Below are 55,471 nucleotides of genomic sequence, written 5' to 3' on the forward strand. Positions count from 1 at the left end.
TCTCTCCTGCCGAATTGGCAAGGTTCGGATTGGCGCCGGCGGCGGTCAGGATCGGGATCATGTCGGTCTGGCCGAGCGTCACCGCGAGCAGCAGCGGCGTGTTGCCCTTGCCGTCGCGCAGATTGGCGTCGGCGCCCTTTTGCAGCAGGAACCGCAGATAGGTCTCGTCGGCACGTTTGATGACGATGTGCAGCGCACCCTCGCCTGTCGAGACGTCGCGTGCGTTGACGATGCTGCTGCCCGGACGTCCGAGCATCTCGAGAACCTCGTTGTTCTTCGACTCGCGCACTGCGTTCAGGAATTTATATCCCTCCGACTGGTTCTGCGCATGCGCGGCACGCGGGGCGATCACGGTGGCGGCGGGAAGCGCGATCACGGCTCCCATCAACAGGGCGCCCATGGTCTTGGCGCCCGTCGTCAGGGCGGGGCACTGGCGGATATACGACATCGATAGATCCTCGGGACGCGGGTGATGTGCGACGCTTGCGCCGCACGGGCTAACAGATCAAGGCTGGCTGTATCATGACCAATCGACGCCCCGCCCTTCTCGCCGCCCTCGCGCTCGCGGCGTGCAGCCCCTCTGCGCCCGATACGAGCGCGGCCCCCGCCACGCCGCCGCTTGCCGGGGCGCGGATCGGCGGGCCGTTCACGCTCGTCGATCAGGACGGGCAACAGGTCAGCGACCGCCGGTTCGCGGGCCAATACCGGATCATGTATTTCGGCTACACCTTCTGTCCCGATGTCTGTCCGACCGACATGCAGACGATCGGCGGCGCGATGAAACTGCTCGAGGCCAGCGATCCGGCGCTCGCGGCGCGGCTCGTGCCGATCTTCGTGACCGTCGATCCGACGCGTGACACCCCTGCGGTCGTCAAGCAGTTCGTCACCGCCTTTCATCCGCGCATCGTCGGGCTCACTGGCAGTCCCGCGGCGATCGAGACGGTGAAAAAGGAATTCGCGATCTTCTCGGCCAAGGGGGATGCCGCGCCCGGTGGCGGTTACCTCGTAAATCACTCGCGTCAGGCCTATCTGATGGATCCGGACGGCAAGCCTCTCGCGCTGCTGCCACAGGATAAGGGACCACAGGCCTTGGCCGACGACATCAAGCGCTGGGCCCGATGAGCGCCAGATTCTGGGAAGACACGCCGATCGAGAAGCTCGACCGCGGCCAGTGGGAAGCCCTGTGCGATGGTTGTGGCAAATGCTGCATCCACAAGCTCGAGGACGAGGATACCGGCGAGCTCGTCGCGACCAATGTGTCGTGCCGGCTGCTCGACCGGCGCAGCGGGCAGTGTTCGGACTATCGGCACCGCCACGCCTATGTCGCAGAATGCGTGCGGCTGACGACGTCGAATGTCCGCGATATCGACTGGCTGCCCTCGACCTGCGCCTACCGCCTGCGCGCGGCGGGCGAGCAGCTTCCCGAGTGGCATTATCTCGTCTGCGGCGACCGCGAGGCGGTCCACCGCGCCAAACAGTCGGTCCGCGGCTGGACGATCAGCGAGGACGAGGCCGGTGAGCTCGAATATCACGTGATCGACCGCGAACTCTGACGCGGTGATCGACGGCCTCGAGATCATCCGGCATCCGCGCGCACGCCGGGCCCGGTTGTCGATCGATCCCGCCAGCGGCCGCGCCCGGCTCGTCCTGCCCAAGCGGGCGGCGCTGAAGCAGGCGCTGGCCTGGGCGGAGGAGAAGGCGGACTGGATCGCCGAACAGCGCGCGCGGCTGCCGCGGCCGCAGCCCTTCGTTCCCGATGCGGTTGTGATGGTCGCCGATGAGCCGGTGACGATCGCGTGGACCCCGGGCAGCCGCCGCACGGTGGTCCGCGACGGCGCGATCCTGTCGCTGTCCGGCCCCGTCGAGACGATTCCCCGCCGTGTCGAGGCATGGCTCAAGCGTACCGCGCTGGGCCTGCTTGACCAGGAAACCGCCGAATATGCCGCCAAGGCGGGGGTCAGCGTCACGCAGGTCGCGATCGGCGATGCCAGGGGCCGCTGGGGCAGCTGCGCGTCGAGCGGGGTGATCCGCTACAGCTGGCGGCTGATCCTCGCCCCCGGCTTCGTACGGCGGGCAACGGTGGCGCATGAGGTCGCCCACCGCGTCCACATGAACCACGCGCCCGCCTTCCACGCGCTCGTCGCCGATCTCTATGGTGAGGACCCCACCCCTGCGCGCGTCTGGCTACGCACGCATGGCGCGGCGCTTCACTGGGTCGGTCGATCGTCCTGAAAGCGGTCGCGCGAACTCTCGCGTGACCAGTCCCGCTGGGGCGCGCGCGGCTGCGGCGCGGCGGGATCGCGGCGTGGTGCGTCCCGGCCCGTTACCCTGTCGATCCAGTCCTGGTTCAACTGCTGCTGCGGCACCTGCGGCACCTGCGGTGTCTGGTCGGACGGGTCCGCATCGGGGCGCGGTATCGGCTCGCCCGCCGGGGCATCGCTCGGCATATCCGGAACGCCGCCAGGCTCGATCGGATTGCCGTTCTCGTCGACCATCATCTGGCCGTTGTCGGGCTGGCCGAAATAGCTCTCCTCATCGGGTTCGAGCTGCCATTCGGGCAGGGTCACCTGCGTCTCGAACTGCTCGATCGGGCGATTGGCCGTGGCGGGCTTCATGAACGCCGCCCAGGCGCGAGCCGGTGCCGTACCGCCGTGCAGTCCGGAGATCGGCTTGGCATCGTCGCGACCCATCCAGACGCCGGTGGTGATGCCGCTGGAGAAGCCGAGGAACCAGCCATCCTTCGACGAACTCGTCGTGCCCGTCTTCCCCGCCACCGGGCGGCCGATCTGCGCGGCGCGCCCGGTGCCGGTGTTGACCGCGGTCTGCAACAGGTCGGTCATCTCGGCGGCGACATAGGGGGCGACGAGGACGTGGCTGCGATCGACCTCATGCGTGTAGATCGTCTGGCCGTTCGCGGTCACGCGCGTGATGCCATAGGGGGTCACCGCGACGCCCTTGCTCGCGACGCTGGCAAAGGCACGCGTCATGTCGATCACGCGGACCTCCGACGTGCCCAGCACCATCGAGGGATGCGTGTTGACCGTCGTCGTGATCCCGAACCGCCGCGCCATGTCCGCGACGGTCGTGAAGCCGACCTCCTGCCCCAGTTTCGCTGCGACGGTGTTCAGCGAATAGGCAAAGGCCGTGCGCAGGCTGACGGCGCCGGAATTGCGCCGCGAATCATTGCGCGGGCTCCATCCGTCGATCGTCACGGGTTCGTCGACGATCGAATCCTCGGGCTTGTGCCCGGCCTCGAGCGCGGCGAGATACACGAACAGCTTGAACGCCGAACCCGGCTGGCGGACAGCCTGTGTCGCGCGGTTGTAGATCGACGATACATAGTCCTTGCCGCCGACCATCGCCTTGACCGCGCCATCGCGGTCTAGCGATACCAGTGCACCTTGCGCACCCGGGGGGGCATTCGCCCGGATCGCGGCATCGGCATCGCGCTGCATCGACAGGTCGAGCGTCGTCCACACCTCGAGCGGTGCCTCGGTCTCGTCGATCAGCGTGTCGAGCTGCGGCAAGGCCCAGTCGGTGAAGTAGCGGACGCTGTTCTGCTTCGGCTCGGGCGCCAGTTTGAGCCCCTGCACATCGGCATCGGCGGCCTCGCTCGCGCTGATGACGCCGGTTTCCGCCATCGTCTTCAGCACGACGCCCGCGCGGCCCATCGCCGCCTCGGCATCCGCGGTCGGCGAATAATTGGACGGTGCCTTGACGAGCCCGGCGATTACCGCCGCTTCGGCCAGCGACAGGCGGTCCGCCCCGTGGCCGAAGAACTTGCGCGACGCGGCGTCGATCCCATAGGCGCCGCCGCCATAATAGACTTTGTTGAGGTAGAGTTCGAGGATCTGGTCCTTGCTGAACTTGCGCTCGAGCGCGAACGCCAGGATCCATTCGCGGAACTTGCGCCCGAACTTCTTCTGGTTGTTCAGGAAGACGTTGCGCGCGAGCTGCTGCGTGATCGTCGACCCGCCCTGAGTCCAGCGCCCGCGATCGAACCGTACCTTGACCGAGCGTGCGATCCCGACCGGATCGACGCCGAGATGCGAGCGAAAGCGCCGATCCTCGACCGCGACGGTCGCGTCGCGCATCACCGCGGGGATCTGGCCATAGGAAAGCCATTCGCCGAAACTCGGCCCCATCGACACGATCACGCTGCCATCGGCGGCATGTACCCGGATCATCTGGCCGTTGGGCGAGGATTTGAGGCTTTCGAAGCTCGGCAGCTGCGCGCGGGCGATATAGATCGCGATCACCAGCGCGCCGAGCGCGAGGATGGCAATACCGGCGAGAACCTTCAGGAGGAGGACAAACCGGCGGCGCCATGAGGAGCGAGGCCGAGAGGGGCGGGAAGCGGGACGCGCGCGAGCCATGAAGGGTCGACGAAATACGCCTTAACCGCGGCGCCGACAAGCGGTTCGCGTGTGCGCCCGCGGCACGCGCACTCCGCCCGGCGTTTCGTCGACAGTATTCATCGCCGCGCGACGGCGCGTCACGCGCCGATCCGGGTCGCCTGCGCGAGCATCCGGATCAGTACGGGATGCGCGAAGGGAATCAGCTGGGCTGCACCGCGGCTTTCGGCCACCCGGCGCACCGCGCCCGCCACCCCGATCGGCCGCGCGAGCGTCCGCGCCAACTGCTGCTGCCATGCCGCTGCGCCCCCTGCCCCGTCGGTGCGATAGGCGCGCGCGGCAGCGAGTCCGCTGGCCAGCGCGATGCCCATGCCCTCGCCCGCCAGCGAGGGGATCACCCCCGCCTGATCGCCCAGCCTGTACTGCCCCGCCTGCCCCGTCGTCTGGCGCCAGCCATAGGGGACGTTGGCGATCGCATCGATCGTCGCATCCGGCGCGATCGCGGCGACCCATTCGCCAAGCACAGGCATTGCGCGGCCGAGCTCGGCGAGCAGATCCGCCGGCGTTCCCGCTTCCTGCAACCGCGAGCGATGTACTGCCATGCACAGATTTGCGCTGCCATCCTCCTGCATCGCAAGGCCGGCATAGCCCCGGTCGAAGAGATACAGGTCGATCTGCCCCGCCAGCGCTCGGGCCATCGCCGGCGGGGGCATGATGCGGACGCGTATCCCGAGCGTCGGATCTGTGCCGCGGGCGCTTGCCGGCCGTGCGGTCCCGCGGACATCCGACTTGCCGTTCGCCAGGAACAGCGCGGGCGCGGCGATCACCGCGCCATCGGCGGTCCGCACCTGGCCGTCTTCGATCGCCCGGACGGTCACCCCGCGTTCGATCGCTGCGCCCTGCGCCACCGCGGCGGCGAGCAGAACGGTATCGAGCCGCCGTCGCGATACCGATAGCGCAGGCCTTGGCAGCGCGGCATGCGCGACGTGGCTACCGGCGAAGATCCGGACGGTCGTCGTTCGCGCCGGGTTGAGCTGATCAGGATCGATTCCCAGCCTCGCCAGCGTATCGAGCGTCCGCCAGCTCAGGAACCCGCCGCACAAGGCGTCGCCCGTCTCGCGGCTACGCTCGATCAACAGATGCGGCAGGCCCGCGCGTGCAAGCTCGATCGCGACCGCCGCCCCTGCCGGCCCGCCGCCGACGATCAGCGCGCGCGTCGCGGTCACCGCAGCCGTTCGACGCACAGTCGGAACGGGAACGCCCGGAACACGCGCGCACCGCGGATCCCCGCCTCGTCGAGGATCGCCGGCCATTCGTCGGGCCGGTACGACCGCGCGATCGACAGCGTCCCGTCGTGACGCACCATCGGATGCCAGCGCGCGAGCCGTGCGAGAATCGGAAATCCGCGATGCGCAAACCCGTGGCGATGCAGATCGTTGATCAGCCAGCATCGCGCATGCGTGTCCATGAACCGCAGAAAGGCGATCAGTTGCGCATGGCTCATATGGTGCGCGACCAGGCTGCTGACGATCGCATCCCAGCGGGGTTCCCCACCCGTCTTACCGGCAAGATCGGCGTAATCCCCCGTGACATAGCGGATCGTCGATCCCGTGTCCGTATGCATGCGCGCGGCCTGTTCGCTGCGGGGATTGAGGTCGACCCCGACCAGTTCGGTGTCCACGCCTCGCCTGCCTGCCCAGCGCTCGATCGTCCTCAGCATGTCGCCATCGCCGAACCCGACATCGAGCAGCCTCAGCCGTGTCCGCCCCGCGATGACCCGCTTCAGAAAGGCAAGCGTCGGACGCGCCGCCATCGTCACGACATTCACCTTCGCGAGATCGGCGACCACCGCGGCATAGGTCTCCGGCGACAGGTCGTCGGAGTCCATCAGTTCCTCGGCTTGCGCCCGCGTCGTCAGCATCGCGGTGCGCTTCGGAAGCCGATACCCTCGGCTGCGAGACCCGGGCCGAACGCCAGCGCAACGCCGCGGGCGATGTCCGGCCCGGCGAGCAACCGCTGCAGCACGAACATCAGCGTCGCCGACGACATGTTGCCGTTCGCCGACAGCACCGCGCGCGACGCGTCGAGTGCATCCGCCGGGAGCGTCAGGGCATGCTCGACCGCATCGAGGATCGATCGCCCGCCGGCATGGACCGCCCATCCGTCGACCGTATCGGCGGGGCGCCCGCCGCTCGCGGCGGCGCGGAAGGCGGGATCGGCGAGCGCCTGCGCGATCCGCCCCGGTACTTCTCCGGACAGATGCATCGCAAAGCCCTGGTCGGTGATGTCCCAGCGGATCAGCGCCTCGCTGTCGGGCAATGCGGTGGCGAACGGCGCTTCTAGCTCGAATCCGCTCGGATCGCTGGTCACCAGCGCCGCGGCGGCACCGTCGCCGAACTGGAGCATCGCCAACAGCGGCTCGATCTCGGACACCGCCTGCAGGTGCAGCGTGGACAGTTCGACGGTGACCACCAGGACGCGCGCGCCGGGCTCCGACCGGACGATATGCCGCGCGCTGCGGAGCGCGACGACCGCGGCATAGCATCCCATGAACCCGATCAGCAGCCGCTCGACCGTCGCGGGCAGCGCGAGCCTGCGGGCGATGATCTGGTCGATACCGGGCGCGACGAACCCGGTGCAGCTCGCCACCACCAGATGCGTTATCGTGCCGAGCGCGATCGTTTCCTGAAGCGCGGCGATCGCCTCGATGGCAAGACCGGGTGCGGCGTCGGCATAGATGGCCATCCGCTCCGCGGTGCCGGGATGCGGATCGATCGCGTAAAAGCCGCCCGGGTCGACCGGAGACCCGGCATGCAGCCGCTGCTTGTCGCCGCTGTCGACGCCGTCCGCGACCGCGATGGCCTTTGTTGGCGGCAGCACCGACCAGCGGTGCGCGATACCCGATCGACCCGCCATCCGATCGAACAGCCTGGCCGAACGGGCATCGACCCGGTCGCGTGCCCAGCGGATAAAGGCCTCGTGAATGTCATGGCCGGGGACCGCAGTCCCGATCGCGTTCAGATAGGCAGGCAGGGGAGCGGGCACGACATCCTTTCGCACGGTTGATACGGCCAACGCGTGACGTCCGGACATCGGCCCGGCATGCCGCTATAACAAGCCCTTGCCGTGCGGAACCGCGCCGGCCTCAGTCCTGATCGATCGGGTCGAGATGGTCGTGCCCTACCAGGTACTTCTCCTCGACCATCGCCATGCTGACACCGACATAAGCCGCAATCGCATGATCGCCCGCCTGTTCGAGCGCGCGACAGGCTTCCTGCAGAAGCTCATAGGTGCGTGCAGCATTCATCGCGTATCTCCGAGGAGGGCGTCCAAGCCGGAGGATCATGCCGGACGCGGGCAAAATCGATCAAACCTTATATTGGTTTCACATTGGTACAAAATTCTACCTGTTGCAGCCCAAAAACCCACACGGGGCAAGCCATCAATCACAACCAAACTGAACAGATTTCGACCCGTTTTGCACATCTTAAGAAAGTTCCGAGACTATAGCGTGTGCCGAAAAGAATAGACCGGTAAAACAGATAGCTGAATGATGTTGACCATTATGCCGGCGTGCCGCCATATTTGGGTCATTATGGGCTTAAGACCCTGTGGGCGACCGGGAGCATGTGGTGAAAGACGAATCCGTTGCCGACTTGATCAAGGATCTGGGATCGAGGCTGGCCGCCGTCAGCGAGGAGTTCACGGCGCGGGCATCGCGGGTCGTCGACCAGCGGGCCGAGGATGCGACGAGCCCGATCAGCGAGGAGATGCTCGTCGCCCGGGCCAAGGAGATTCTGGCGCATCGTAAACTGCGCCGTCGCTTCCTGCCGGGCGAATTGTTTCACGAGCCGGCCTGGGACATGCTCGTCGCACTGTTCGTTTCGCACCGCGATCACCGGCCGACCAACGTCAAGGCGCTGGTCGCGATGGCGGATGCACCGGTCACCACGTCGCAACGCTGGATCGAGCACCTCCACAAGCTGAAGCTGATCGACCGCGTCAACGACCCGACCGATCGGCGTCGCATCGAAATCTCGCTGAGCGCAGCCGGCTATGACGCGGTCGCCGGCTACCTCACCGCGATCGCCCGACGCTGACCGGCATTCAGCACGGTATTACAGTAATTTCGGTTTTGTAGTAATTAGTTAAGCCGCGCCTAGCACGGTTCGCCGACACCGTTCGGGGATATCAAATGTGCGGCAAGGCAGGCCAGGCTCAGGGACTAGACGGCGCGATCGCGCACCGACAGGGCGGTGCGTGCTGATCGCGCGTCGCGCCTCCCGATCGCATGGCGGCGGGGAGACGGCGCGTGCTCTCGGGGCCTGACGAGGAAGACGCAACCGGCGGCGACAGCGGGAGCGGCGCAGATCTGCGCCAGCCCGCGGACCGCGACCGGCGTGCCGGTCGGCGCCATGCGACCGTCCTGCTGATCGGCCGGGTCATGCATGCCGACCGCGGCTCGATCTGTCTCGTCCATGACATTTCGACCGTCGGTCTGAAGGCGCGCTTCACCACGCTGCCAGCGCTTGGTGAGACGCTTGAGATCAAGGTGCGTGGCATGCCGTTGCTTCGCGCCACCGTCCGCTGGGTCGACGGGTTTCACGCAGGGGTCGATTTTGACGAGCCGCATGCGATCGACCCCGTCTTCGCGACGCGCGACGCCGCCGGGATGATCGCCCGATCGCCGCGATTCGTGGTTTCGGCACCAGTCAGGCTGAATGTCGAGGGGTGCTGGTATGCCGCAAGGCTGGTCGATATCTCGACCGGTGGCGCGAAGCTCAAGGTCGCGGCGTCGCTCTGCGGGCATTTTTCACAAGGGCAGGCGGCCCAGCTCGTCGTCGATCCCGGAGGACTCGCGATTTTTGCGGCAATCTGCTGGCGACGTGGCAACCGATTCGGGCTTCGCTTCGTTGCGCCGCTATCGCTCGTGACTTTGTCCCGGGTGCTGGAGTCAAACCCCGATTGTCAGGTCCCCATCCCCCCTCCCAGGGGCCTGGCAACGACGACCGGCGACTAAACCTCGTCGGTCGTCAACTTCACCTTGTTTGGAAGCTTCTTGCCCTTGGTGCGGCGCGACGGGAGCTGCACGGGGTGCTTCTTCTTCCACTGCGCGAACGTCATCGGGCCATCGGGCGTTTCGATGATCTGGTCGTCGATCGAATCGGCCATCGCCGTGCTCCGCTTTGACAGGATCCCGCAGGACGGACCGTCATGTCCCCCATGGGGGTGGTTCTGATCCGGGTCGGTAGAAACGAGGAAAGTGGTGCGGCCGAGAAGACTCGAACTTCCACGGGCTTTCGCCCACAACGACCTCAACGTTGCGCGTCTACCAGTTCCGCCACGGCCGCACGTGAAACACTGACCGGACAAGCCGGCTAGCTGGTAGGCCGGTGCCACTAGCAAGGCTTTTGCGATCCCGCAACGCCCTTTCGCCATCGAATGCGCGCCGCTGCGAGAAAATCATGTCGCAGGGCCCTATGCCGCCACCGCGTCGGGGCGGCGGAACCGGATCAGGAGGCGTTTTCGCCGGCAAAGCTCAGCTCGAGCCGTTTCGAATTCGACGGCACGTCGAGTTTGGCGGAGTTGAAATCGATCGCCGCGCCAGGTGTCAGCGTCCGCTTTTGCGGGGTGATCGTCCAGCTATACACGATCCGGCCCTGCGCATCGCGCAGCTCGGCGCGGATGTCGGGCACGCGCTGCGTCGAATCGGAGGGATTGGTGACCTGGCCGCTGACCGCGAACAGCTCGGATCCGTTGTCCAGTTCGCGGCGCTCGATCGGATTGTCGCGCAGTCGCAGCGGTGTCTCGTCCGCGCCCGTCACGAGTCCAAGCTGCGTCGCAAGGCCAGGCGCGCCGACATAGAGGATCGCAGCGACGCCCAGCAGCATCAGAAGCCCGGCCGCCACCGCACCGATCGTCCACAGCCGGGTGGTGTTGCGCCGTGCGCGGAACGGCGGGGCATGTGCGAATGCATCATAGGAATCGGCGTCGCTCCGGCTGCCCGCATAGGAGGACGGAGCGGCGCTGTCGGTGTTCGCGGCCGGCACGGTCGTCGCAACCGCCGGCAGCTCGGCCTGCTCATCCGCGACATTCGATGCGGCGGCCGGCGCGGCGGCAGGCTGGGCAGCCAATGGCGCAAAGGGTCGGATGATCGGCGGCGGCAGATCGTCGGCGGTCTGCGCAGCCGAAGGCGGCGAAGACATCGGAACCCCGGACGGGGTGGGCGAGGACGGACTTGGCCACGCCGGATTGGGCCAGACCGGGGGCGCGGCGGGCTCGGCGTCGAACGCCGCGCCGAACGGCGGCGCGGGCGCGAAGCCGAGCGGGGCCGCGGGCATTGCCTCCGCAGGGGCCGGCGCGTCGGGCGCCGTGATGTCAGTCGCGGCCTGGAACCAGCTGTGGCGGCAATTGGCACAGCGCACGGTCCGACCTTCGGTGCCGATCGCGCTGTCGGGGACCAGATAGCGTGTGCTGCACTCGGGGCATTGGAGGATCATCGGGCACGATTCACTGCGGGCCGCGGGACGGGGCCGTTCGCGGTCAAACTAAGCACGTGGCCCCCGCTCGTGGCAAGCATCATGCGCCCGGATGCTGTCTGCCGCGCTGCAGATGGCCGCCAGCTTGAAGCCGCGCGCGCTTTCATGCGAAAGCGAGGCTCACGGCACAGGCGAACTCGGGCGGGCGCGACCAATTTCATGGCGAATATCGTGCAGTTCGAAAATGTTGGCTTGCGCTACGACACCGGCGCGGAAACGCTGTCCGACATCTCGTTCACGCTGCGCAGCGGCGCCTTCTACTTTTTGACCGGCGCGAGCGGTGCGGGCAAGACGTCGCTGCTCCGGCTGCTCTATCTCGCCCAGCGCCCGAGCCGCGGCGTGATCCGGCTGTTCGGCGAGGATGCCGTGCTGCTCCCGCGTGACCGGATGCCGGGGTTCCGCCGCCGCATCGGCGTGGTGTTCCAGGATTTTCGGCTCGTCCCGCACCTGTCGACCTGGGACAATATCGCTCTGCCGCTACGCGTCGCGGGGATGCCCGAGGCGGATCTGCGCCAACCGGTCGAGGAGATGCTCGCCTGGGTCGGCCTGACCGAACGCGCCGAGGCACGACCGGCGACCTTGTCGGGCGGTGAGCAGCAACGCGTCGCGATCGCCCGCGCGGTGATCGCCCGGCCCGAGATGCTGGTCGCGGACGAGCCGACCGGCAATGTCGATCCCGACATGGCCGAGCGGCTGCTGCATCTGTTCGAATCGCTCAACAAGCTCGGCACGACGGTGGTGGTCGCGACGCATGATCTGCACCTTCTGAACCGGATTCCAACCGCGCAGATGATGCGGCTCGATCACGGCCGATTGCTCGATCCGACCGGGTCGTTGCAGTACCCCCCATCGCCCCGGGCCGAGCCATGAGCCGCGCATCCGAACGTCGCGTGCTCGACGAGGCTGGCGGCGTCCGTGCCATGACCTGGGTCATGGCGATCATGCTGTTCCTCACCATGCTTGCCGCCGCGCTGGGGCTGGGGACCGCGGGTGCCGCCCGCGCGCTCGATCGTCAGCTGGCGGGGCGGCTGACGGTCCAGATCATCGACGGCGACCCGGTCCGGCGTGATGCCAGTGCCGCCCGCGTCCTCGCGACGCTGCGGACGCTGCCGGAGGTGACCCGCGTCGCCGCGGTCGATCGCGCCGAGCTGACGCGGCTGTTGCGACCCTGGCTCGGCAGCGACGGCGCCGATCCGGGGCTGCCCGTGCCGGCGATGATCGACGTCGATCTGGGCGGCCAGGACGATGCCGCGGTCGCCGCGGTCGCGCGCGCGGTTCGCGGCGTTGCGCCGACCGCGCGCGTCGACCGGCACGAAACCTGGATGTCACCTGTCAGCGGGGTAATGCGCTCGCTGACGCTGCTCGCGCTCGGCATCGTCCTGCTGATGGCCGGCGCGACCGCCGCAGTCGTCGTGCTGGCGGCGCGCGCGGGACTTGAAACGCACCGCGCGACGATCGAGGTCATGCACATGCTGGGGTCGACCGATCTGCAGGTCGCGCGTCTCTTCCAGCGTCGGGTGGCGATCGACGCCGCGATCGGCGGCGTGGCCGGTGCCGGCGTCGCGATCGCCGTCATTTTGCTGATCATGACCCGGTTGCAGGGGCTGGGCTCCGAACTGCTCGACGGGGGGCGGTTATCCTCGACCGACTGGGCCACGCTGGGCACGATGCCGATCGGGTTCATCGTGCTGGCGATGGTCGCCGCGCGCGCGACGATCGTGCGCGCGATGAGGACGACCCTGTGATTGTCCGCCTTCTGGGTGTCGGTGTGCTCGTCTGGGCGCTCGGGTTCGCCGCGTTCATGCTGCTCCTGCCGCCGCCGCTCAATGGCTCGACCACCGATGCGATCGTCGTGCCGACCGGCGGGGCAGGGCGGATCGATCGCGGTCTGGCGCTGCTGCGCGACCGCCAGGCCAAGCGGATGCTCGTGACCGGAGTCGCGCCCGGCGTCCGCCCGATCGACCTCGCGCTCGAATATCGCACCTCGCCCAGCGTCTTCGCCTGTTGCGTCGATCTCGGCGCGGATGCGGTGGATACGCGGTCGAATGCCGAGGAAACCGCGCGCTGGGTCAAGACGCACGACTATCGTACCGTGCGCCTCGTCACCTCGGACTGGCATGTCCCGCGCGCCAAGATGGAGCTTGCCGCGGTGCTCGGGCCGCGGGTGCTGGTGCTCGGCGACGGCGTCCCCGGCACGCCGCGGCTCGGGACGCTGGTCAACGAATACAACAAGTTGATCCTGCGACGGATCGCATTGTGGATAGGATTTGGCGCATGATCGCCTGGTTACGAACGATCGTCTTCATGATCGTCTTTTACAGTATCTCGGCGCCGATCGTGCTGACCGTGCCGATCAGCGCACTGTTCGGGTCGCGCGCGGTGATCGTCCATTCGACGGTGTGGACGCGGTTCCACCGCTGGGCGACGCGCTGGATCCTCGGCATCCGGATCCGGATCGAGGGGACGCGGCCCGACGTCGCGGCCTTCTACGCGTGCAAGCACCAGGCGATGTTCGAGACGCTCGAGCTTCAGGCGCTGCTCGACGGGCCGGCGATCGTGTTGAAGCGCGAACTGGCGGACATCCCCGCCTGGGGATGGGCGGCGCGACGCTATGGTGCGATCGTCGTCGACCGCGACGCATCCGCCAAGGCGCTGCGCAACATGATGCGCGAGGCGATCGCGGCCAAGGCGACCGGGCGCTCGGTCCTGATCTTCCCCGAAGGCACCCGGGTCGTGCCCGGCGAGCATCCGCCGCTCAAGCCGGGTTTTGCGGGCCTCTACCGCGCGCTCGGCATGCCGACGGTCCCAATCGCCTGCGACAGCGGCACCGTCTGGCCGCGCAAGGGGCCCAAGCGGGCGGGCGTCATCACCTTCCGCTTCGGCGAGGTCGTCCCCGCCGGTCTCAAACGCGAGGAGGCCGAGGCGCGCGTCCATGCGGCGATGAACGCGCTCGACGGCTGACGCCGCTGGCGGCGCTCCGAGCGGGGTCAGTCGTGCGCGCGGCCGAAATCGGCGGCGTCGTCGTCCTGACCCTGTTCGACGATCGACCGGCGCACCGCGCGCGTGCGCGTGAACAGGTCGAACAGCTCGTCGCCCTTGCCCCAGCGGATCGCGCGTTGCAGCGCGCTCAGATCCTCCGAAAAGCGTTGCAGCATGTCGAGCACCGCCTCGCGGTTGGTCAGGAACACGTCGCGCCACATCGTTGGATCCGACGCGGCGATGCGCGTGAAGTCGCGAAAGCCGCCCGCCGAATATTTGATCACCTCGGACTGGGTGACCTCTTCCAGATCGCTCGCGGTGCCGACGATCGTGTAGGCGATCAGATGGGGCAGATGGCTGGTGATCGCCAGCACCCGGTCGTGATGATCGGGGGCCATGAACTCGATCTGCGCGCCCAGCCGCCGCCAGAATTCGGCGACCCGCTCGACCGCAGCCGGATCGGCGCCCTCGGGGGGCGTGACGATGCACCAGCGATGGTTGAACAGTGTCGCGAACCCCGCCTCGGGCCCGCTGCGTTCGGTGCCAGCGACCGGATGCGCGGGGATCACGGTCGCGCCCGGCAGCGCCTCCGCCAGCACGCGTGCGACCTCGGTCTTGCTGCTGCCGACATCGCTGACGATCGCCTCGGCGGGCAGGTCCGCGGCAAACTCCGCCGCGACCGCCGCCATCGCGCCGACGGGGACGCACAGGATCACCAGATCGGCGTCGATCACCGCACTGCCCGCGGTGTCGGCGATGTCGTGGCACAACTCCAGCCGGTCCGCGGTCGCACGCACCGCGGGATCGACGTCATAGCCGGTGAGCCGCACCGTCGGCATCGCCTGCAGCACGCCGCGCGCGATCGACGACCCGATCAGCCCCAGTCCTAGGATCGTGACGCGTGCGAACGGCAGCATCAGCCCCGCTCGACCAGCGCGCGCAACGCCGCGATCACGCCGCGCGTCTCATCCTCGGTGCCGATCGTGATGCGCAGCGCATTGGGAAGGCCCTGTCCGGGCAGCCAGCGGACGATATACCCCGCCTCCATCAGCCCGTGATAGGCCGCGTCGGCGGTCAGCTGACCTTCGAACAGGACGAGCACGAAATTCGCCTTGGAGGGTACGCAGCGCAGGCCGGCATTACCCATCTGCGCGACCTGCTCGACGAACCAGCCGCGCCAGCGGTCGTTGTGCGCGCGAGTCGCATCGACAAAGCCGGTATCCGCCAGCGCCGCGACGGCCGCCGCCTGGCCCGCCGTCGTGACGTTGAAGGGCGCGCGGATGCGGTGCATCGCATCGATGATCGGCGCGCAGGCATAGCCCCAGCCGATCCGCTCCGCGGCAAGGCCGTGGATCTTCGAGAAGGTCCGCGTGACGAGCACGTTCGCCTCGGTCATCGCCAGCGCGAGGCCGGCATCATCCTCCTCGGGGCTGAGATATTCGGCATAGGCCTGGTCGAGGACGAGCAGCACCGAGCGCGGCAGGCCGGCGTGCAACCGGGCGATCTCGGCGCGCGGCGTGAACGTGCCGGTCGGGTTGTTCGGGTTGGCGACGAACACGACGCGGGTGCGTTCGGTGACCGCGGCGAGGATCGCATCGACATCGGTCGCATAGTCGCGGTCGTCGACGACGACCGGCTCGGCACCGACGCGCCGCGTCGCGATTTCGTAGACCGCAAAGCCGTAGCGGACATGGATGATCTCGTCGCCGGGGCCCGCATAGGCGCCCGCGACCAGATGCAGGATCTCGTCCGATCCGGTGCCATAGATCACGCGTGCCGGATCCAGGTCGTAATGCGCCGCCAGTGCCTCGCGCAGCGCGGTCGCGCTGGCGTCGGGATAGCGTTCGAGCGTGTGATCCGCGCCGTCGAACGCGGCCTTGGCCGCTGGGCTCGTCCCAAGCGGGTTCTCGTTCGACGACAGCTTGATCACCGTGCGGCCATCATCGGTCGTCGAGCGACCGGGCGTGTACGGCGCGATCCCCAGGATCCAGGGCTTCGGCGTGGGTGCGGGCATGATGTTTGTCATGGCCGCGGGGCATAGCGGTCGGTGTGGCGCAGTGGCAAATGGTTGTGGTAGCGGACGCGTCATGCTCGACACGATTGATCCCGACCGGACGACCGACGCGCGCTTCGGCCTGGCGCGTCGCGTGACCTTGCCGGGACCGTTGCGGCTCGATGGCGGCGTCCTGCTGTCGCCGGTCGACATTGCCTATGAAACCTATGGCACGCTGAATGCCGACGCCTCGAACGCGGTCCTGATCTGTCATGCGCTGACCGGTGATCAGCATGTCGCCTCGACGCATCCGCGGACCGGCAAGCCCGGCTGGTGGACGCGGATGGTCGGTGAGGGGCGACCGATCGATCCCGCGCGGCATTTCATCGTCTGCGCCAATGTGCTCGGCAGTTGCATGGGCTCGTCGGGGCCTGCGACGATCAACCCCGCGACTGGGCGCGCCTGGGCGATGGGGTTTCCGGTCATCACGATCCGCGACATGGTCCGCGCACAGGCAATGCTGCTCGACCATCTCGGCATCGACGTGCTGCAGGCGGTGGTCGGCGGATCGATGGGCGGGATGCAGGCGCTGAGCTGGCCCGCGACCTTCCCCGACCGGGTCCGCGCCTGTGTCGTGATCGCATCGACCGCGCGCCACACCGCGCAGAACATCGCCTTTCACGAGGTTGGCCGCCAGGCGGTGATGGCCGATCCGAACTGGCGCGGCGGCGATTATCACGACGAGTCCGCGCCGACCGCGGGGCTCGCGGTCGCGCGGATGGCGGCGCACATCACCTATCTGTCGGAAGCCGGGCTGACCGAGAAGTTCGGGCGGCGGCTGCAGGCCCGCGACGCCAAGTCGTTCGGCTTCGACGCCGATTTCCAGGTCGAGAGCTATCTGCGGCATCAGGGGCTCGCCTTCACCGACCGGTTCGACGCGAACTCCTATCTCTATATCACCCGCGCGATGGACTATTTCGATCTCGCGGAGGAGCATGGCGGGCTGCTCGCCAACGCCTTCCGCGCGACGAGCGCGCGCTTCTGCCTCGTCAGCTTCGACACCGACTGGCTCTATCCGACCGCGGAATCGCGCAGCATCGTCCAGGCGCTCAATGCCGCAGGCGCGCCGGTCAGCTTCGTCGAGCTCAGCAGCCCGTACGGCCATGACGCGTTTCTGCTTGAGGCGCCCGAGCTCAACCGCGTCGTCGACGGATTTCTGAGGGCAGGGGCATGAGCACCCCGACGCAGCAGGAGACGCTGCGCGCCGACCTGGGGATCATCGCGCATCACGTGGACCGTGGGTCGCGCGTGCTCGACGTCGGATGCGGCGACGGCGCGCTGATGGCGGCGCTCCGGGACGAGCGCGCGGTCGATGCGCGCGGGCTGGAGATCGATCCGGGCAACGTTGCGGCCGCGGTAGGCCGCGGCCTGTCGGTGATCCAGGGCGACGCCGATGTCGACCTGCAGGGCTATCCCGATGCCAGCTTCGACTATGCGATCCTCAGCCAGACATTGCAGACCGCGCGCGCGCCCGACCTGGTGCTCGACCATCTGCTGCGGATCGGTCGGCGCGCCTTTGTCAGCTTTCCCAACTTCGCGCATTGGCGCGTGCGGCTGTCGCTGCTGTGGGGCGGGCGGATGCCGGTCACGCGGCAATTGCCCGAAAGCTGGTACGACACCCCCAACATCCATCACGTCACGATCGACGACTTCCGGGCGTTCCTCCGGCAGCGCGGTGTGATCGTCGAGGGTGCCTGGTTCCTGTCGGGCGACAAGCAGACGACGTCGGCGGCTGCCAACCTGCTCGCCGAGCACGCCGTATTCCTGTTGCGGGGCGAACCGGGGGCATGACCCGGGCGCTCCCCCGGTAACACAGGTTATTTGTTTCAATTCGCTACACGTTCTTGATTCAAATCAATAAACCGAAGGAACGGATAGCCCGGCCAACGGTTGCCACGACAATGACCAAGACCGCCATGATCGTTGAAGATGAAATCTTCGTCGCGCTGGATCTCGAAAGGATCCTGATCGACGCGGGATATCACGTCGTGGCGATCGTGGCGGACCGCGAAACCGCGCTCATCGCCGCGGCCGGATGCGATTTCGCCTTTGTCGACGTCAATCTGCGCGACGGTCCGACCGGTCCGTCGATTGCGGAGACGATTGCGCGCGATCACGGCGTGAAGGTCGTCTTCGTCACCGCCAATCCCAGCCAGATCGGCGACGCCGATTGCCTCGGCTATATCCGCAAGCCGTTCAACGATGCCGCGATCCTCGCCGCCGCCGAACTGGCGACCACGGGTCAGGCGCTACGCGGCGGTAGCGAACTGATCCAGATCCGACGGCGCGGGAACTGACGGGGAGACCGCGCGGTCAGCGGCAGAAGGAGGGGAGGGGGACCCCGATCTCGACGCACAGCCCCTCGGGACGCCAATCGCGCCGCACCGTCCCGCCCAACTGGCGAACCGCACTCATTTCGATCAGCTGACTGCCAAAACCCTTATGGCTCGTCGGGTGCGCGATCGGCGGGCCACCCTGCTCGCGCCAGGTCAGACGCACCGTGCCCGTGGCGCCGTCCCCGTCATGCCCGATCGTCAGCGCGACATGCCCATCGACGGTCGACAGCGCGCCGTATTTCGTCGCGTTCGTCGCGAGCTCGTGAAACAGCAGGGCGAGCGGGGTCGCGGAACGATCGTCGATCCGCACATCGTCGCCGATCACGACCAGACGATCCGTCCCGTCTTGCCGATAGGGTTCGAACAAATCGCCCAGCAGGCCCTTCAGACTGTCCTGCGGGGCTTCCGGACGCGACTGGGTGCTGTGCGGGCGGACGAAGTCGTGTGCACGGCCCAGCGCGGTGATGCGGTGGCGCAGGTCGGTCGCGATCCCGGCGAATTCGGGTTTGCCGCGCGCGGAAAAGGCGATGAGTCCGGCGATGACGGCGAAGATGTTCTTGATCCGGTGGCTCAGCTCCTGGCTGATCACCTCGCGCTCTTCATAGGCGAGCTTCTGCTCGTGGATGTCGGTGCAGGTCCCGAACCAGCGCGTGATCGCGCCCTGGTCGTCGCGTACCGGCAAAGCGCGGCCGAGCACCCAGCGATAGGTGCCGTCCCGGTGCCGCAACCGATATTCGATCGTATAGGGCTCGCCGCTCGCGAGCGAATGGCGCCAGATCGTCCAGGCGCGGTCCTGGTCCTCGGGATGGAACACGTCGTTCCAGCCCTCGCCATCGGTCGTGCCGGGCGTCGTGCCGGTAAACTCGTACCAGCGCGCATTGTAATAATCATGGAAGCCGTCGGGCAGCGTCGACCAGACCATCTGCGGCATCGTATCGGCCAGCGTCCGGAACCGCAGATCGCTCGCCTCGAGCGTGCGCCGCGCCCGCGCCTCGGCAAAGGCCTGTTCGCGCGCGGTCCGGCGATCGTCGAGCCGCCCCATCGCCGCCTTGGCCAGCAGTGTCAGCCCGTCACGCTGGAACGGCGTAAGCCCCGCCCGCGAGGTCGTCGCCAGCACGCACAGCGCGCCGAGCGGCACGCCTTCGCTCGAGACCAGAGGCGCCCCCGCGTAGAAGCGGACATGCGGAGCACCGGTGACGAGCGCGTTGTCCACGAACCGCGGATCGGCCTGCGCGTCGGGCACTTCCATCACGTCGTGATGGTGCATCGCATGCGCACAGAAGGACTGGCTCCGCGGCGTCTGGTCGAGATCGGTGCCGCTGCGTGAAAGGAACCGCTGATATTCCTCCTCGACCAGGCTCAGCAGTGCGATCGGCGCATCGCACAACCGGGCTGCGAACGACACGATGTCGTCCAGCTCACCCTGCATGCGCGCGCCCGCGACATCGTAGGACGAGATGACGCGTGATCGCGCCGCCTCGTCGTACACGCTCGGCGCTACTGGAGTCGAAACGGGCGGCGTCACGATGCTTAGAACGGCACGTCGTCGTCGAGATCGTCCGAGAACCCGCCGGTCTGGCCAAAGCTGCCGCCGCGCGCGCCGCCACCGCTGCCGCCGCCCGACGGCGCCGAACGACCACCGCCGCCGCCGCCGTAACCGCCGCCGCCTGACGAGCCGCCGCCAAAGTCGTTGCCGCCGCCGGCCCAATCGTCGCCGCCGCCGCGGCTACCACCGCCACCGCCTGCGCCGCCGCCCTGGCCGCCATTCGGGCCGTCGAGCATCGTCAGCACGCTGTTGAAGCCCTGCAGCACGATCTCGGTCGAATACTTGTCCTGGCCCTGCGCGTCCTGCCATTTGCGCGTCTGGAGTGCGCCCTCGATATAGACCTTCGAGCCCTTGCGCAGATACTTCTCCGCGACGTTGGCGAGGCCTTCGTTGAAGATGGCAACCGAATGCCATTCAGTCTTTTCCTTGCGCTCGCCCGACATCTTGTCCTTCCAGGACTCGGACGTCGCGATGCGCAGATTGACGACCTTGCCGCCGTTCTGGAACTGCTTGCTTTCGGGATCGCGGCCGAGATTGCCGACGATGATGACCTTGTTGACGCTGCCTGCCATGATGCCCCTCAGAGGCCGGCGAACACCGCCAGCCAATATGTGATTCCGGCCATGATGTAGGCGGCGGCGAACAAATAGCCAACCATGAACGCCGGCCATTTCCACCCGTTCGTCTCGCGACGCGTGACGGCGATCGTCGAGATGCACTGCGGCGCGAATACGAACCACATCAGGAAGGCGAGCGCGGTCGGCAGGGTCCAGCGGCCGCGCAGATTCTCGACCATCGCCTTGCCGCCCTGGTTGCTGTCGGGATCGTCGATCGCATAGACCGTGCCGATCGCCGCGACCGCAACCTCGCGCGCGGCCATCGCCGGGATCAGTGCAAGCACGATGTCGCGGTTGAAGCCGATCGGCGCGAACACCGGGGCAATGCCGTTGGCGATCCGTCCCGCCGCCGAATAATCGACCGGCGACACCTTGCTGCCTTCAGGCGGCTTGGGAAAGCTCAGCATCACCCACAGGATCACGGTCGACACCAGGATGATGCCGCCCGCACGCTTCAGGAAGATCTGCGCGCGGCTCCACAGGCCGATGCCGACGTCGCGCCACTGCGGCCACTGATATTTCGGCATCTCCATCATGAAGCCCGACGACACGCCCTTGGTGACCGTCCGGCGCAGCACCAGCGCGGCGACGAACGCACCGACGATGCCCATCACGTACAGCCCGAGCATCACCAGCCCCTGAAGGCCGACGAACGGCAGGACCTGCGTGTTGGGAATGAATGCGCCGATGATCAGCGTGTAGACCGGCAGCCGCGCGGAGCAGGTCATCAGCGGCGCGATCAGGATCGTCGTCAGCCTGTCCTTCTCGTCGTCGATCGTCCGCGTCGCCATGATCCCGGGGATCGCGCAGGCGAAACTCGACAGCAGCGGGATGAACGCGCGCCCCGACAGCCCGACGCTCGCCATCACGCGGTCCATCAGGAACGCCGCGCGGACCATATAACCGCTCGCCTCGAGCACGAGGATGAACAGGAACAGGATCAGGATCTGCGGCAGGAACACGATCACAGCGCCGACGCCCTTGATCACCCCGTCGACCAGCAGCGACCGGAGCAGCGAATCGGGAAGCTCCGACGTGATGAACGCCTGCAGCGCCGTGAAGCCGCCGTCGATCAGGTCCATGAACGGCTGCGCCCAGCTGAAGACCGCCTGGAACATCAGGAACATGATCGCCAGCAGTAGCACGGGCCCGGCGATGGGATGCAGCGCGACCCCGTCGAGCATGTGCGTCCAGCGCCGTACCGGCGTCTCGGACAGCGTGGCGGCCGTCGCGATGTCGCGCGCGCGCCGCTGCAGCGTGACGATGTCGTCCTGCACACTGCCGTCCGACTTGCGCAGCCGGATCGGACCGTTGACGACGGTCTGCGTCAGGATCGCACGCAGCGCGTCGAGCCCGCGTTTGCGGACCGCGACGGTCGGGATCACCGGCACGCCAAGTTCTCGCGAAAGCACCGCCGCATCGAGTTTCAACCCGTCGCGTTCGGCGAGATCGACCATGTTGAGCGCCACCACGACGGGCAGGCCGAGCGCGATCAGCTGGAGCGTGAAGCGCAGGTGATTGTCGAGATTGGCGGCATCGACGACCACGACCAGCGCGTCGGGCAGGCGTTCGCCGTCCTGCGTTCCGGTGACGACGTCGCGCGTGACGCGCTCATCGGGGGAGGAGGGCTCGAGGCTGTAGGCGCCGGGAAGGTCGACCAGCTCGACCGGGCGGCCGTCATCGAGCGTCAGCCGTCCGGCCTTGCGCTCGACCGTCACGCCTGGATAATTGCCGACCTTCTGCCGCGCACCCGTCAGCGCATTAAACAGCGCGCTCTTGCCGGCATTGGGATTGCCGACCAGCGCGACCAGCGGTGCTGCGTTCATAATGTCAGGCTGATTATTCTGCGGCGGCTGGCGTGGGTGATACGCGAATCGCACCTGCGACCGCACGCCGCAATGCGACGGTCATCCGGCCGATCCGGCAGGCGATCGGACCCTGGCCCAGCGTCGCGCGGTGAAGAACCTCGACATCGACACCCTCGTCAAAGCCCAGTTCGCGCAACCGGCGTGCCTCGGGGCCCGCCAGTCGAGCCCAGTCGATCGCAGCGACGATGCCATGCTGCTTGCGGGGCAGCGTTTCGAGACTGACGGAACGATCGGGGCGAGTGTCCATGATGCGACTGATTATCAGTAACGGATCGCCAAGGGAAGCCCCGGCACACGTGCTTGACGCAGATTGCGCGCATTCCGTCGCCCCGTGACGACGTGCCGCAACGCGCTCATGCCACGGGATAGCGCAACCGCCCGACGAACCGCGACAGGCTGAAGCCATGCTCTGTCCGCTTGAGAAAGCCCGACTTTGCGGTCTCGAACCGCATGATGCCGTCGATCCGCCGGCTGAGGAACGCGCGCGTCTCGGCAAACCCCTCGCTGTCGTCGTCGAGGAAGACCGTGACCGTCGCGGCATAGACGCCGAGCAGGATCGTCCGCTTGGTATAATGATTGTAATCGGTCGCGACGTCGCCCGCGGCCCGCCAGATCGTGTCGACCGTCCGCCAGCCGAGCCGCCCCGCCTTGGTCAGATTCTGCGGCAGGGCGAGGATCGCCAGCGCGCGGCGCAGCGATTCGCGGTCGGCCGCGGTCGCCTGCAGCCGGGCCTCGATTAGCGCGGCGATCCGGGCGCGGATCTTCATCGCCGACAGCCGTTCGGGCGGCACGCTTTCGAGCATCGCGACGTCGATATCGGCGAACCAGGCGTCGATCATGTCGACCGGTCCCTCTTCGAAGGCGAGCGCGGCGACGTCGCGGTCGATGCCCGCCGCGTCCGCCGCCATGTCGCGCGCCGCGTCGCTCCACCCGTCGAACGCCGCATTGGCGGCGATGCCGGGGGCGAGCAGCGAACGGATTTCATCGAGCGTGAGGTCTTGGGTCATACCGTCTCCTGCCGTCCAAGATCAGGCGTGTCGAGCGCCTCTTCAATAGGGGGGCGATCGGCCGGGGTCCGGCGGACCAGCACCAGCGCGATCGCGACCATGACGACGCCGACCAGATCGGGCAGGCCAAGCCGCTCGCCATAGACCAGCCAGCCGACCGTGCCTGCGACGACCGGCTGGATCAGCAGCGCGATGCCGATCACCAGCGGCGAAAACCGCCCGAGCGCATAGATCATCAACCCCTGGCCCAGCACCTGGCTGCACAGCGCGAGCCCGATCAGCGGCCCCCACTGCGCCGGCACGATCCGCTCGCCCATCGCAAGGGCGAACACCAGCAACGGCACGATGCCCGCCAATGTCGACAGCACCAGCGCGGACAAGGGGGCGAGCGTCGTCCGCGCGCGCGCCATCAGGATGAAATACACCGTGTAGAGCAGCCCCGCGAGGATGCAGAGCAGATCACCCGCCAGGTTCTTCGCATCGAGCTGATAGGAGCGCCCGAGCAGCAGCGCCGCGCCCGCCGCGGCGAGCATCAGCGCCCAGCCCTGCGTCCGCGTCGGCCAGGTCCGCGCAACGAGGAACCCGTAGATCGGGAACATTAGCGTCGCCGCATTGCCGAACAGCGTCGCATTGGCGAGCGTGGTGCGCAGGATGCCGAGATGCCAGCTGCCGAGATCCGCGGCAAAGCACACGCCGCCCGCGATCAGCCCGATCCAGACGCCGCGGCCGAGCCGCGTCGGTCGCGCGCCCTGCTGCGCTGCGAGCAGGACGAGAAACGGCACCGCCAGCGTCAGCCGCCAGAATCCTGCCGCGACCGGTCCGACCTCGGTCGCGCGGACGAACCACGGCCCGAATGCGAGCGCGACATTGGCGATCAGCAGCGCGCCGAACGCGAGCGTGCCGGGGGCACCGGTCGTCGTCGCCGTCGGCGTTTCGGGCACGCTAGATATTCTTTGCGGGGCGGGGCGATGCATGCCGCGCTGTAGCGTCCTATCTTGCCCCCGTCAGGCATTAAGGAGCCCCCATGCCAAGCCTTTTCGATCCCATCACGCTCGGCGCCGTCGAAGCGCCCAACCGCATCCTCATGGCGCCGCTCACCCGCGGGCGTTCGGACAAGGACGCCGTCCCGTCCGACCTCATGATCGACTATTACACGCAGCGCGCCAGCGCCGGCCTGATCATCTCGGAAGCCACCGGCATCAGCCGCGAAGGCCTGGGCTGGCCATTCGCGCCGGGCCTGTGGACGCAGGCGCAGGTCGAGGCGTGGAAGCCCGTTACCGCAGCCGTGCACGCCGCCGGCGGCCGCATCATCGCGCAGCTCTGGCATATGGGCCGCCAGGTTCATTCGTCGGTGATCGGCGGCCAGCCCGTCTCGTCGTCCGCGACCAAGACCGAAGGCCAGGCGCATACGTTCGAGGGCAAGAAGGATTTCGAGGTCGCGCGTCCGCTCGAGCTGAACGAGATTCCGCGGCTGCTGAACGACTATGAGCTCGCGACGAAGAACGCGCTGGAAGCCGGGTTCGACGGCGTCCAGATCCATGCCGCGAACGGCTATCTGATCGACCAGTTCCTGCGCGACAACGCGAACAGCCGCACCGATGACTATGGTGGCAGCATCGAGAACCGCATCCGCCTGCTTCGCGAAGTCACCGAGCGTGTGATCTCGGTCGCCGGCGCCGATCGCACCAGTGTCCGCCTCTCGCCCAATGGCGATTCGCAGGGCGTCGACGACAGCAACCCCGAGCCGCTGTTCACCGCCGCCGCCAAGGCGCTGTCCGATCTCGGCATCGCCTTCCTCGAGCTGCGCGAGCCGGGTCCCGACGGCACCTTCGGCAAGACCGACGTGCCAAAGCTCAGCCCGGCAATCCGCAAGGTCTTCAAGGGCGTGCTGGTCGTGAACTCGGATTACGACACGCTCGAAAAGGCGCAGGCCGAGCTCGACAAGGGCGATGCCGATGCGATCAGTTTCGGGCGGACGTTCATTGCGAACCCCGACCTGCCCGAGCGCCTGCGTACCGGCGCACCGCTGGCGCAGGATAACCCGAAGACCTGGTACAGCCAGGGCCCCGAGGGCTATATCGACTATCCGGCGCTGGAAACCGTGTCCGCCTAAGCCGACCGCCTGATTGTCACCGGTGACGCCATCGCATAGCAGCGCGGCTTTCGCGTCGTGCGCGGCGCACCGGTGACGACAGGACATGACATGACCGACGGCTGGGGCCCGCCGAAATCGCCCCCGAAATCGCCCCCCAAATCCAGCCCCGCATCGGCCTGGCCGCTGAACGACCGCGGCCCCGGCCCGTTGCTGCCCGGCACCGCGGATCGCGCGGCCCGCCGCGCCGAAGAGCGTGCCCGCGAGCGGGAACAGCGCGCGCAGGACCGCCTCGCCGCGACCGATCAGCGCGCCGAAGCGCGCGCCGCGCAACGCGATGCGCTCTCGCAGGACCGTGAACGTGCGCGTGAAGCCCGCCGGGTCGAGGAAGCGCAGCGGATCCGCGCGCGCCTCGACGCACCGCCTGCCAATGACGAGGAAGCGCTCAAGATCGCCAAGCGCCGCCGCTCGGGCGCGCGTGCGCGCAGCGGCGAGGAAACGAAGACCGAACGCGACACCCGCGGCTATACGACGATCGTCGACCCCGCCCGCATCCGCACGCTCGCCGCACGCGGCGCGTCGATCGCCGCGCTGGCCGCCGCGTTCGGAATTACTGCCGAAGAGGTCGAGGCCGCCCTGCGCGACACTCCCGAGGAATGACCAGGGCGATCGTGGGTGGATGAGGGCGGACGTTCGAACGCCCAGGCATCCTACGCGACGAAGCGGTCCTTCAGCGCCAGCATCGCCAGCGCTGCTTTCGCCGCGCCGCCGCCCTTGTCGCCCTCGGTCGGGCGGGCGCGGGTGAGCGCCTGCGCCTCGTTCTCGGTGGTCAGGATGCCGTTGCCGATCGGCAGGCCGTCCATCGTCAGCGCCATGATCCCGCGCGCGCTCTCGCCAGCGACGATCTCAAAATGATAGGTTTCGCCGCGGATCACGACGCCCAGCGCGACATAGCCGTCATAGGTCTCGCTCTCGGCCGCCAGCGCGATCGCGCCGGGGACCTCGAGCGCGCCGGGGACGGTGATCGTCTCGTGGCTGTGCCCCGCGGCCTCGATCGCCGCGCGCGCGCCCTCGATCAGCAGGTCATTCAGATGGTCGTAGAACCGCGCTTCGACGATCAGGATATGCGCCATCAGTTGGGAGCCTTTTCGGTGTCGAGGGGAGCGATCGGGCGTTCGCCGACAATCGACAGGCCATAGCCGTCGAGCCCGACCAGCGTGTGGTGGGTGTTGGTGATCAGCACCATGTCATGGACGCCGAGCTCGGTCAGGATCATCGCGCCGACGCCGTAGTCGCGCAGCTCCTCCATGTCCGGGGTGATCTCCGCGCCCGCCTTCTTCAGCACGGCGGAGGTGAACGCGTTGCCGCGCGGCCGGTTGATGACGACGATCACGCCCGCGCCCTCGTCCGCGATCATCTGCATCGACCGCGCCAGGATCCGGCCGCGATCGCCCGATTCGCCGAAGATGTCGGCGAACGGCGACAGCGCATGCATCCGGACGAGCGTCGGCTTGGCGGGGTCGATCCGGCCCTTGACCAGCGCGACCTGCTCGGTGCCCGTCGCCTTGTTCCAGAAGGTCAGCGCGGTCCAGTCGCCGCCCCATTCGGACGTGAACCTGGCCTCGGCACGCTTCTCGACCAGATGGTCGTAGCGGCGGCGATACGCGATCAGGTCGCGGATCGTGCCGATCTTGATATTGTGGAACTGCGCGAAGGTGACGAGGTCGTCCATCCGGGCCATCGTCCCGTCCTCGTTCATGATCTCGCAGATCACGCCCGAGGGGTTCAATCCAGCAAGCCGCGCGACGTCGACCGCCGCCTCGGTATGGCCGGCGCGGATCAGCACGCCGCCATCGCGCGCGACCAGCGGGAATACATGGCCGGGGGTAACGATGTCCGCCTTCTGCTTGGTCGCATCGATCGCCACCGCGATCGTACGCGCGCGATCCGCCGCCGAGATCCCCGTGGTGACGCCTTCGAGCGCCTCGATCGACACGGTGAACGCGGTCTCGTGCCGCGTGCCGTTGTTGCGGCTCATCAGCTCGAGTCCGAGCTCTTCGGTCCGCGTCTTGGTCAGCGCGAGACAGATCAGCCCGCGACCGAACTTCGCCATGAAGTTGATCTTCTCGGGCGTCGCCATCTGCGCGGGGATGACCAGGTCGCCCTCGTTCTCGCGGTCCTCGTCATCGACCAGGATGAACATCCGGCCGTTGCGCGCCTCGTCGATGATCTCTTCGGGGCTCGACAGATATCCATGCTTCAGGCGCCCGAGTTCGGCGCTGCGTTCAGCCGGCATTGACACGGTAATGCTCCATCCGTTGGAGATAGCGGGCAAGGACGTCGATCTCGATATTGACCGTCCGGTCCGCCTCGATCGTCCCGAGCGTAGTCACGCCCCAGGTATGCGGGATGATATTCAGCCCGAACTCGACCGCGCGTTGCCCGTCGGGGCCGTCGACGTCGCGGACGGTGTTGACGGTCAGCGACACGCCGTCGATCGTGACCGATCCCTTGGCGGCGATGAACGGCGCGATGTCTGCGCCGGCGCGGACGGTGACGCGATGCGAGCCGCCCTCCTCGACCACCGACACGACCGTGCCGAGCCCGTCGACATGGCCGGTGACGATATGCCCGCCCAGCTCCTCGCCGAGCTTCATCGCGCGTTCGAGGTTGAGCGGGCGACCTTGCGTCCACTGGTCGCGCGCGGTGCGGCTGATCGTCTCACCCGAGACGTCGACCGCGAACCAGTGCGGTCCGTCGCCGCCCGCGGACTTGTCGACCACGGTCAGGCACACGCCCGAACACGCGATCGACGCTCCCAGGTCGATCGTGGCGGGATCATAGGCGGTCGCGATGACCACGCGCGTGTCGCCCTGCTGCGCCACGCTGGTGATTTTGCCGATGTCGGTGACGATTCCGGTAAACATTATCCCTCGTTTCGCTTGCGCTCGTAGACCTCGACTCGGTCGCTGCCAAGTTGCCGTGAATCGATGATCGACCAGCGGCCATGCGCGCTGGAAAGATCGCCGAGACCAATATCGCCAATGGAATGCCGGCCGTTCCCGATCAGGATCGGCGCGCGGTACAGCAGCAGCCGGTCAACCAGATCCGCGGCAAGGAACGCCGACGCTACGGCCGCGCCGCCCTCGACCAGCAGATGGTCGCCGGGCAGGGCCGCAATATCCTGCGGATCGGCGATGACGTGCCACCCCGCGTCCGCATCGGGCGCCGTCCGCGACAGCAGCACGCGGCGCGGTGCTTGCGACTCCAGTCCCGCAAGCCGCACGTCGAGTCGCGGCGCATCCGCCTCGAACGTCCCGCGCCCGACCAGGATCGCCTCGTGCCGGCTGCGTTCGAGATGCGCATGCGCGCGCGCCTGTGGCCCGGTGATCCAGCGGCTCGACCCGTCCGCCATCGCGATACAGCCGTCGAGCGAGGTCGCGAGCTTCAGCGTGACATGCGGCCGGCCGCGGGCGAGTCGTGTAAGGAACCCCGCCATCGACCGTCGCGCCTCGGCGGCGCGCACGCCCGTTTCGACGTGGATCCCGGCGTCGCGCAACCGCGCGAACCCGCGCCCCGCCGTCCGGGGATCCGGATCCTCCAGCGCCGCGACGACCCGCGCCACGCCGGCCGCGATCAGCAGATCGCTGCACGCCGGCCCGCGCGGTGATTCATGCGCACAGGGCTCGAGCGTCACATAGGCCGTGGCTCCCCGCGCCTTCACGCCCGCCTGCGTCAGTGCCATCGCCTCGGCATGCGGCCGACCGCCTGCTTGCGTCCAGCCGCGCCCGACGACGCGCCCGTCCGCGACGATCACGCAGCCGACACAAGGGTTGGGTGCCGTACGCCCGCGTCCCCGTGCCGCCAGCGCCAGTGCCGCGCCAATACCGCGGCCGGGCTGGTCGATGTTCAGATCCCCAGCGCCTTCAGCTTGTCGTCCATCCGCTTGAACGACGCGCGGGTTTCCTCCTCGCGCTTCTTCTGCTCAGCCAGACGCGCGGCCTTGATCGGCGCGTCGATCTTCTGCTGGGCGACGATCTGCGCATCGGTGCGATCCGCGGGCCATTGCTCGACATAGACGATGTTCGGCCGATATTCGCGCTCGGCATAGCTGTCCTTCGAAAAGGCGTAGATCAGGAAGCCCGTGACGAGCATCGCCAGCGCGAGAAAGCCGAGCTCGTACGGCTGCCGGCCCCGGAGGAACAGGCGGAGGTCGCGATAGGCGCGGACCGGCGAGAAACGACTGAAAGAGCCCATCGCGCAAAGATAGGCATGCAGGCCCCCCAAGGCCAGTACCTTGGGCGACGACCCGGGGGGCCGACCTGCAGGCCCATCCTTGCGGCGGGTCGTCGCCCGCGGTTCAATTTTCCAGCACGAACGACAGGTTCATCGTCTTCCACGCCTCGACCGCGACCCCGTCGCGCGTCGCCGGCCTGAACCGCCACTTCGTCAGCGCCCGGTCCAGCGTCGCGCGATAGAAGGCGTCGCTCGTGGCGGTGACCCGCTCGACCTGTTTCACGCGCCCGTCCGCGCCGATCAGCACGCGCAGGACGACTCGCCCCTCACGCCCGGCCCGGCGTTCCTCGGACGGATAACCCGGCTGGAAATCCGCGGCATAGCGCGGGTCGATACCCGGCTGGACGAATAGAGGCGACGGCTTGGGCGGATCGACCGCCACACTTCCCGTGCCCGTGCCGACGACGTCGATCGGCGGGGTGAGGGGCAGGGGGTCGGGCACGACCTCGAACCCCGCGGTGGTTGGTGTCGGGACCTGCGGGAGTGGCGCGTCGGGCCGCGGCGCCGGGCGCGGCTGCTGGCGGACCAGCGGATCGGCGGGCGGCACCGGCGTGGGCGGCGGCGGGGTGTGCGGAATATAGATTGTGAGTGGCGGGTCGGGCGGCGTGAACGGCACCAGTTCCGGTGCCGCAAAAAACAACGCCCCGATCACCACGCCGTTGATCGCCAGAGCGACGCCTAGGCTTCCGGGATTCAATCCGCCCGTCCGGCTCATTCTGTCCGCGTACATCCGTCCGTCTCCTTCGCATCTCCTCGAGGATGGCGGCGCGATCGATACCGCCACATGAAATGGTACATCATTACATACGCCGCGCAAGCACGATCGGAACCGTTTTGCACGCCGTCGGATGAGGGGCGGTCAGCGGGGTTTCAGCCCGCTCGTTCAAGCCTCAGCCGGCGCGTGCCGCCGCGAGGCGCGCCAGTGCCCGCTCGCGCCCGATCAGCGGCAGCAGCGCGGCCATGTCGGGCCCGTGATCGCGCCCGGTCAGCGCACGGCGCAGCGGCAGGAACAGCGCCTTCCCCTTGCGTCCGGTCTCCGCCTTCAACCGGCTCGTCAGCGCGTGCCAGGGGTCGCCCGCCCAGTCGATTGCCGCAGCGGCCGCCAGCGCCTGGTCGAGATACGCCGCATCCTCGTCCCCGCCGACGGGCTCGACCGCGACCGGCCCCTCGATCACCTGCCACCAGCCGGCGGCATCGGCGAGCGTCACCAGGTTCGGGCGCACCGCCTCCCATGCGGCCTCGCCCATCCCCGCGGGCAGGCGGTCGGCGACGTCGGCAAAGGGCAGCGCATGCAGGATCCGCGCATTCACCTGCGCCAGCTCCCCCTCGTCGAACCGCGCCGGCGCGCGGCCGAACCGCGCGAAGTCGAACGTCGCGATCAGCGGCGCGGCGTCGGCGATCGGCTCGACCGGATCGCTCGTCCCGATCCGCGCGAGCAGCGCGCGCACCGCCTGCGGCTCGATCCCTACCTCGCGGAAATGATCCGCGCCGAGCGAGCCCAGCCGCTTGGACAATTTCCCTTCCGCCCCGGTCAGCAACGCTTCGTGCGCGAACTGCGGCGCGGGCACACCGAGCGCTGCGAACATCTGCAGCTGCAGTGCGGTGTTCGACACATGATCCTCGCCGCGCACGACATGAGTCACGCCCATATCGGCATCGTCGATCGCGGACGGCAGCATGTACAGCCACGACCCGTCCGCGCGCCGGATCACCGGGTCGCTCATCGTCCGCGCCTCGAAATGCTGCTCGCCGCGGATCAGGTCGGTCCACGCGATCGGCGTGTCGTGATCGAGCTTGAATCGCCAGTGCGGCGCCACCCCGTCGCGCTCGAACACCGCGCGCTGCGCGTCGGTGAGAGCCAGCGCCGCGCGATCATAGATCGGCGGCAACCCGCGCCCCGCCTGAATCTTGCGCTTGAGGTCGAGCTCCTGCGCGCTCTCATACGCCGGATAGATATCGCCGCTTTCGACCAGCGCCGCGAACCGCCCCTCGTACAGCGCGAACCGCGCCGACTGGCGTTCCTCGCCATCGGGCGTCATCCCCAGCCAGTCGAGATCGCTACGGATCGCGTCGACGAACCGCTCCTCGCTCCGTGCCGCATCGGTGTCGTCGATCCGCAGCAGGAAGCGTCCGCCCTGCGCGCGCGCAAACATCCAGTTGTGGAGCGCCGTGCGGATGTTGCCGACGTGCAGCCGGCCGGTGGGCGAGGGGGCGAAACGGGTTATGACGGTCATGCCCTGCGCTGTACGAAGCGGGGCGCCCCCCGGCAAACCCCTTCGCCCCTTTCCCCATTGAAACACCGGGACTAAGGGGCGTGCGACAGGGCGTGGAGCGATTTTGATGAAATTGATGACCGGCAATTCGAACCTGCCTCTGGCGCAGGAGATCGCCGCCTATCTCGAGACTCCGTTGACCGATGTCAGCGTCCGCCGCTTCGCTGACGAGGAAGTGTTCGTCGAGATCAACGAGAATGTCCGCGGCGAGGACGTGTTCGTGATCCAGTCGACCGGCTTTCCGGCGAACGACAACCTCATGGAATTGCTCATCATGATCGACGCGCTGAAGCGCGCGTCGGCACGCCGCATCACCGCGGTCATCCCCTATATGGGTTATGCCCGCCAGGACCGGAAACCCGGCCCGCGCACGCCGATCTCGGCCAAGCTCGTCGCCAACCTCATCACCGTCGCGGGCGCCAACCGCGTCCTCTCGGTCGATCTCCATGCCGGGCAGATCCAGGGCTTCTTCGATATCCCGACCGACAATCTCTATGCGGCGCCGGTCATGTCCGCGGATATCCTTGCGCGGTTCAAGGGCAAGAACCTGATGGTCGTCTCCCCCGACGTCGGCGGCGTGGTGCGTGCGCGCGTGCTCGCCAAGCGGCTCAACAACGCGCCGCTCGCGATCGTCGACAAGCGTCGCGAGCGCGCCGGCGAATCGGAGGTGATGAACATCATCGGCGAGGTCGAGGGCCGCTTCTGCATCCTGGTCGACGACATCGTCGATTCGGCGGGCACGCTGTGCAATGCGGCGGCCGCGCTGATGGAGGCAGGCGCCGAGGGCGTCGTCGCCTATGTCACGCACGGCGTGCTGTCGGGCGGCGCGGTCGCGCGGGTCGAGGGCTCAGAGCTGCGCGAGCTCGTCATCACCGATTCAATCGGCAATCATGACGTGATCAAGGGCGCGCATGGCAAGATCCGCCACCTGCAGATCGCTCCGCTGCTCGGCGAGGCGATCAAGCGGATCGCGGATGAAACGAGCGTCTCGAGCCTGTTCGACTGACGCGCCGCTGTCGGATCGTGGTGCGGTCGCCGGGTTACCGCTGCGACAGCGCCACGATGTGATCGAACACCGCGGGGTGCAGCGGCTTGGCGAAGGCGCAGCCATATTTGAACTTGTCGCGCCACGCGACCACCGCCTCGAGCGCGGCGAGGCCGGGCAATGTCAGCCACACGACCGTCCCCGGCCAGAGCGTGAAGCTGGTCTCGGCCCGGAACCCCGACAGTGAGAGGTCGGTCACTTCGATCTCGAACCGCGTCTGGCCGCGGTCGCGCAGGTGCGCACGCATCCTGACGGATTTGCGCAACGCCCGGCGCAACTCTCCACCGGGCTCTTCACCGGTCCGAGTCTCAGGCGAGTCGTAGGCGGGGTCTGTCATGGTTCAACTCTGGCACGAAAAGGGTTACTTTTCCGCAAATGTTTGTGATCCGGCAGGCGTTTCGATCCGCTGCGGCGCGCATCCCTAAAATGGCCAAAAATCAGCGATCCCCTCGCTCTATTGCGAACGAGACGCAAGTGCAAATGCCTTAAGGGTGGATTTGCGGCGCGCCCTGTGCTTTACGCGCTGGCAATTCCCGAGTTTCCTAAAAATTGCGTGGAGCCTTCCCGATGAACATCCATGAATACCAGGCCAAGGAACTGCTGGCCAAGTTCGGCGTCCCCGTCCCCGCCGGTTTCGCGGCGCTGACCGTCGAGGAAGCCGTCGAGGCCTCGAAGAAGCTCCCCGGACCGCTCTATGTCGTGAAGGCGCAGATCCACGCCGGCGGCCGCGGCAAGGGCAAGTTCGTCGAGCTCGGCCCCGACGCCAAGGGCGGCGTCCGCCTCGCCAAGACCGAGGACGAGGTTCGCGCGGCCGCGACCGACATGCTCGGCAACACGCTCGTCACCATCCAGACGGGTGACGCGGGCAAGCAGGTCAACCGCCTGTACGTCACCGACGGCGTCGACATCGACAAGGAATTCTACCTCGCGCTGACGCTCAACCGCACCACCGGCCGGGTGATGATGGTGGCCTCAACCGAAGGCGGCATGGACATCGAGGCGGTCGCGCATGACACGCCCGAGAAGATCCAGTCGATCGACATCGACCAGGCGACCGGCTTCATGCCGCATCACGGCCGCGCCGTTGCCGCAGCACTCGAACTGACCGGCGATCTCGCCAAGCAGGCCGCGAACACCGCGTCGAAGCTGTATGACGCGTTCATGGGCACCGATGCCGAGCAGATCGAGATCAACCCGCTCGCGGTGACCAACGACGGCAAGCTGATGGTGCTCGACGCGAAGGTCGCGTTCGACGGCAACGCGCTGTTCCGCCACAAGGACCTGCTGCAGCTGCGCGACGAGACCGAGGAAGATCCCGCCGAGCTCGAGGCGTCGAAGTACGACCTCGCCTATATCAAGCTCGACGGCGACATCGGCTGCATGGTCAACGGCGCCGGCCTCGCCATGGCGACGATGGACATCATCAAGCTCAACGGCATGTTCCCGGCCAACTTCCTCGACGTCGGCGGCGGCGCCAACAAGGAGAAGGTGACCGCGGCGTTCAAGATCATCCTCGCGGATCCGAACGTGAAGGGCATCCTCGTCAACATCTTCGGCGGCATCATGAAGTGCGACATCATCGCCGACGGCATCGTCGCGGCGGCGAAGGAAGTGAACCTGTCGGTCCCGCTGGTCGTCCGCCTCGAGGGCACGAATGTCGAGAAGGGCAAGGAGATCCTCGCGAACTCCGGCCTGGCAATCGTCCCCGCGAACGACCTTGGCGACGCCGCCAAGAAGATCGTCGCAGAGGTGCAGAAGGTCGCGGCGTAAACGCTGTCGGCCTCGCATACTGACTTCGCGAAAAACGGGGCTCGGACGGAAACGTCCGGGCCCTTTTTCGTTGGTATCGCAGCCGGTCCGACGGGGCGGTCGTCGTGACGCTACGGTATCCGATGTTTCCGTACCGCACTTGCGAAAACGACGCGAAACCGCCATCTGTCGCACCAACGCAGCCGGTAACCGGCGGGCGAAACGAACATATTCACCTTGGAAGGAATCCCGATGAAGGTGCTGGTGCCGGTCAAGCGTGTGCTTGACTACAACGTGAAGCCTCGCGTGAAGGCGGACGGAACGGGCGTCGATCTGGCGAACGTCAAGATGAGCATGAACCCGTTCGACGAGATCGCGGTCGAGGAAGCGATCCGCCTGAAGGACAAGGGCGTGACCGAGATCGTCGTCGTGTCGATCGGCGAGCAGAAGAGCCAGGAAACGCTGCGCACCGCGCTCGCCATGGGCGCCGACCGCGCGATCCTCGTCCTCAGCGAGACCAAGGTCGAGCCATTGGGCGTCGCCAAGATCCTCGCCAAGATCGTCGAGGAAGAACAGCCCGACCTCGTCATCCTCGGCAAGCAGGCGATCGACGACGACAACAACCAGACCGGGCAGATGCTCGCCGGCCTCCTCAACTGGGGCCAGGGCACGTTCGCGTCGAAGGTCGAGATCGCCGACGACTCGGTCCATGTGACGCGCGAAGTTGATGGCGGTGCGGAGACGGACACGCTCAAGCTGCCCGCGATCATCACCACCGATCTTCGCCTCAACGAGCCGCGCTATGCGTCGCTGCCGAACATCATGAAGGCCAAGTCGAAGCCGATGGCGACCAAGGCGCCGGCCGACTTCGGTGTCGACGTGACGCCGCGGCTGACCACGCTGAAGGTCGTCGAGCCCGCCAAGCGCTCGGCGGGGATCAAGGTCGCTGACGTCGATGAGCTCGTCGGCAAACTCAAGACGATGGGAGTCGCAAAGTGAAGACGCTCGTTTGGGTCGAACATGACGGTCAGGTCGTCAAGGACGCCACGCTTTCCGCGGTCACTGCCGCGAGCAAGCTCGGAGAAGTCCATCTGCTGGTCGCAGGGCAGGGGGTCGACGCCGTCGCCGCCGCCGCTGCGAAGATCGCCGGCGTCGGCAAGGTGCACGTCGCCGATGACGCGGCGTTCGCGCACGCGCTCGCCGAAAACGTCGCGCCACTGATCGTCGAGCTAATGGGGCATCACGACGCGTTCGTCGCGCCGTCGACCACGCACGGCAAGAATATCGCGCCGCGCGTCGCAGCCCTGCTCGACGTCATGCAGATCAGCGACATCCTCTCGGTCGAGAGCGACGACACGTTCACGCGCCCGATCTATGCGGGCAACGCGATCGCCACCGTCCAGTCGTCGGACGCGAAGAAGGTCATCACCGTCCGTGGCACCGCGTTCGAAAAGGCCGCCACCGAAGGCGGCTCGGGCGAGATCGAGGCGGTCGCCTCGACCGGCGACAAGGGTCTGTCGACCTTTGCCGGCGCGGAGATCGCCAAGAACGAGCGTCCCGAACTGACCAGCGCGAAGGTCATCGTTTCGGGCGGCCGTGCGCTGGCCTCGAGCGACCAGTTCCACGCGCTGATCGATCCGCTCGCGGACAAGCTGGGCGCGGGCGTCGGTGCAAGCCGCGCCGCGGTCGATGCGGGCTATGCCCCGAACGACTATCAGGTCGGCCAGACGGGCAAGATCGTCGCCCCCGAAGTCTATGTCGCAGTCGGCATCTCGGGCGCGATCCAGCACCTCGCGGGCATGAAGGATTCGAAGACGATCATCGCGATCAACAAGGACGAGGACGCGCCGATCTTCCAGGTCGCGGACATCGGCCTGGTCGGCGATCTGTTCAAGATCGTCCCCGAACTGACCGAAAAGCTCTAACCCGCAAAGCCTCCCCCGGCAGGGGGAGGTGGCAGGCATAGCCTGACGGAGGGGGAGGATAGACGGACCCATATTGCCCGTCCTCCTCCCCACCCACCAACCCCCCGGACAGCGCCGCGGCCCGAACGCTTGCCGCCCCGCGCCATCCTCCCCAGATATCAGTCATGTACGGCGTCCAACCCCATCCGCGCGACCGGCTCCTGTCCGCCGCCGGCGCCGCTGCCCTGTGTGCAGCACTGGGCTATGCGCTGATCCTCGGCCTCGGCGTCAGCCTCCCGTCGGCGATCCCCGACGCGCTCAAGACCTTCGCGGTCGGGCCGCCGCCCCCGCCGCCGCCGCTGGAAAAAGTCGTGCCCCGCCCGGCGAAGAGCCACCGGCCCGAAGGTGCCGCATCACCCGCCAATCTCCGGTCGAAGGCGACCGAGCTCGTCGCCCCGATCCCGATCGTCCCGCCCGTCATCCCGCCGCCGATCGTCGCCGCGCTCAAGCCCGGCGTCGGCAGTGCGGCAACGACCGGCGCCGCGCCGGTCCCGGGGCCCGGCACTGGCGCGGGCGGTGAGGGCGACGGTACCGGCAGCGGCCGCTATGGCGACGGCGACGGCGATGGCGGTGACGAGAGCCCGCCGCGGCTGTTGAAGGGGCGGTTCAGGAACAGGGACTTCCCCAATGCGGAGGCGATCATCGGCGCGGGCGGCGTGGTCGGTGTCCGCTACACCGTCGAGACAACCGGCCGCGTCACCGGGTGCAGCATCACGCGTTCGAGCGGCAATGCGGTGCTCGACGCGACCACCTGCCGGCTGATCGAACTGCGCTATCGCTACCGGCCCTGGCTCGACGCCGCGGGGCGCCCGGTCCGCTCGACCGTCGTCCACAATCAGGAATGGGTCAACGAACTCGGCCCCCCCGAGGACGACGACTGATCCCCTTGCCGCCGTGCGATGCGGCGGGCACGATGGCGCGGCATGATCACCGCCCTGCTCCTGATCGCCGCGCAGGCAAGCGTGGCGCCGGTCGCCCCCGACCCCCGCGTCGCGGCACGTGTCGACCGGGTGCTCAGGAAGACCCCGGTCATCGACGGCCATAACGACCTCGCCTGGGAAATCCGCGACGTACACGGCGCGAAGGTCGAATCGCTCGGTCTCGCTGCGGACACACGCCCGCTCCAGACGGACATTCCCCGCTTGCGCAAGGGCCGTGTCGGCGCACAATTCTGGTCGGTGTGGATCCCCGCAGATATGACCGGCCCGCGCGCGGTCGAGATGACGCTCGAACAGATCGACATCGTCCGCCGATTCGTCGCCGCCAACCCCGCCGCGCTCGAACGCGCGACCAGCGCCGCCGATATCCGTCGGATCGAGAAGGCGGGGCGGATCGCGTCGCTGATCGGGGTCGAGGGCGGGCACCAGATCGACGGGCGCCTCTCCGTGCTGCGCCAGTACCGCGCGCTCGGCGTCGGTTACATGACGCTGACGCACGGCAAGAGCCTGAACTGGGCGGACAGTTCGACCGATGCGCCGCGGGCGAACGGGCTCACCGATTTCGGCCGCGCGGTCGTCGCCGAGATGAACCGGATCGGCATGATCGTCGATGTCAGCCACGTCTCCGACGCGACGATGCGCGCGGTCCTTGCCGCGGCCAAGGCGCCGGTGATGGCCTCGCATTCCAGCGCCCGCGCGCTGACCGATGCACCGCGCGACATTCCCGACGACCTGCTTGCCGCAATCGGCGCAAACGGCGGGATCGTCATGGTCAATTTCTATCCCGCCTTCGTCTCGACCGCGTGGCGGGCCTGGGATGCCGACCGGACCGCCTTAGCCAAGACTGCAGGCGTGCCCGCCAACGTCTATGGCGCGCGTTCGCCTGCGCCGCTGGTCGCCTGGGACCGGGACCATCCCGAACCGCGTGTCACCGCCGCGACCGTTGCGGATCATGTCGAGCATATCGCGCGGGTGGCTGGCCGCGATCATGTTGGCCTCGGTGGCGATTATGACGGGATCAACGGCACCGGGCCCGAGGGGATGACCGGCGTCGACGGCTATCCGCTGCTGTTCGCCGAACTCGCGCGCCGCGGCTGGAGCGATGCCGACATGGCCAGGCTCGCCGGCGGCAACATGCTGCGCGTCATGGATGCCACAGACGCGGTCGCGCGGTCGCTGTCGGAACTGCCACCGGGCGACGCGATCGATATCGCCTCGCGCTGAGGTTCAGGGCACCGGCATCCGCGGCGTTGCCACCGGCTCGACCCGCAATGGTGGCACCGCGCGCAGCCTCAGCCCGATCGCCAGTGCCGCACCGCCGACGACCAGGCAAAAGTCCGTCACGCCGGGCCAGCCGGCATGCGTCCACGCGAACCCGCCCGCGGAGCCCAGCACGCTCGACCCCATATAATAGAAGAACAGGTAGAACGCCGCCGCCTGCCCGCGCGCGCCACCGCCCGCGACATTCTGCGCGCGTCGCCCGACCCAGGCGCTCGCGATCGAATGCGCGCCGAAGAAGCCGATCGTCACCACCGCGATCCCGGCGATCACCAGCACCAGCGGCTGCATCGCGGTCAGCGCGACGCCCGCGATCAGCACCACCACCGGCACCCAGAAGATCGTCCGCCGCCCCAGCCGCCCGGCGAGCGTCCCGAACCGCGCCGAGCTGATCGACCCCAGCACATAAAGCAGGAACACCGCGCCCACCGCCGACTGGCTGAGCCCGTAGGGCGGCCCCATCAGCCGGAATCCCGCATAATTATAGATGGTGACGAACACCCCCATCAGCAGGAACGCCTCGAGATACAGGAGCGGCATCGCCCGGTCGGCGAACAGCGCGCGCGCATCGCGGACGAGGGCGGCGGGTCGTCCACCGCTCGGTGTGAAGTTGCGCGACGGCGGGGCGAGCCGGCGAAACGCTTCGGCCATCGCCAGCCCCGCGACCCCGACCGCGGCGATCGCGAACCGCCAGCCGCCGAAATCGGCGACCAGGCTCGCGACCAGCCGCCCACCCATCCCGCCGATCGCGCTGCCCGCGATATACAGCCCCATCGCACCCCCGACCGAGGCCGAATCGACCTCCTCGGCGACATAGGCCATCGCCACCGCCGGCACCCCCGCGAGCGCGAGCCCCGTCAGGAACCGCAGCACGAGCAATCCGCTCCACCCCGACACCAAGGCGGTCGCCAGCGTCAGCGCACCCGCCGCGAACATCGCCGCGATCATCAGCGGCCGCCGCCCGAGCCGGTCGGACACGGCCCCTGCGAACAGGATCCCGATCGCGAGCGGCCCGGTTGCCAGCGAGACCGCGAGCGACGCCGCCTCCGCGCTGAGCCCGAACTGCGCGGCGAACGACGGCAGCAGGGGTTGCACCGAATAGAGTAGTGAGAAGGTCGAGAACCCCGCGAACAACATCGCCAGCGTCAGCCCGCGATAGGCCGGCGTCCCCGCCGCGATACCCGTCCCTGAAATGTCAGAATCCCCGCAGGAAGCTGTCGACATTGTGGCCGAGCGCATCGACCGCATAGCCGCCCTCCATGACGATCGCAGTCGGCCAGCCGCGCGCCGCGATATCGCGCGCCAGCACCGCATAATCGGGCGTGGTCAGCGCGAAATGCGAGATCGGATCCCCCTCCCACGTATCCGCGCCGAAGCTGACGACGAGCAGACCCGGATCGAACGTCGCGATCGCGTCGAGCGCGGTCGTCTGCGCCGTGCGAAACGCGTCGATCGTTGTGCCGTGGGGCAAAGGCAGGTTGAGCGTCGCGCCCAGACCGTCGCCGTCCCCCGTCTCGTCCGCATGCCCCCAGAAGAAGGGATAGTCGGTCCGCGGATCGGCATGGACCGAAGCGTAGAACACATCGCTGCGGTCGTAGAAGATGTCCTGCGTGCCGTTGCCGTGATGATAGTCGATGTCGAGGATCGCGACGCGCGCGACACCCGCGTCGCGTGCCGCCTGCGCCGCGATCGCCGCGGTGTTGAGATGGCAATAGCCGCCGCAATAGTCCGCGCCCGCATGATGGCCGGGCGGCCGGCACAGCGCGAACGCCGCGCGGTCGCCCTCCAGCACCGCGTGCGTCGCGGCCAGCGCCGACTGCGCGCTGCCATAGGAGGCGGTCCAGCTGTCGGGGGTGATCGGCGTCGTTGCGTCAAAGCTGTGCGCGCCGATCAGCGCATCGATCCGCGTCAGGTCGAGCGGCCGCCGCGCGCGGATCGGAAACGCATAGGGTATCGCATCCCCCGTCCGCCCCGCCTCGCGCCACAACCGCGCCGCGTCTTTCAGGAACGCGACATAGGCCGCCGAATGCACCGCGAGGATCGGCGCCTCGCCGCGATCCGCCGGCGTTTCGACCGGCCCCAGCGCCGCCAGGATCGCATCGACCCGCGCGGGCATCTCCGCATAGGTCGTGAAGCCGCCATTGTGCAGCTCCTGCGTCGGCGCATGCGCCCGCTGCCGGTCGTCGAAGAACATGCGCATCGGGTATACCCTCGTAAGGAGTGTCAGGCAGCGGGGCGGGCGAGCGCCTCCGCGATCAGCTTGCGCGAATTGTCGATCCCGTACAGCGCGATGAAACTGCCCATGCGCGGCCCCTGTTCGGAGCCGAGCAGCGTCTCGTACAGCGCCTTGAACCAGTCGCGCAGGGTCTCGAACCCGCCGGTCTTGCCGATCTCGTAGACGATGTTCTGCACATCCTCGGCGCTCGCATCGGCGGGCAGCGCGGCGAGTTCGGCATCGAGCCGCTCGAGCGCCGCGATCTCGACGCCTTCGGGTGCACGCCGCTTGAGCGTCGGCGCGACAAAATCGCGGCCGTACGCCAGCGCATGGTCGATCAGCTTGTCGAGCTCGGGATAGCTCTCCGCCGACGCATCGGGGACGTAATTCGCCAGATAGCCCCAGACCTGCGCCTTGCTCGCATCGCCCATCACGCCGACGAGGTTGAGCAGCAGCCCGAACGTCACCGGCAACTCGCCCTCGGGCAGCTTGCTGTCATGGATATGGTGGACCGGATTGCCGAGCTTCTGCTTCAGATCCTGGCCGGCATAATTGCCGCGGAACTGCCAATATTCGTCCACCGCGCGCGGGATCACGCCCATGTGCAGCGACTTGGCCTTTTTCGGCTCGCGATAGGCGTAGAACGCCAGCGATTCCTGCGGGCCATAGGTCAGCCACTGGTCGAGGCTGAGGCCATTGCCCTTGGACTTCGAGATCTTCTCGCCATTCTCGTCGAGGAACATCTCGTAGTTGAAGCCCTCGGGTGGGCGGCCGCCGAGCACGCGCGCGATCTTCGACGACTGCGTCACCGAATCGATCAGGTCCTTGCCCGCCATCTCGTAATCGACGCCGAGTGCGACCCAGCGCATCGCCCAGTCGACCTTCCACTGCAGCTTGGCCTTGCCGCCGAGCACGCTCTGCTCGATCCGCTGCCCATCATCCTCGAACGCGATCAGCCCGGCCTCGGCATCGATCACCTCGATCGGTACCTGCAACACGATGCCGCTGGTCGGCGAGATCGGCAGCACCGGCGAATAGGTCGCGCGGCGCTCGGCGCGGAGCGTCGGCAGCATCACGTCCTGGATGCCTTGGAAATGCCGCAGCACCCCCTTCAGCGCCTCGTCGAAGCGCCCGCTGGTGTAATATTCGGTCGACGACGCGAACTCGTAATCGAAGCCGTAGCGGTCGAGAAATTCGCGCAAAATCGCGTTGTTGTGCGCGGCAAAGCTCGAATGGGTGCCGAACGGATCGGGGATCTGCGTCAGTGGCTTGCCGAGATGCGTGGCGAGCATGTCGCCATTGGGGACGTTGTCGGGTACCTTGCGCAACCCGTCCATGTCGTCCGAAAACGCGATCAGCCGGGTCGGCGTGTCGCTCAGCGCGTGGAAGGCGTTACGCACCATCGTCGTGCGCAGCACTTCGTTGAATGTGCCGATATGCGGCAGGCCCGACGGGCCATAGCCGGTCTCGAACAGGATCGGCGCGCCCTGCTTGCCCTGCGGATAGCGCTTGAGGAGTTTGCGCGCCTCCTCATACGGCCAGGCTTTGGATTCCAGGGCGGCGGTGCGGAGCTCGTCGGTCATGCCCCGCGCCCTAGCGCGAAGGTACGAGTCTGCAAAGTCCGCGACCGCCCGGTAGCGTTAGGGCCGCGTGCGGCCCGTACCCGTATTGGCGCCACCGCCGCCGCCCGTGCCGGGGGCACCGACCGAGCCGATATTGCCGAACAGATCCTGGAAGAAGCCGCGCTGGCGACCCAGCGTCGGCGTCGTCTTGCCATCGGGGCTGATCGAGGCGACCTGATCGAGCCCGCCGCGACGGATCGCGGTGACGGTGCCCTGCTGGTCGAAGCTGATCTGCAGCGTGATCTGCGCGTTCGGGCGCGGGTTGCGGAATGCCAGGTTGCGGCTATCGCGTGCCAGATAATACCAGTCACCCTGGTCGAACTGCCCCGCGAGCGTCGGCTTGCCGAGCGTCTGGAGCACCGACTGACGGTTGTCGACGCCAGGCTGGACCGAGTTGACGAGGTCGACATCGACCACATAGCCCTGATGCGAGCGAAGCTGCGTGCAGCCTGCGCTCGTCAGGCCGACGAGCGCGAGCGCCGCGACGCTGGCCGTACGGCGTGTCAGGCGGAATGAAAGGACGCTCATATACTCTCCCGGGGCGGGGTCACGCGATACTGGCGGCAGCACGATTGCATCGGCCGCGGATCGCCTCGATATGCGAGGTTGCGCAGGCAAACAAGCCGCCGCGCATTGGCGACGGGAAGGCGACAGGATTTGGGCTGGTTCGGCAGGCTATTGGGCGAGAAGCACGACGAGGCGCTGCCACTTTATACCGCGGTCGTGCAGCGCGCGCGCGCGGAGCACTGGTATCGCGACGGGCAGGTGCCCGACACGGTCGACGGCCGCTTCGACATGATCGCCGCGGTCCTCGCGCTCGTCATGCTGCGGATGGAATCGGAGCCGTCGGGGGGTGAGCCCGCCGCGCGACTCGCGGAACGCTTCGTCGACGACATGGACGGGCAGCTGCGCGAGCTCGGAATCGGCGACATCATTGTCGGCAAGCATATCGGCCGGATGATGAGCATGCTCGGCGGGCGGCTCGGCGCCTATCGCGACGGACTTGCCGCGGGCGATCTCGACGCGCCGCTGGTCCGCAACCTCTATCGCGGCGATCCGCCCGCGCCCGCAGCGCTCGCGCATGTCCGCACGGCGCTCACCGACTTCCACGCCGCGCTCGCCGGCGTCCCGCTATCAACCCTACTCGCCGGAGAGCTGCCATGACCCCCGAATTCAGCCGCCCCGAGCGACTCGACACGATCGGCGAGCGCGATCGCAGTGTGACCTTCGCCGCGACGCCCGAGGAACGCCGCAAGCTTGCCGCGCGGTTTGCGATCCTGTCGGTCGACCTGCTCGAGGCGCGCTTCACGATCCGTCGCGACACGAGCGGGATCGTCGCCAAGGGGCATGTGACGGCTAAGGTCGTGCAGGCCTGTTCGGTGACCGACGAACCGCTCACCGCGACGATCGACGAACCTGTCGCGCTGCGCTTCGTCGATGATTTCGGCGCGGTCGACGGCGAGATCGAATTGTCGGACGATGCGCTCGACACCGTGCCGATCGATGGCGGTGCGGTCGATCTGGGGGAAGCGGCGGCCGAGACGCTCGCGCTGGCGCTCGATCCCTTTCCCCGCGGCCCCAACGCCGCGGCCGCACTGCGCGCCGCCGGGGTGATCAGCGAGGATGAATATCAGCCGGTCAACGCGTTTTCGGGGCTGAAGGCCAAGCTCGAGGGCAAGGGCTGACGAGTCCGGCCCGACGCGTCAGTCCGCGTCGGGGCCCAGCGTCGGATCGAGATCGCGCGGCCGCACGAAGCGGGTGAACCGCGCCGATCCGCTCGTCAGATCGTCCCAGTCGTCGATGTCGAACTGCAGCTCGGCAAGACTTGCGGTCGGATATTTGTCCTCAACCGCGTCGCGGAACGGGTGGGTCACGTCTGGGGTCAGCAGCAGGACGAGATCCTCAAGCCCCGGATTATGCCCGATCACCAGCGCGCGATCGACGGCGCGCGGCAGATCGCGGACGAGGTCGAGGATCGTCCCCGCCGACGCCAGATACAGCCGCCGGTCCCAGTCGGGTGCCAGCGTGCGTCCATAGCCCGCGACGATCTCGTCGAGCGTCTCGACGACGCGGACCGCGGGCGAGGCGGCGACATGGTCGAACGCGAGCGACAATGTGCGCATCTGCCGCCCGATGATCGTCGCGGCGCGGCGGCCCTTGGCGTTCAGCGGCCGGTCGAAATCGCGCGAGACCGTGTCGTCCCAGCCCGACTTGGCATGGCGCAGCAGCGTCAGCGTCTTCATGGCTCGGGCGTCATGATAAGGGTCCTCGGGCCGGTTCGCCCGCCTCATGCCTCAAGGCGGCGCGCGAGGAAAGCCGTGCCGCGACTCGGGTCACCGCTTCGTCGAGTGTGACGCGCGTCACCGGAACCCCCGGCGGGAAGGCGCTCAGCAGGCGCGACGGCATCGCCGCGGACAGCATGACGAACGCGCCCGAATCGTCCGCACGCCGGATCAGGCGGCCGAACGCCTGTGCCAGCCGCGCGCGGATCAGCCGGTCGTCATACACGGCGCCACCACCCGCAAGCCGTCGTGCGGCATGCAGCACGGTCGGCTTGGGCCAGGGCACGCCCTCCATCACCACCAGCCGCAGCGATTCGCCCGGCACGTCGACCCCGTCGCGCAGTGCATCGGTGCCGAGCAGCGACGCGCCCGGGTCATCGCGGAAGATATCGACCAATGTGCCCGTATCGATCGGATCGACATGCTGCGCGAGCAGCGGCAGCCCTTCGCGCGCCAGCCGGTCGGCGATCCGGCCATGCACGCCGCGCAACCGGCGGATCGCGGTGAACAGCCCGAGCGTCCCGCCGCGCGAGGCGACGATCAGCCGGGCATAGGCGTTGGCCAGCGCGCCCACATCGCCGCGTTTGACGTCGGTGACGATCAGCACCTCGGCCTGTGTCGCATAGTCGAACGGGCTGAGCGCGGCGAACCGCGCGGCCGGGCGGGTGAGATGCGGTGCGCCGCTGCGCGCCTCGGCGATCTGCCAGCCTTCCTCCGCGCTGCCGCCCCCGGTCAGCGTCGCCGACGTCACCAGCGCGCCATGCGCCGGTTTCAGCACGACCTCCGCAAACGGGCGGGTCGGGTCGAGCCAGCGGCGATGCAGCCCGATATCGAATTCGCGTCCTTCGACCCGGTCGACCGCGAGCCAGTCGACGAAATCGGCATCCGCCGGCCCGCCGACGCGCGCCAGCAGCGAAAGCCAGGCCGCGACCGTCTCGGCGCGCCAACCGATCGACGCGATCGCGCCCTCGACGCGTGCCCGCGCCGGCCCGTCGAGCCAGTCTGGCGCCTCGCTCAGCACCGTCTCGAGCCGCCGGCCGAGCGTGACCAACGGGCGCACCAGCGCGTCGAGTGCGGCGGCGGCGGGTGCGGCGGCTTCGATCAGCGTCGGATCGGGTTCGGCCAGTTCGGTTTCCAGCCCATAGCCGGCATCGCCCGGCTGTTCGGCGCGCGCATAGGTCAGCCCGCGCACCGCGGCGAGCAGCTCCTCGATCGGTCCAAACGGCGCACCCTCGCCGATCCGCTGCAGCCAGCCCTCGCTCGCCAGCGCACCGGCCGCGGCCACCGCCTCGCCGATCGCGCGATTGCCTGCCTCGTCATAGCTGGCGAGATCGGACAGGCGTGCGGCCAGTCCGCGCCGCCGCCCCCGGCTGCTGCCCTCGGGACCGATGATCCAGCGGCGCAGTTCGATCGTCTCGCCGCCGGTCAGCGCGGTCGCGAACATCGAATCGGCGGCGTCAAAGATATGATGCCCCTCGTCGAACACATAGCGTGTCGGTCGGGTGGCGAGTTCGCGTCCGCGCGCCGCGTTGACCATCACCAGCGCATGGTTGGCGATGACGATGTCGGCATCGGTCGAGGCGCGCGCCGCGCGTTCGATGAAGCATTTGCGGTAATGCGGGCAGCCGGCATAGACGCACTCGCCACGCCGGTCGGTCAATGCGGTCGATCCGTTGCGCCGGAACAGCGTCGGCAGCCAGCCGGGCAGGTCGCCGCCGACCATGTCGCCGTCCGCGCTATACGCGGCCCAGCGCGCGACGAGCTGCGCGAGCACCGCCGCCCGTCCCGCAAACCCGCCCTGCAACGCATCTTCGAGGTTCAGCAGGCAGAGATAATTCTCACGCCCCTTGCGCGTGACGACCTTGGTTCGGCGGACCGCGGGATCGGGAAAGAGCCGTTCGGTCTCGCGGCCCAGCTGGCGCTGCAGCGCCTTGGTATAGGTCGAGATCCAGACCGCGCCGCCCGCCTTTTCCGCCCAGATCGAGGCGGGGGCGAGATAGCCGAGCGTCTTGCCGATCCCGGTCCCCGCCTCCGCCAGCACCAGATTGGGCGAATCGCGCACCGCCCGCGGCGCGAACGCGGCCGTCGCCGCGGCGGCATAGGCGCGCTGCCCCGGTCGTTCCTCCGCGCCATGCCCGGTCAGGTCGTCGAGTCGCGCCTCGGCATCGCCCGGCTCGATCGCGATCGTCCGCGGCGCGGGGCGCGGGGCCTGCTCCTCCCATTCGGGCAGTTTCGAAAACAGCCAGCGTTCGTTGACCGCGGGCTTGGCCAGCCGTTCGGCGACCACCGGCGCCCAGGGCCAGCGCAACCGGTAGAGCGACTGCGCCGCGGTCCAGGCTCCCTCCCGCTCGGGCCAGTCCGCGGCGTCGGTCAGCGCCAGCATCGCCTCGGCGGCGCGCAACAGGAACGGCGCGACCTCGGCATCGTCGGTCGGCAGGTCGAGACCGGTGACGCGGGCGATGCCCTTTGGCGTCGGCACCGCAAACTGCGCCGGGCGCAGGAACGCATAGAGTTCGAGCAGGTCGAGTCCCGACAGATCGGCATAGCCCAGACGCTGGCCGATCAGCGCGGCGTTGAGCAGGATGACGGGGGTATCGGCAGCGATCCGGATCGCTTCGCCACGCCCGATCCCGCGCGTCTCGCCGCCCTGCGCGACCCAGATGCCGCCATGGCTGGCGTGAAGGGCGGGGTAGGCAAGCACGTTGCCGACCGTGCGCGATGCGGAACGAATTGGCAACCTCGCCGTGCCGAAAAGCCGCAATACCGGCTTGTACGTGGGTCTCGTCGGTGATGAGGAGCCGTCCCCGCCCTGCCGAACAGACGCTGGGTCGCGCACCGGGGAGCGTGGCGGGCGATGTTCATTCGATCCAAATTTCAGCATCGGTCGGCGGACGAGCCAAGTCATTCCAATATTCTGACGATCGGTCGGCCGACACCTGTCCGAAACGGATCATGTTTGGTCCGTTACGGCGGGGACAGCGGATAGTCTTGCCCGGGGAGAGGGCCGATGAGCGAGTCGCTGGGGATCATCGATATCATCGTGCGCGAGGCGGTGGCATTTGCTGCGGTCGGCTTGTTGATCGGCGGCATCGATGACCTCCTGGTCGACATCGCATTCTTTTTCTGGAAAATCTGGCGCGGACCGTCGACCTTGCCGGGCATGGACGCGCTGCCCACGCCGTCGGAGCCCGGCCGGCTCGCGGTGTTCGTGCCGGCCTGGGACGAGGTGGCGGTGATCGGCGCGATGCTGTCGGCGGCGGTGGCGCGGTTCGACCATGACGACTACCGCATCTTCGTCGGACTCTATCCGAACGACCGCGCGACGATCGACGCCGCGGCGCGCGTGGCGGCGCGCGATCCGCGGATCCGCCTGGTCATCGGCCAGCGCGATGGGCCGACGACAAAGGCGGACTGCCTCAACACGCTCTGGCATGCGCTGCGCCGCGCCGATGATCGCGACGGGCGGCGGACCAAGGCGGTCGTGCTGCACGATGCGGAAGACGTCGTGCACCCGCTCGAACTGCGCGTGTTCGATTCGCTGATCGACCATTATGCCGTCGTGCAATTGCCCGTCCTGCCGCTCGTCAAGCGCAGCTCACGACTCGTGTCGGGGCATTATGCCGATGAGTTCGCCGAAGCGCATATGAAGCAGCTGGTCATCCGTACCGCGCTCGGTGCGGGGATGCCGCTGGCGGGGACGGGGTGTGCGATGTCCACCGCGATCCTCGATACCGTGGCGGCGACCCGCGACGGCGATCCGTTCGACGCGTCCAGCCTGACCGAGGATTATGAACTCGGGCTACGGATCGCCCAGCTCGGTGGGGCCGGACGGTTTGCGCGGATCGTCGACGATGCGGGCGCGCTGATCGCGGTGCGGGCGTTCTTCCCGGCGACCTTCGACGCCGCCGTCCGGCAAAAGGCGCGCTGGATGACCGGGATCGCGCTGGCGGGCTGGGACCGGACCGGCTGGGCTCGTCCGCAGGCACTGGCCGATCACTGGATGCGGATGCGCGATCGGCGGGCGCCGCTCAGCATGGTCGTGCTGGCCGCCGCCTATGTCGGGCTGACCGCCTGGGTCCTGACGTTCCTGGTTCATGCGATGGTCCCGGCCGCGCAGGGCTGGCCGGCGATGCCGGTCGTCTGGCTGGCGGGGGCGAATATCGGGCTTCTCGTGTGGCGGCTCGGGATGCGGATGGCCTTCACCGCGCGCATCTACGGCTTGGCCGAGGCATTCTGGTCGCTGCCCCGCTTCGTCGTCGGCAATGTCATCAGCCTCATCGCCGCGCCGCGCGCCGTGGTCCGCTATATTGCGATGCTGCGCGGCGCGGCGCTGGTCTGGGACAAGACCCGGCATGAATTTCCCGATCTTCGATCATCGGGAGGGTGAGCGGGACGCGCACGCTGCGCCACGGGTGAAGGGCGGGCGGCCGCTCCGTTTTCTCGCCGCCGCGCTCGGCGCATGGGTCGTGATGCGGATCCTGGTGCTGTCACCCTATGCCGCGGGGGTGCTGACGCCCGGCGGATCTGGCAGCCAGCAGCGTCCCACTGTCGCGGCGGGGACGCGGCACGATCGACAATCTTCGCTCACCGCCCGCGCCGTCGGTATCGCTGCCATCGACCATCATCGCGCCGCCGCCAATGCCAATGCCGCTCTTGCCGCGGCCCACCGCCCCGACCGGCGTGCCACGCCGCCGCAACCGCCCGACGATACCATCGGGCACGGTCCCCGCGCGTCGCCCGGTCATGCCCGCGCCGCGCCGGTGCTCGCCGCGGTCATCCTGAACGCGGGCGCGCGCGCCGTTGACGTTCGCACGACGCTCGCTGCAGATCGTGACGCCCAAGTCGCTATGGACGTCCAGCCCGACCGTGCGCCCGACCGGCAGGGTCGGATCGCGATGCTCCCGCCGCTCGGTCCGGCCGCGATCGGCGCGACCCGTGCAACTTCGCACGCGCCGCTGAGCGTCAGCGGCTGGCTGCTCGCGCGCGGTGGCGCGTCGGGTACGGTATCGGGGGGGCAATTGGGCGCATCGCAGGCGGGGGTGCGGGCAGTCTATGCGATCGACCCATCGCGGCGGCTCGGGCTGGCCGCGCGGCTCGCAGCGCCGCTCGAGGGACGCGGACGCGAGGCGGCCCTCGGCATCGAATGGCGGCCGACCCGCTGGCCCGTCCGCCTGATCGCCGAACAGCGCTTCGTCCTCGACGGGGGCCGCGGCGGCCCGACGGTCGGCGTGATCGCGGGCTACGGCCCCGCCGAGATCGCACCGGGCGCGCGGATCGAGACCTATGGTCAGGCAGGGGCGATCGTGCGCGACGGGGTCGAAGGGTTCGTCGATGCCGCTGCGCGCCTGACGCACGGTGTCGCGGAACGCGGCAGGCTCCGCCTCGACGCGGGGGTCGGCGCATGGGTGAGCGCTCAGCGGGGCGCGGCACGGGGCGATCTTGGCCCGTCGCTCGGCCTAGCAGCGCCGCTCGGCCGACGATCGGTCCGTCTCGCGCTCGACTGGCGCCAGCGTATCGCCGGCACCGCCCGCCCCGGCTCGGGTCCCGCACTCTCGGTCGGCAGCGACTTCTAGCCGGCCGCTAGCCCCCGCGGCCGGTTTGCGTATAACGACGCGCGTGGACCTGTATCTTCCCATCGCAAACCTGTCGGTCAATGCGCTCGTCATCATCCTGCTCGGCGGCGGTGTCGGGCTCTTGTCGGGGATGTTCGGGGTCGGCGGCGGCTTTCTGACGACGCCGCTGCTGATCGTCTATGGCATCCCGCCGACCGTCGCCGCCGCCTCGTCTGCCAGCCAGGTCACGGGGGCGAGCGTGTCGGGCGTGTTCGCGCATTTCCGCCGCAACGGCGTCGATGTGAAGATGGGCGGCGTCCTCGTCGCAGGCGGCATATTGGGCGCGTTCTTCGGCGCCTGGCTGTTCCGGCTGCTCCAGCAGAGCGGCCAGATCGATACCGTGATCGCGATCGTCTATGTCGTGATGCTCGGCTCGATCGGCGGCATGATGGCGAGCGAATCGATCGGGACGATCCGCCGCGCGCGGACCGGCCGCCCCGCCAAGCCGCGCAAGCGACGCCATCACCCGCTGGTCGCCGCGCTGCCGCTGCGGACCCGCTTCTACGCCTCGGGCCTGTATATCTCGCCGCTGGCGCCGTTGCTGCTCGGCTTTTCGACCGGGATCCTGACCATGTTGCTGGGGATCGGCGGCGGGTTCATCCTGGTGCCGGCGATGATCTATCTGCTCGGCATGGCGACGTCGGTCGTGGTCGGGACCTCGCTGTTCCAGACGCTGTTCGTCACCGCGGTGGCGACGATGGTGCATGCGACGACGACCAAGGCGGTCGACATCGTGCTGGCCGGGCTGCTGCTGATCGGATCGGTCGTCGGCGCGCAGATCGGTGCGCGGTTCGCGACCAAGTTCCGTCCCGAATATCTCCGTCTCGGGCTCGCCGTGATGGTCCTGCTCGTCGGCGCACGAATCGTGCTCGGGCTGGTGTGGCGGCCCGAGGAGATTTTCTCGGTCACGCTGTCGTGAAGCCGGGCGCGCCGCTTCTCCTGCTCGCGCCGCTGCTGATGGCGCAGGCCAAGCCGGTGCTCGTCCCCGACGTGTCGCAGCGCAATATCGAGATCGCCTACAGCTTCACCGGCGCCGAACTGCTGCTGTTCGGCGCGATCCTCTATCCCGGCGGGCGCCTGCCGAGCGGCGAGAGTCCCACCGACATCGTCGTCGTCGTCAAGGGGCCGACCCAGTCGATCGTGATGCGCGAGAAGGAGAAGGTCGCCGGCATCTGGGTCAACACGTCGCGGCTGCGCTATCGGTCCGCGCCCAGTTTCTATGCGATCGCCTCGTCCAAGCCGATCGGGCGGCTGGTCGACGACCGCACCCGGGCGATCTACGAACTTGGCCTCGACAGCCTGCAATTGTCGCCCGCGTCGAGCGCGCCGATTCCGACGCAGGACCGGTTCCAGCGCGGCCTGGTCGACCTGAAACGCCGTGCCGGGCTGTATTACGAGGCGCCGGGCGCGGTCGAGATCACCGATGACGTGCTGTACCGCGCGCGGGTTTCGGTGCCCGCGCGCGTACCGGTCGGGCGCTTCACCGCGGAAACCTTCCTGATCCGCGACGGCCGTGTGCTGGCCGCGGCGGTGCGCGACATCGACATCCGCAAATCGGGGTTCGAACGCTTCGTCGCGCGCGCGGCCGACCGGTCGGCGATTGCCTATGGCCTGGTCGCGGTCTTTCTCTCGATCTTTCTCGGCTGGGCGGCCGGCTGGATCGCGCGCCGGGTCTGAGGCGCGCGGACGCTCACGCATTCTTTACCCGTGCGCGGCATGGATGCGGACATCTGGCAAAAGCCGGAGGATCGAGGACCGACCGCCTATGACCGACATGCCCGCCGCCCATCTGTTCCAGCGGGCGATTGCCGCCGCGGCGATCGCGGACGGCGCGGGGCCGGACGCATCACCGGGGGGACAGGCCGACGCCCCGATCGGCGTCATATCCGCGATTGCCGGCGCCAGCAGCCGGGTCCTGCTCGACCGGACCGCGATCGCGCCGCTGCTCGCGCACCCCGACGCGGTGCTCGCCGCCGCCGGCCAGGTCGGCAGCCAGGTCAAGATCCGGGTCGGCACGTCATGGATCATCGCCAATGTCCGCTCGCTCGCGCTCGAGGCGGCGATGGGCGGCGTCATCGCGGGCGAGATCGATTTCCTTGGCGAGGGGGACGAGGACCGGGCGACCGGCGCGCTGTACGGATTCCGCCGCGGCGTGACGCGCTATCCCATGCCGGGCTGCGAGGTGTTCGCGGTCACGACGCGCGACCTGCGCGAGGTCTATGCCGCCGAGGACCGCGCGAATATCGCGATCGGTACCGTCTATCCGACCGCCGACGTTCCCGCCGCGCTGTATGTCGATGCGATGCTCGGCAAGCATTTCGCGCTCGTCGGCTCGACCGGCACGGGCAAGTCGACCGCCGCCGCGCTGATCCTGCATCGGATCTGCGACCTCGCGCCGCAGGGGCATATCGTGATGATCGACCCGCACGGCGAATATGCCGCGGCCTTCGGCACGAACGGCGCGATCCACGACGTGTCGAACCTGCAAATGCCCTATTGGCTGATGAATTTCGAAGAGCATTGCGAGGTTTTCCTGACCAGCACCGGGGAGCAGCGTCAGTTCGATGCGGACATCCTCGCCAAATGCCTGCTCGCCGCTCGCGCCAAGAGCCGGCTCGGCCAGACGATCGCCAAGCTCACGGTCGACGCGCCGATCCCCTATCTGCTCAGCGACCTGACCGGCATCATCAGCCTCGAAATGGGCAAGATGGACCGCGCCGGCGACACCAGCCCCTATCTGCGGCTCAAGGGCAAGATCGACGAGATCAAGGCGGATCCGCGCTATGGCTTCATGTTCTCGGGGATGCTCGTCGCGGACACGATGGCGGCGTTTCTCCAGCGTATCTTCCGCCTGCCCGGCGACGGCCGGCCGATCTCGATCATCGACGTGTCGGGCGTGCCGTCGGACATTACCGCGGTCGTCGTCGCGATGCTCGCGCGGATGACGTTCGACTTCGCGATCTGGTCGCGCAACGAGCCGCAGCGACCGATCCTGCTCGTCTGCGAGGAGGCGCATCGCTACATCCCGAACGATCGTCAGGCGGAAAGCTCGGTCGGGCGGATCCTCGGACGGATCGCCAAGGAGGGTCGCAAATACGGCGTTTCGCTCGGGTTGATCACGCAGCGCCCGTCCGATCTGGCGGAAGGCGTCCTGTCGCAGTGCGGGACGATCGTCGCGATGCGGCTCAACAACGAACGCGATCAGGCCTTTGTCCGCGCGGCGATGCCCGAGGGCGCACGCGGCTTTCTCGAATCCATCCCCGCGCTGCGCAATCGCGAGGCCATTATCTGCGGGGAGGGCGTGACGATTCCGATCCGCGTCGCGTTCGACGATCTCGAGGATACGCGCCGCCCCGCCTCGAGCGATCCGCTCTTCTCGGCGCTGTGGCGCGATGTCGGCGGCGAGGAGCAGATCATCGACCGGACGATCCTGAAATGGCGCGCGCAGGGCAAGTGAGCCGGCTGTCGGTCGTCGTGGCGGGAGCTACTCGCGGCGGCGCCTAGGCGGCGTAGTCAGTTTCGGTGATCTCGTTGTCCGCCATCAGCCGCAGCCGGTTGATCAGGCGGCATGCGATCTCCGACTTGCCGGGCCCGTTCGGGGTGGCGAGCATCGGGATGAGCTGCTGGTCGACGAACGTGTCGGGACCCGAATAGGCCAGTGAAAAGCGCCGGAACCCCCGGTCGAGGCCGATCATGTCCGTGATGATCGTCACGTCGCTATGGCGCCGGTCGGCGCTCAGCCGCGCGAGCAGATTGGAGATCGCCGGATCCGGTCCCTCGACCAGCTGGACGAAGTGCAGATCGGTGATGATCAGCGCGCCGGTGATGCCGGCCTGTGCGTTCCGCGCGCTGGACTCCTTGACGATCTCCATCAGCGCGCGCTGATCCATCGCGATATCGGGCTTGATCTTGCTCAGATACAGCACCGTCCGCAAGGCCGGCACGGGCGTCGCGCGGGCGGGCCGGATCGCGGTGACGGGTGTCGGGCGCGGTTGCGGCTGGCTGGCACCGCGCAGGGCCCAGTCCTGCTCGCGGCGCATCGCGCGTCCCGGAACATAGCCCTGGATCGAAATGAGCCGTCCGGTCGCGGTCGAGGAGAGCCCTGTCTGCATGATCGTCACATATCCGGTAAAGCGATGGTGCATCCCGCCTAGCATGGTGCATGACAGCACTGTAATATCGTAGAATTACGAACCGGACTTTAGTATGGGCGCCGCATCCGTGATCAGGATCGACAGCGGCCTAGTCTGCGCGAATTCGAAAAGATGATCGATCAATAGTGCGCGCAGTTGGTACGGCCATCTGCGGGGACTCGACGCCGGTTGCAGACACGTACGGCGCGGCGCGCGTCGCTAGGTGCCGGTGCGGACCGCGAGCAGGCGGGCGACCCGCGCCTTGAACGCGCGCAATGCCGGGCCGGACAGCTGTGCCGCGCTCGCCAGCGATACCGATCGCGGATTGATCGCGCCGCCGTTCCTCCACACTTCCCAGTGGAGATGCGGCCCCGTCGACATACCGGTCGAGCCGACATAGCCGATGACCTGGCCCTGGCGTACGCGCGTGCCCGATGCGACCGCGATCCGGCTCATATGGCCATAGCCGCTCGCCAGACCGCCGCCGTGGACGAGCTTGACGAAATTGCCATAGCCGCCGGTCCGGCCCGCGAAGCTCACCACCCCGTCGGTCATCGCGTGGATCGGCGCGCCCCGCGGCGCCCCGATGTCGAGTCCCTTGTGCATCCGCGTGAAGCCGAGCAGCGGATGCACGCGCAGGCCGAAACCGGACGTGATGCGGCCGATCACCGG

59 protein-coding genes and 1 tRNA gene (2 of these 60 only partly in view) are annotated in these 55,471 nt (G+C 68.1%); 27 read left to right on the forward strand and 33 right to left on the reverse strand.

Annotated features, from left to right (window positions below):
* Positions 1-448, reverse strand: partial view of an ankyrin repeat domain-containing protein gene (locus SOM18_RS12685; protein ID WP_235188389.1) — the 5' portion only. Its footprint begins 209 nt before the window's first position; 448 of the gene's 657 nt are visible here — the first part of the coding sequence; it begins with the start codon at positions 446-448; its stop codon lies off the left edge, out of view.
* Between the two features lie 74 nt (positions 449-522).
* Here SOM18_RS12685 and SOM18_RS12690 point away from each other — a divergent pair, with 74 nt between their 5' ends.
* From SOM18_RS12690 to SOM18_RS12700, 3 genes are read left to right on the forward strand one after another with little or no spacing between them, the layout of a single operon-like run.
* On the forward strand, positions 523-1,122 hold the full coding sequence (locus SOM18_RS12690) for an SCO family protein (RefSeq protein WP_320481793.1): 600 nt from the start codon (positions 523-525) through the stop codon (positions 1,120-1,122).
* Positions 1,119-1,553: a YcgN family cysteine cluster protein gene (locus tag SOM18_RS12695; RefSeq protein ID WP_031395091.1), complete on the forward strand. Its 435-nt coding sequence runs from the start codon at positions 1,119-1,121 to the stop codon at positions 1,551-1,553. Before SOM18_RS12690 ends, SOM18_RS12695 begins: the two co-directional genes overlap by 4 nt.
* A gap of 4 nt (positions 1,554-1,557) precedes the next feature.
* Positions 1,558-2,232, forward strand: a complete 675-nt coding sequence (locus tag SOM18_RS12700; protein ID WP_031440916.1) for a M48 family metallopeptidase — start codon at positions 1,558-1,560, stop codon at positions 2,230-2,232.
* Here the strand turns inward: SOM18_RS12700 and SOM18_RS12705 are convergent.
* The 5 genes from SOM18_RS12705 to SOM18_RS12725 form a co-directional block, all read right to left on the reverse strand.
* Positions 2,208-4,376, reverse strand: a complete 2,169-nt coding sequence (locus SOM18_RS12705) for a PBP1A family penicillin-binding protein (protein ID WP_320481794.1) — start codon at positions 4,374-4,376, stop codon at positions 2,208-2,210. The two genes, SOM18_RS12700 and SOM18_RS12705, sit on opposite strands and share 25 nt — an antisense overlap.
* Before the next feature lie 119 nt (positions 4,377-4,495).
* A complete protein-coding gene (locus SOM18_RS12710) occupies positions 4,496-5,581 on the reverse strand; it encodes an NAD(P)/FAD-dependent oxidoreductase (protein ID WP_235188390.1) in 1,086 nt (361 codons plus the stop codon).
* Complete coding sequence (locus SOM18_RS12715; RefSeq protein ID WP_031440918.1) at positions 5,578-6,276, reverse strand: methyltransferase domain-containing protein; 699 nt, start codon at positions 6,274-6,276, stop codon at positions 5,578-5,580. The genes SOM18_RS12710 and SOM18_RS12715 overlap by 4 nt, the downstream gene beginning before the upstream one ends.
* Positions 6,270-7,400 (reverse strand): type III polyketide synthase, encoded by a 1,131-nt coding sequence (locus SOM18_RS12720; protein WP_320481795.1) that lies wholly within the window; start codon positions 7,398-7,400, stop codon positions 6,270-6,272. The genes SOM18_RS12715 and SOM18_RS12720 overlap by 7 nt, the downstream gene beginning before the upstream one ends.
* 100 nt (positions 7,401-7,500) lie before the next feature.
* The gene (locus SOM18_RS12725) at positions 7,501-7,662 is read right to left on the reverse strand and encodes a hypothetical protein (protein ID WP_156360361.1); all 162 of its coding nucleotides are present in this window, start codon (positions 7,660-7,662) and stop codon (positions 7,501-7,503) included.
* A 325-nt stretch (positions 7,663-7,987) separates the two neighbouring features.
* On the opposite strand from SOM18_RS12725, the gene SOM18_RS12730 reads away from it, so the two are divergent.
* Positions 7,988-8,455 carry a hypothetical protein gene (locus SOM18_RS12730; protein ID WP_031395526.1) on the forward strand — a complete coding sequence of 156 codons (468 nt, stop codon included), beginning with the start codon at positions 7,988-7,990 and terminating at the stop codon, positions 8,453-8,455.
* Positions 8,456-8,667: 212 nt separating this feature from the next.
* Positions 8,668-9,375, forward strand: a complete 708-nt coding sequence (locus SOM18_RS12735) for a PilZ domain-containing protein (RefSeq protein ID WP_160172605.1) — start codon at positions 8,668-8,670, stop codon at positions 9,373-9,375.
* Here the strand turns inward: SOM18_RS12735 and SOM18_RS12740 are convergent.
* The 3 genes from SOM18_RS12740 to SOM18_RS12750 all read right to left on the reverse strand — a co-directional run bounded on the left by SOM18_RS12740 (position 9,372) and on the right by SOM18_RS12750 (position 10,855).
* Positions 9,372-9,527, reverse strand: coding sequence for a hypothetical protein (locus tag SOM18_RS12740; protein ID WP_166746558.1), 156 nt, complete (start codon positions 9,525-9,527; stop codon positions 9,372-9,374). The two genes, SOM18_RS12735 and SOM18_RS12740, sit on opposite strands and share 4 nt — an antisense overlap.
* A 92-nt stretch (positions 9,528-9,619) precedes the next feature.
* A tRNA-Leu gene (locus SOM18_RS12745) sits at positions 9,620-9,706 on the reverse strand.
* A 162-nt stretch (positions 9,707-9,868) separates the two neighbouring features.
* On the reverse strand, positions 9,869-10,855 hold the full coding sequence (locus tag SOM18_RS12750) for an MJ0042-type zinc finger domain-containing protein (protein ID WP_320481796.1): 987 nt from the start codon (positions 10,853-10,855) through the stop codon (positions 9,869-9,871).
* A gap of 198 nt (positions 10,856-11,053) precedes the next feature.
* Here SOM18_RS12750 and ftsE point away from each other — a divergent pair, with 198 nt between their 5' ends.
* The 4 genes from ftsE to SOM18_RS12770 are packed head-to-tail and all read left to right on the forward strand — an operon-like array spanning position 11,054 to position 13,855.
* Positions 11,054-11,764, forward strand: a complete 711-nt coding sequence (ftsE, locus tag SOM18_RS12755; protein ID WP_056406665.1) for a cell division ATP-binding protein FtsE — start codon at positions 11,054-11,056, stop codon at positions 11,762-11,764.
* Positions 11,761-12,639 (forward strand): cell division protein FtsX, encoded by an 879-nt coding sequence (locus SOM18_RS12760; RefSeq protein WP_320481797.1) that lies wholly within the window; start codon positions 11,761-11,763, stop codon positions 12,637-12,639. Before ftsE ends, SOM18_RS12760 begins: the two co-directional genes overlap by 4 nt.
* Positions 12,636-13,172 (forward strand): YdcF family protein, encoded by a 537-nt coding sequence (locus SOM18_RS12765; protein ID WP_031393671.1) that lies wholly within the window; start codon positions 12,636-12,638, stop codon positions 13,170-13,172. The genes SOM18_RS12760 and SOM18_RS12765 overlap by 4 nt, the downstream gene beginning before the upstream one ends.
* Positions 13,169-13,855, forward strand: a complete 687-nt coding sequence (locus tag SOM18_RS12770; RefSeq protein ID WP_031439520.1) for a lysophospholipid acyltransferase family protein — start codon at positions 13,169-13,171, stop codon at positions 13,853-13,855. The genes SOM18_RS12765 and SOM18_RS12770 overlap by 4 nt, the downstream gene beginning before the upstream one ends.
* 26 nt (positions 13,856-13,881) lie before the next feature.
* Here SOM18_RS12770 and SOM18_RS12775 read toward each other — a convergent pair whose 3' ends face one another.
* Together SOM18_RS12775 and hisC are read right to left on the reverse strand one after the other, a co-directional pair.
* Positions 13,882-14,790 (reverse strand): prephenate/arogenate dehydrogenase family protein, encoded by a 909-nt coding sequence (locus SOM18_RS12775; RefSeq protein WP_031439519.1) that lies wholly within the window; start codon positions 14,788-14,790, stop codon positions 13,882-13,884.
* Positions 14,790-15,887, reverse strand: coding sequence for a histidinol-phosphate transaminase (gene hisC, locus SOM18_RS12780; protein ID WP_031439518.1), 1,098 nt, complete (start codon positions 15,885-15,887; stop codon positions 14,790-14,792). The genes SOM18_RS12775 and hisC overlap by 1 nt, the downstream gene beginning before the upstream one ends.
* 73 nt (positions 15,888-15,960) lie before the next feature.
* Here hisC and metX point away from each other — a divergent pair, with 73 nt between their 5' ends.
* From metX to SOM18_RS12795, 3 genes are all read left to right on the forward strand, one after another.
* Positions 15,961-17,100 carry a homoserine O-acetyltransferase MetX gene (gene metX, locus SOM18_RS12785; protein ID WP_031439517.1) on the forward strand — a complete coding sequence of 380 codons (1,140 nt, stop codon included), beginning with the start codon at positions 15,961-15,963 and terminating at the stop codon, positions 17,098-17,100.
* Positions 17,097-17,717 (forward strand): methionine biosynthesis protein MetW, encoded by a 621-nt coding sequence (gene metW, locus SOM18_RS12790; RefSeq protein WP_031439516.1) that lies wholly within the window; start codon positions 17,097-17,099, stop codon positions 17,715-17,717. Before metX ends, metW begins: the two co-directional genes overlap by 4 nt.
* A 110-nt stretch (positions 17,718-17,827) precedes the next feature.
* Positions 17,828-18,223 carry a response regulator gene (locus tag SOM18_RS12795; protein WP_320481798.1) on the forward strand — a complete coding sequence of 132 codons (396 nt, stop codon included), beginning with the start codon at positions 17,828-17,830 and terminating at the stop codon, positions 18,221-18,223.
* Positions 18,224-18,239: 16 nt separating this feature from the next.
* Here SOM18_RS12795 and SOM18_RS12800 read toward each other — a convergent pair whose 3' ends face one another.
* The 6 genes from SOM18_RS12800 to SOM18_RS12825 all read right to left on the reverse strand — a co-directional run bounded on the left by SOM18_RS12800 (position 18,240) and on the right by SOM18_RS12825 (position 24,274).
* Complete coding sequence (locus SOM18_RS12800; protein ID WP_081874124.1) at positions 18,240-19,691, reverse strand: sensor histidine kinase; 1,452 nt, start codon at positions 19,689-19,691, stop codon at positions 18,240-18,242.
* A gap of 101 nt (positions 19,692-19,792) precedes the next feature.
* The gene (ssb, locus tag SOM18_RS12805; RefSeq protein WP_192007870.1) at positions 19,793-20,380 is read right to left on the reverse strand and encodes a single-stranded DNA-binding protein; all 588 of its coding nucleotides are present in this window, start codon (positions 20,378-20,380) and stop codon (positions 19,793-19,795) included.
* 8 nt (positions 20,381-20,388) lie between these two features.
* The gene (gene feoB, locus SOM18_RS12810) at positions 20,389-22,251 is read right to left on the reverse strand and encodes a ferrous iron transporter B (protein ID WP_031439774.1); all 1,863 of its coding nucleotides are present in this window, start codon (positions 22,249-22,251) and stop codon (positions 20,389-20,391) included.
* A 13-nt stretch (positions 22,252-22,264) separates the two neighbouring features.
* Positions 22,265-22,540, reverse strand: a complete 276-nt coding sequence (locus tag SOM18_RS12815; protein ID WP_031394931.1) for a FeoA family protein — start codon at positions 22,538-22,540, stop codon at positions 22,265-22,267.
* 106 nt (positions 22,541-22,646) lie between these two features.
* A complete protein-coding gene (locus SOM18_RS12820; RefSeq protein ID WP_031439775.1) occupies positions 22,647-23,300 on the reverse strand; it encodes a COQ9 family protein in 654 nt (217 codons plus the stop codon).
* The gene (locus tag SOM18_RS12825) at positions 23,297-24,274 is read right to left on the reverse strand and encodes a DMT family transporter (RefSeq protein ID WP_081874168.1); all 978 of its coding nucleotides are present in this window, start codon (positions 24,272-24,274) and stop codon (positions 23,297-23,299) included. Before SOM18_RS12825 ends, SOM18_RS12820 begins: the two co-directional genes overlap by 4 nt.
* A 50-nt stretch (positions 24,275-24,324) precedes the next feature.
* Here SOM18_RS12825 and SOM18_RS12830 point away from each other — a divergent pair, with 50 nt between their 5' ends.
* Together SOM18_RS12830 and SOM18_RS12835 are read left to right on the forward strand one after the other, a co-directional pair.
* The gene (locus SOM18_RS12830) at positions 24,325-25,413 is read left to right on the forward strand and encodes an alkene reductase (protein ID WP_031439777.1); all 1,089 of its coding nucleotides are present in this window, start codon (positions 24,325-24,327) and stop codon (positions 25,411-25,413) included.
* Positions 25,414-25,503: 90 nt separating this feature from the next.
* Positions 25,504-26,052 carry a hypothetical protein gene (locus SOM18_RS12835; RefSeq protein ID WP_244650039.1) on the forward strand — a complete coding sequence of 183 codons (549 nt, stop codon included), beginning with the start codon at positions 25,504-25,506 and terminating at the stop codon, positions 26,050-26,052.
* A gap of 50 nt (positions 26,053-26,102) precedes the next feature.
* On the opposite strand, the gene ribH is transcribed toward SOM18_RS12835, so the two are convergent.
* The 7 genes from ribH to SOM18_RS12870 form a co-directional block, all read right to left on the reverse strand.
* Positions 26,103-26,525, reverse strand: coding sequence for a 6,7-dimethyl-8-ribityllumazine synthase (gene ribH / locus SOM18_RS12840; protein WP_031440486.1), 423 nt, complete (start codon positions 26,523-26,525; stop codon positions 26,103-26,105).
* Complete coding sequence (ribB, locus tag SOM18_RS12845) at positions 26,525-27,688, reverse strand: 3,4-dihydroxy-2-butanone-4-phosphate synthase (RefSeq protein ID WP_031440487.1); 1,164 nt, start codon at positions 27,686-27,688, stop codon at positions 26,525-26,527. The genes ribH and ribB overlap by 1 nt, the downstream gene beginning before the upstream one ends.
* On the reverse strand, positions 27,678-28,319 hold the full coding sequence (locus tag SOM18_RS12850; protein ID WP_031440488.1) for a riboflavin synthase: 642 nt from the start codon (positions 28,317-28,319) through the stop codon (positions 27,678-27,680). Before SOM18_RS12850 ends, ribB begins: the two co-directional genes overlap by 11 nt.
* On the reverse strand, positions 28,319-29,278 hold the full coding sequence (gene ribD / locus SOM18_RS12855; RefSeq protein ID WP_320481917.1) for a bifunctional diaminohydroxyphosphoribosylaminopyrimidine deaminase/5-amino-6-(5-phosphoribosylamino)uracil reductase RibD: 960 nt from the start codon (positions 29,276-29,278) through the stop codon (positions 28,319-28,321). The genes SOM18_RS12850 and ribD overlap by 1 nt, the downstream gene beginning before the upstream one ends.
* Before the next feature lie 23 nt (positions 29,279-29,301).
* Entirely contained in the window at positions 29,302-29,679 is a 378-nt protein-coding gene (locus SOM18_RS12860) for a hypothetical protein (protein ID WP_236559206.1), read from the reverse strand.
* Between the two features lie 73 nt (positions 29,680-29,752).
* Positions 29,753-30,418 (reverse strand): energy transducer TonB, encoded by a 666-nt coding sequence (locus SOM18_RS12865; protein WP_166746548.1) that lies wholly within the window; start codon positions 30,416-30,418, stop codon positions 29,753-29,755.
* 160 nt (positions 30,419-30,578) lie between these two features.
* Entirely contained in the window at positions 30,579-31,922 is a 1,344-nt protein-coding gene (locus SOM18_RS12870; protein WP_320481799.1) for a glutamate--tRNA ligase, read from the reverse strand.
* Positions 31,923-32,028: 106 nt separating this feature from the next.
* Here SOM18_RS12870 and SOM18_RS12875 point away from each other — a divergent pair, with 106 nt between their 5' ends.
* Positions 32,029-32,967 (forward strand): ribose-phosphate pyrophosphokinase, encoded by a 939-nt coding sequence (locus tag SOM18_RS12875; RefSeq protein WP_031440310.1) that lies wholly within the window; start codon positions 32,029-32,031, stop codon positions 32,965-32,967.
* 34 nt (positions 32,968-33,001) lie between these two features.
* Here SOM18_RS12875 and SOM18_RS12880 read toward each other — a convergent pair whose 3' ends face one another.
* Positions 33,002-33,343: a PilZ domain-containing protein gene (locus SOM18_RS12880; protein WP_042466950.1), complete on the reverse strand. Its 342-nt coding sequence runs from the start codon at positions 33,341-33,343 to the stop codon at positions 33,002-33,004.
* Between the two features lie 230 nt (positions 33,344-33,573).
* Between SOM18_RS12880 and sucC the strand changes: the two genes are divergently transcribed.
* The 5 genes from sucC to SOM18_RS12905 all read left to right on the forward strand — a co-directional run bounded on the left by sucC (position 33,574) and on the right by SOM18_RS12905 (position 38,881).
* Complete coding sequence (gene sucC, locus SOM18_RS12885) at positions 33,574-34,776, forward strand: ADP-forming succinate--CoA ligase subunit beta (RefSeq protein ID WP_031440309.1); 1,203 nt, start codon at positions 33,574-33,576, stop codon at positions 34,774-34,776.
* Positions 34,777-35,007: 231 nt separating this feature from the next.
* Positions 35,008-35,754, forward strand: coding sequence for an electron transfer flavoprotein subunit beta/FixA family protein (locus SOM18_RS12890; RefSeq protein ID WP_031440308.1), 747 nt, complete (start codon positions 35,008-35,010; stop codon positions 35,752-35,754).
* Positions 35,751-36,680: an electron transfer flavoprotein subunit alpha/FixB family protein gene (locus SOM18_RS12895; protein ID WP_031440307.1), complete on the forward strand. Its 930-nt coding sequence runs from the start codon at positions 35,751-35,753 to the stop codon at positions 36,678-36,680. Before SOM18_RS12890 ends, SOM18_RS12895 begins: the two co-directional genes overlap by 4 nt.
* Positions 36,681-36,844: 164 nt before the next feature.
* Positions 36,845-37,600, forward strand: a complete 756-nt coding sequence (locus tag SOM18_RS12900; protein WP_192007872.1) for an energy transducer TonB — start codon at positions 36,845-36,847, stop codon at positions 37,598-37,600.
* Between the two features lie 42 nt (positions 37,601-37,642).
* Entirely contained in the window at positions 37,643-38,881 is a 1,239-nt protein-coding gene (locus SOM18_RS12905; protein ID WP_320481800.1) for a dipeptidase, read from the forward strand.
* Positions 38,882-38,884: 3 nt separating this feature from the next.
* On the opposite strand, the gene SOM18_RS12910 is transcribed toward SOM18_RS12905, so the two are convergent.
* The 4 genes from SOM18_RS12910 to SOM18_RS12925 are packed head-to-tail and all read right to left on the reverse strand — an operon-like array spanning position 38,885 to position 43,300.
* Positions 38,885-40,159, reverse strand: coding sequence for an MFS transporter (locus SOM18_RS12910; protein WP_037531152.1), 1,275 nt, complete (start codon positions 40,157-40,159; stop codon positions 38,885-38,887).
* Positions 40,131-41,135, reverse strand: a complete 1,005-nt coding sequence (locus tag SOM18_RS12915; RefSeq protein WP_031441774.1) for a histone deacetylase family protein — start codon at positions 41,133-41,135, stop codon at positions 40,131-40,133. Before SOM18_RS12915 ends, SOM18_RS12910 begins: the two co-directional genes overlap by 29 nt.
* Positions 41,136-41,158: 23 nt before the next feature.
* Positions 41,159-42,733 (reverse strand): lysine--tRNA ligase, encoded by a 1,575-nt coding sequence (locus tag SOM18_RS12920; RefSeq protein WP_320481801.1) that lies wholly within the window; start codon positions 42,731-42,733, stop codon positions 41,159-41,161.
* Positions 42,734-42,790: 57 nt separating this feature from the next.
* Positions 42,791-43,300 (reverse strand): outer membrane protein assembly factor BamE, encoded by a 510-nt coding sequence (locus SOM18_RS12925; RefSeq protein WP_031396395.1) that lies wholly within the window; start codon positions 43,298-43,300, stop codon positions 42,791-42,793.
* A 129-nt stretch (positions 43,301-43,429) separates the two neighbouring features.
* Here SOM18_RS12925 and SOM18_RS12930 point away from each other — a divergent pair, with 129 nt between their 5' ends.
* Together SOM18_RS12930 and SOM18_RS12935 are read left to right on the forward strand one after the other, a co-directional pair.
* Positions 43,430-43,936 carry a ubiquinol-cytochrome C chaperone family protein gene (locus SOM18_RS12930; RefSeq protein WP_031441775.1) on the forward strand — a complete coding sequence of 169 codons (507 nt, stop codon included), beginning with the start codon at positions 43,430-43,432 and terminating at the stop codon, positions 43,934-43,936.
* Entirely contained in the window at positions 43,933-44,457 is a 525-nt protein-coding gene (locus tag SOM18_RS12935) for a YceD family protein (RefSeq protein ID WP_031441776.1), read from the forward strand. The genes SOM18_RS12930 and SOM18_RS12935 overlap by 4 nt, the downstream gene beginning before the upstream one ends.
* A gap of 18 nt (positions 44,458-44,475) precedes the next feature.
* Here SOM18_RS12935 and SOM18_RS12940 read toward each other — a convergent pair whose 3' ends face one another.
* Positions 44,476-45,015, reverse strand: coding sequence for a SixA phosphatase family protein (locus SOM18_RS12940; RefSeq protein ID WP_031441777.1), 540 nt, complete (start codon positions 45,013-45,015; stop codon positions 44,476-44,478).
* 10 nt (positions 45,016-45,025) lie between these two features.
* Positions 45,026-47,755 carry an ATP-dependent DNA helicase gene (locus SOM18_RS12945; protein WP_320481802.1) on the reverse strand — a complete coding sequence of 910 codons (2,730 nt, stop codon included), beginning with the start codon at positions 47,753-47,755 and terminating at the stop codon, positions 45,026-45,028.
* Between the two features lie 306 nt (positions 47,756-48,061).
* Here SOM18_RS12945 and SOM18_RS12950 point away from each other — a divergent pair, with 306 nt between their 5' ends.
* The 5 genes from SOM18_RS12950 to SOM18_RS12970 all read left to right on the forward strand — a co-directional run bounded on the left by SOM18_RS12950 (position 48,062) and on the right by SOM18_RS12970 (position 54,123).
* Positions 48,062-49,441 carry a glycosyl transferase family protein gene (locus SOM18_RS12950; RefSeq protein ID WP_320481803.1) on the forward strand — a complete coding sequence of 460 codons (1,380 nt, stop codon included), beginning with the start codon at positions 48,062-48,064 and terminating at the stop codon, positions 49,439-49,441.
* Positions 49,407-50,627, forward strand: coding sequence for a hypothetical protein (locus SOM18_RS12955; protein WP_320481804.1), 1,221 nt, complete (start codon positions 49,407-49,409; stop codon positions 50,625-50,627). Before SOM18_RS12950 ends, SOM18_RS12955 begins: the two co-directional genes overlap by 35 nt.
* Positions 50,628-50,670: 43 nt before the next feature.
* Positions 50,671-51,585, forward strand: a complete 915-nt coding sequence (locus SOM18_RS12960) for a sulfite exporter TauE/SafE family protein (RefSeq protein WP_037529957.1) — start codon at positions 50,671-50,673, stop codon at positions 51,583-51,585.
* A gap of 38 nt (positions 51,586-51,623) precedes the next feature.
* Positions 51,624-52,343: a TIGR02186 family protein gene (locus SOM18_RS12965; protein WP_052149151.1), complete on the forward strand. Its 720-nt coding sequence runs from the start codon at positions 51,624-51,626 to the stop codon at positions 52,341-52,343.
* 88 nt (positions 52,344-52,431) lie between these two features.
* On the forward strand, positions 52,432-54,123 hold the full coding sequence (locus tag SOM18_RS12970) for an ATP-binding protein (protein WP_031441385.1): 1,692 nt from the start codon (positions 52,432-52,434) through the stop codon (positions 54,121-54,123).
* 43 nt (positions 54,124-54,166) lie between these two features.
* Here the strand turns inward: SOM18_RS12970 and SOM18_RS12975 are convergent, their stop codons facing one another.
* Both SOM18_RS12975 and SOM18_RS12980 read right to left on the reverse strand, forming a co-directional pair.
* On the reverse strand, positions 54,167-54,778 hold the full coding sequence (locus tag SOM18_RS12975) for a BLUF domain-containing protein (protein WP_320481805.1): 612 nt from the start codon (positions 54,776-54,778) through the stop codon (positions 54,167-54,169).
* 240 nt (positions 54,779-55,018) lie between these two features.
* Positions 55,019-55,471, reverse strand: the 3' end of a protein-coding gene (locus SOM18_RS12980) for a M23 family metallopeptidase (RefSeq protein ID WP_320481806.1). It continues 1,077 nt past the right edge of the window; only the last 453 of its 1,530 coding nucleotides appear in the window; its start codon lies off the right edge, out of view — the gene reads right to left on this strand; its stop codon occupies positions 55,019-55,021.

The sequence above is a fragment of the Sphingomonas sp. CFBP9019 genome (assembly GCF_034045155.1).
GTDB classification, from domain to species: Bacteria; Pseudomonadota; Alphaproteobacteria; order Sphingomonadales; family Sphingomonadaceae; genus Sphingomonas; species Sphingomonas aerolata.

Coding starts and splice junctions, on each gene's coding strand:
- SOM18_RS12850 (WP_031440488.1), bottom strand. CDS start 28,319: ATGTTTACCGGAATCGTCACCGACATCGGCAAAATCACCAGCGTGGCG.
- feoB (WP_031439774.1), bottom strand. CDS start 22,251: ATGAACGCAGCACCGCTGGTCGCGCTGGTCGGCAATCCCAATGCCGGC.
- metW (WP_031439516.1), top strand. CDS start 17,097: ATGAGCACCCCGACGCAGCAGGAGACGCTGCGCGCCGACCTGGGGATC.
- SOM18_RS12970 (WP_031441385.1), top strand. CDS start 52,432: ATGACCGACATGCCCGCCGCCCATCTGTTCCAGCGGGCGATTGCCGCC.
- SOM18_RS12770 (WP_031439520.1), top strand. CDS start 13,169: ATGATCGCCTGGTTACGAACGATCGTCTTCATGATCGTCTTTTACAGT.
- SOM18_RS12725 (WP_156360361.1), bottom strand. CDS start 7,662: ATGAATGCTGCACGCACCTATGAGCTTCTGCAGGAAGCCTGTCGCGCG.
- SOM18_RS12875 (WP_031440310.1), top strand. CDS start 32,029: ATGAAATTGATGACCGGCAATTCGAACCTGCCTCTGGCGCAGGAGATC.
- SOM18_RS12900 (WP_192007872.1), top strand. CDS start 36,845: ATGTACGGCGTCCAACCCCATCCGCGCGACCGGCTCCTGTCCGCCGCC.
- SOM18_RS12935 (WP_031441776.1), top strand. CDS start 43,933: ATGACCCCCGAATTCAGCCGCCCCGAGCGACTCGACACGATCGGCGAG.
- SOM18_RS12910 (WP_037531152.1), bottom strand. CDS start 40,159: ATGTCGACAGCTTCCTGCGGGGATTCTGACATTTCAGGGACGGGTATC.
- ftsE (WP_056406665.1), top strand. CDS start 11,054: ATGGCGAATATCGTGCAGTTCGAAAATGTTGGCTTGCGCTACGACACC.
- SOM18_RS12905 (WP_320481800.1), top strand. CDS start 37,643: ATGATCACCGCCCTGCTCCTGATCGCCGCGCAGGCAAGCGTGGCGCCG.
- SOM18_RS12795 (WP_320481798.1), top strand. CDS start 17,828: ATGACCAAGACCGCCATGATCGTTGAAGATGAAATCTTCGTCGCGCTG.
- SOM18_RS12890 (WP_031440308.1), top strand. CDS start 35,008: ATGAAGGTGCTGGTGCCGGTCAAGCGTGTGCTTGACTACAACGTGAAG.
- hisC (WP_031439518.1), bottom strand. CDS start 15,887: ATGCCCGCACCCACGCCGAAGCCCTGGATCCTGGGGATCGCGCCGTAC.
- SOM18_RS12955 (WP_320481804.1), top strand. CDS start 49,407: ATGAATTTCCCGATCTTCGATCATCGGGAGGGTGAGCGGGACGCGCAC.
- SOM18_RS12920 (WP_320481801.1), bottom strand. CDS start 42,733: ATGACCGACGAGCTCCGCACCGCCGCCCTGGAATCCAAAGCCTGGCCG.
- SOM18_RS12870 (WP_320481799.1), bottom strand. CDS start 31,922: ATGACCGTCATAACCCGTTTCGCCCCCTCGCCCACCGGCCGGCTGCAC.
- metX (WP_031439517.1), top strand. CDS start 15,961: ATGCTCGACACGATTGATCCCGACCGGACGACCGACGCGCGCTTCGGC.
- SOM18_RS12705 (WP_320481794.1), bottom strand. CDS start 4,376: ATGGCTCGCGCGCGTCCCGCTTCCCGCCCCTCTCGGCCTCGCTCCTCA.
- SOM18_RS12800 (WP_081874124.1), bottom strand. CDS start 19,691: ATGCAGGGTGAGCTGGACGACATCGTGTCGTTCGCAGCCCGGTTGTGC.
- SOM18_RS12750 (WP_320481796.1), bottom strand. CDS start 10,855: ATGATCCTCCAATGCCCCGAGTGCAGCACACGCTATCTGGTCCCCGAC.
- SOM18_RS12740 (WP_166746558.1), bottom strand. CDS start 9,527: ATGGCCGATTCGATCGACGACCAGATCATCGAAACGCCCGATGGCCCG.
- ssb (WP_192007870.1), bottom strand. CDS start 20,380: ATGGCAGGCAGCGTCAACAAGGTCATCATCGTCGGCAATCTCGGCCGC.
- SOM18_RS12825 (WP_081874168.1), bottom strand. CDS start 24,274: ATGCATCGCCCCGCCCCGCAAAGAATATCTAGCGTGCCCGAAACGCCG.
- SOM18_RS12865 (WP_166746548.1), bottom strand. CDS start 30,418: ATGTACGCGGACAGAATGAGCCGGACGGGCGGATTGAATCCCGGAAGC.
- SOM18_RS12775 (WP_031439519.1), bottom strand. CDS start 14,790: ATGCTGCCGTTCGCACGCGTCACGATCCTAGGACTGGGGCTGATCGGG.
- ribB (WP_031440487.1), bottom strand. CDS start 27,688: ATGCCGGCTGAACGCAGCGCCGAACTCGGGCGCCTGAAGCATGGATAT.
- SOM18_RS12830 (WP_031439777.1), top strand. CDS start 24,325: ATGCCAAGCCTTTTCGATCCCATCACGCTCGGCGCCGTCGAAGCGCCC.
- SOM18_RS12715 (WP_031440918.1), bottom strand. CDS start 6,276: ATGCTGACGACGCGGGCGCAAGCCGAGGAACTGATGGACTCCGACGAC.
- SOM18_RS12940 (WP_031441777.1), bottom strand. CDS start 45,015: ATGAAGACGCTGACGCTGCTGCGCCATGCCAAGTCGGGCTGGGACGAC.
- SOM18_RS12950 (WP_320481803.1), top strand. CDS start 48,062: ATGAGCGAGTCGCTGGGGATCATCGATATCATCGTGCGCGAGGCGGTG.
- SOM18_RS12915 (WP_031441774.1), bottom strand. CDS start 41,135: ATGCGCATGTTCTTCGACGACCGGCAGCGGGCGCATGCGCCGACGCAG.
- SOM18_RS12695 (WP_031395091.1), top strand. CDS start 1,119: ATGAGCGCCAGATTCTGGGAAGACACGCCGATCGAGAAGCTCGACCGC.
- ribH (WP_031440486.1), bottom strand. CDS start 26,525: ATGGCGCATATCCTGATCGTCGAAGCGCGGTTCTACGACCATCTGAAT.
- SOM18_RS12815 (WP_031394931.1), bottom strand. CDS start 22,540: ATGGACACTCGCCCCGATCGTTCCGTCAGTCTCGAAACGCTGCCCCGC.
- SOM18_RS12760 (WP_320481797.1), top strand. CDS start 11,761: ATGAGCCGCGCATCCGAACGTCGCGTGCTCGACGAGGCTGGCGGCGTC.
- SOM18_RS12690 (WP_320481793.1), top strand. CDS start 523: ATGACCAATCGACGCCCCGCCCTTCTCGCCGCCCTCGCGCTCGCGGCG.
- SOM18_RS12975 (WP_320481805.1), bottom strand. CDS start 54,778: ATGCAGACAGGGCTCTCCTCGACCGCGACCGGACGGCTCATTTCGATC.
- SOM18_RS12880 (WP_042466950.1), bottom strand. CDS start 33,343: ATGACAGACCCCGCCTACGACTCGCCTGAGACTCGGACCGGTGAAGAG.
- SOM18_RS12835 (WP_244650039.1), top strand. CDS start 25,504: ATGACCGACGGCTGGGGCCCGCCGAAATCGCCCCCGAAATCGCCCCCC.
- SOM18_RS12965 (WP_052149151.1), top strand. CDS start 51,624: ATGGCGCAGGCCAAGCCGGTGCTCGTCCCCGACGTGTCGCAGCGCAAT.
- SOM18_RS12820 (WP_031439775.1), bottom strand. CDS start 23,300: ATGACCCAAGACCTCACGCTCGATGAAATCCGTTCGCTGCTCGCCCCC.
- sucC (WP_031440309.1), top strand. CDS start 33,574: ATGAACATCCATGAATACCAGGCCAAGGAACTGCTGGCCAAGTTCGGC.
- SOM18_RS12925 (WP_031396395.1), bottom strand. CDS start 43,300: ATGAGCGTCCTTTCATTCCGCCTGACACGCCGTACGGCCAGCGTCGCG.